Genomic DNA, 57,531 nt, shown 5'->3' on the forward strand with positions numbered 1-57,531 from the left:
GAAGCTGCTCCGGAAGGCTCGCAAGGGTACACGCGTCGTCTATATCCCAGGCAATCATGACGAGTTCCTGCGCGATTTCCCCGGCATGCACTTCGGCGGCATCGAGGTCGTCGAGCGCATGATGCATGACGGCGCGGACGGCAAGAAATACCTGATCCTGCACGGCGACGAATTCGACGTCGTGGTCCGCAACGCCCGACTGCTCGCCTATCTCGGCGACTGGGCCTATGATACGGCGATCCGCATCAACATCCTGCTCGCGGCCGTGCGCCGCCGCCTCGGCATGCCATATTGGTCGTTTTCCGCCTGGGCGAAGCTGCAGGTCAAGCATGCGGTCAATTTCATCGGCGAATTTGAGCGCGTCGTGGCCGAAGAGGCGCGCAGGAGCGGCGCCGACGGGGTAATCTGCGGCCATATCCACCATGCGGTCATCCAGGACATGGACGGTATCCGATACATCAACACCGGCGACTGGGTGGAAAGCTGCACGGCGGTGGCCGAACATGAGGACGGCACTTTCGAACTGATCACCTGGCGGGCGCTTGCCAGCGCCGTGCCGGCGCTTACCGCCGTCGAGCGTCCCGAAGACGCGGAACTCGCCCCGCAGGCGGCATGATTTTGGCGCCGTCGCAGTTGCGGCGGCACTCCAGCAATTTAGCCGTTACCGCGAGGTGACAGGCCCAATTTATTTCTTAAAACGTTTTCGGACGGCTATTTCTCGCAATAGTCGCCTCCAGGGTGGTGTGTTAGGACAACGTCCAGTTTCCTTCAGGTCCACCTATGATTCCCGCTCAACATTCCCCGGGTGAGGGAGCGCCGCCGCGCTTCCGGCTGCTCAGCGCGCTGTCCTATTGCGCGCCGCTGCTCGTCAACGGCATCGTCCTGCCGTTCTTCCCCGTATGGCTGGAAACCCATAGCTTCAGCGATCATGAGATCGGCATCATCCTTGCGATACCAATGGTCGTGCGCGTCCTGGTGGCGCCTGTCGTCGCCATGATCGCCGACCGCATGAATGAGCGCGCCGACGTGCTGCTCTGGTCGGGCGGCCTGTCGCTGCTGACGGCGATCGCGCTCTATTGGACGACGAGCTTCTGGCCGGTGACGATCGTCTTCGCGCTGCAGGGCGCCACCTTCGCGCCCTATCTGCCCGTTGTCGAATCGATCGCGATTTCCGGCGTGCGCCGATGGGGGCTCGACTACGGATCGATGCGGGTGTGGGGTTCGATCGCCTTCATTGTCTCGACACTGCTCGGCGGTCAGATGATCGGCCGATGGGGCGGCGCAATGGTGCTGGCCGTCATGGTGTTCGGCTTTACCATGACCGTGGTCATGGCGATCTTCTGTCCACGGATCGGGCCGACGCGGCGGCGCGGCCAGCCGATCGACCTTCCGGCCGCCACCGGCCGGGGCCTGAGCGAACCGCATTTGCTGTTGCTTCTGATCGGAGTCGCCATTCAGCAGTCGAGCCATGCGGTGCTCAATGCTTTTTCCTCGATCTACTGGCATCAGCTCGGCTTTTCCGGCACCGAAGTCGGCCTGCTCTGGAGCGCCGGCGTTGCCTCGGAGGTGACTGTGTTCTTCTTATCGAAGCGTCTCAACCGGCGCTTCAACGCCTGGACGCTGATCCGCTTCGGCTGCGCCGTCAGCGTCTGTCGCTGGATACTGTTCCCCATGAATATGGGCTTTACCGGCTTTTTCCTGCTGCAATGCTTCCACGGCTTCACCTATGCCTTCGTGCATACAGGCGTGCAGCGGCGGATCGTGGCGTCCGTGCAGGAGACGCAGGAAGCCTCGGCGCAGGGCGCCTATTTCTTCTATGTCGGCATGGCGATGGGGTTGATGACCATTGCGTCGGGTTACCTCTACGCCTGGCTCGGCCTCGTCAGCTATTACGTCATGGCGCTGGTCGCGCTTGGCGGCCTCGCTCTCGTCATCTCGGCCTATTACCTTCAGCCCCAGAGGGCACTTTCCGGCGGAAAGACGAGGGAAGCGGCGTAACGCAGGCCGGGCTCGCGGTCGCGCGCCAGCAGCAGCGGGCCGTCGAGATCAACGAAATCGGCGTCCTGAGCGAGCAGCACGGCAGGCGCCATCGCAAGCGAAGTGCCGACCATGCAGCCGATCATGATGGAGAAGCCGAGCCGCTCGGCCTCGGCTTTCATCGCCAAGGCTTCCGTCAGACCGCCCGTCTTGTCGAGCTTGATGTTGATCGCGTCATAGCGGTCAGCAAGGCTTGCGAGATCGCCGGTGTGGTGCACACTCTCGTCGGCGCAGACGAGAAGCGGGCGGCGGATTTCCGCAAGCAAGGCGTCGCGGCCCGCCGGCAGCGGCTGTTCGACGAGGGCGACGCCGGCCCCGGCGGCAATATGGAGATGACGTTCCAGCACCGCCTCGGGCCAGCCCTCATTTGCGTCGAGAATGATCGCTGCATCCGGCGCGGCCGCGCGAACGGCAAGGATGCGGCTTTCATCGTCGCCGGTGCCGACCTTGACCTTGAGCAGCGCGCGGCCGGCATGTTCACGCGCCTGCGCAGCCATCACCTCCGGCTCGCCGAGTGAGATGGTATAGGCTGTCGTCAGCGGCTTGGGCCTGTCGAGGCCAAGTCGTGCCGCAACGCTTTCCCCTGTCCGTTTCGCCTCCAGGTCCCAGAGGGCGCAATCGACGGCGTTGCGGGCGGCTCCCGGCGGCATCACCGCCAGAAGGTCGAGCCGCGAGATGCCGGCTTCGACCAGCGGGCGGGCGGCCTCGATCTGGCCAAGAACGCTCTCCATCGTTTCGCCGTAGCGTCGATAGGGAACGCATTCGCCGAGCCCACGCGCATCGTCTTCGGTCAGAACGCAGGTGATGACGTCGGCTTGCACCTTTGCGCCGCGCGAGATGGTGAAGGTCCCGGCAATCGGAAAGGAATTCATCTGGATATCAAGGGTGCGCGGCATTATTGCTGTCCTGCGAGCATGGAAATTGCACGTTGCTTCTGTATATTGACGCGCGGGCGCCGAACGATCCGCTTCGCGAGTCGGCAATGTCGCCGTAAGCCTTGAAAGACACAAGTATCTTGAACGCCGAGAATCGCAACGCCGCCTCACTGCAAGTGGACAGCCGGTCTGATGGTTCGGGGCAGCGTGTCCGCCTGAGCGGCAACTGGCGCAGCGCCTATGTGCATCTCGTGCTGCGCGACTTCGAAAAGCTTCTGCACCAGAAGGCGGGCGACCTGACGGTCGATCTTTCTGAGGTCACCGATATCGATACGGCGGGCATCTGGCTGCTGTGCCGGCTGAAGAAGCAAGAGGAGGCTGCCGGGCGTACGGTCCGTCTGGAAGGAACCAATCCGCATATCGACGAGATGCTGGCGATGTTCTCCGAGGAGCCGGCAAAACCGGAGCCGGAGCCAAAGGAAAGGCTTTCGTTTGCCGCGCGCGTCTTCGGACCGATCGGCAAGATGACTTACGACGTCTGGGACAATCTCGCCGCCGCCATGTATATCCTTGGCTCGGCGGTGCGCGGTGCGCAGATGAAGTTCGGCCGCGGCAGCGGCGTTTCGCCGGCTTCGATCGTCAATCAGATCGACCATATGGGCGTCCGCGCCGTTCCGATCATTCTGCTGATGTCGTTTCTGATCGGGGCAATCATCGCCCAGCAGGGCGCCTTCCAGCTGCGTTACTTCGGCGCCGAAGTCTTCGTCGTCGATCTTGTCGGCATCCTGCAATTGCGCGAAATCGGCGTGCTGCTGACCTCGATCATGATCGCCGGCCGCTCGGGCAGCGCCATCACCGCCGAAATCGGCTCGATGAAGATGCGCGAGGAGATCGACGCGCTGAAGGTCATGGGGCTGAATCCGATCGGCGTGCTGATCTTCCCGCGGCTGGTGGCGCTGACCATCGCGCTGCCGCTTCTGACGGTGCTGGCGAATTTCGCTTCGCTCGCCGGTGCGGCTGCGGTCGCCTGGGGTTATTCCGGCATCACTTTCGCCAATTTCCTGGCGCGCCTGCACGAAGCGGTGACGCTGTCGACGGTGCTCTCAGGGATGATCAAGGCGCCGTTCATGGCGCTGGTCATCGGCATTGTCGCCGCCGTCGAAGGGCTGAAGGTCGGCGGCAGCGCGGAATCGCTCGGCCAACACGTGACCGCCTCGGTGGTAAAGGCGATTTTCGTCGTGATCCTGATGGACGGGCTATTTGCGATGTTCTATGCAGCGATCAACTTCTAGTATGGCGAACCGCGTGAACGAGCAACCGATCGAAAGCGAAGGACAGCGCAGGGATGTCGTGCTCTCGGCGCGCGACGTCACCGTTGGTTTCGGGCCAAAGGTGGTGCTCGACAATCTGAACCTCGATATCTATCGCGGCGAGATCCTCGGATTCGTCGGTGCGTCGGGCACCGGTAAATCGGTGCTGATGCGCACGGTGCTCAGGCTGCTGCCACGCCGCTCCGGCACGATCAAGATCCTGGGCCAGAATTTCGACGAGCTCGACGAGCCTCAGCGCAATGCGCTCGACATGCGGCTTGGCGTGCTGTTTCAGCAGGGGGCGCTGTTTTCGTCGCTGACGGTCAAGGAAAACATTCAGGTGCCGATGCGCGAATATCTCGATCTGCCGCGCTCGCTGATGGACGAACTGGCGCATCTGAAGATCCGCATGGTCGGGCTTGCCGCCGATGCCGCGGACAAATACCCGTCCGAACTGTCAGGCGGCATGATCAAGCGCGCGGCGCTTGCCCGCGCGCTGGCCCTCGATCCGGAACTTGTCTTCCTGGACGAGCCGACCTCGGGTCTCGACCCGATCGGCGCTGCTGAATTCGATGAACTGATCGCCAACCTGCGCGACAGTCTGGGACTGACCGTCTATATGGTAACGCATGACCTCGACAGCCTGTTTTCGGTCTGCGACCGTATTGCCGTGCTCGGAAAGAAGCGGGTAATGGTGGAAGGCACGATCGACGACATGCTGGCCTATGACGATCCGTGGGTGCAGGCCTATTTCAAGGGCAAACGGGCGCGGTCGATCGTGCCGCAGGACAGTGGCGTGCGGCGTGGCGTAAGCGGGAAGTGACCGGATAAGATGGAAACCAAAGCCAATTATACGATTGTCGGTTTTTTCACGGTGCTGGTGATCGCGGCTGCCTTCGGCTTCGTCTACTGGATGGCCGAGTATGGCCGCGGCGGCCCGATGACGGAGCTGATCGTTCGGATTCCAGGGTCGGCGAACGGCCTAAGCGTCGGCTCGCCGGTCCGCTTCAACGGCATCCAGATCGGCTCGGTGCAGACGCTGTCCATCGATGCCGACGATCCTCAATATTCTCTGGCTTTCACCCAGGTGCGCACCGATGCACCGATTTACCCCTCCACCAAGGCCGCCCTCGAAATCCAGGGTCTGACCGGGGCTGCCTATATCGAACTCTCAGGCGGCCGCAAGGGCGAGGAAAGCATCCTTCAGCATGCAATCGACAACAACAAACGCGCCGTCATCGTCGCCGACCAGTCAAGCGTCACCAATCTTCTGGCAACCGCCGACAAGATCCTCGATCGCGCCAACGACGCGGTCGGCGAACTTCAGGGCTTCATTGAAGATTCGCGCGCTCCGCTGACCGAGACTTTCAAGAATGCCGAAACCTTCTCGGATGCGCTGGCGAAGAATTCCGACAATATCGACGCCTTCCTACAGAGCGTCGGTGAGCTCTCCAACACGGTGAAGGCGGTTTCCGGCCGCGTCGACTCAACGCTCCAGGCCGTCGAAGAGCTGGTCAAGGCTGTCGACGCTCAGAAGATCGACAATATCGTCTCCAATGCCGAGAAGATCACCGCCAATGTCGCCGATGCCTCGGGCGATCTCAAGGGCGCGATCCAGAAGTTTGACGAGACGGCTACCACGTTCAACGATTTCGGCAAGCAGGCACAGGCAACGCTCGACCGCGTCGACACGCTCGTCGCCCAGATCGATCCGGCAAAGGTGAAGGGCTCGGTCGACGACATCTCGCAGGCGACCAAAGATGCGCGCGCCGCCGTCGCCTCGATCCGCGACGTCGCCAACACGGTCTCTGCCCGCCAGAAAGACATCGACCAGACGATTCAGGACGTGTCGCAGCTGACCAACAAGCTGAACTCGGCGTCCACCCGCATCGACGGCATTCTCATCAAGGTCGACGCGCTGCTTGGCACCGATAATACGCAATCGCTCTTCAGCGAGGCGCGCGCGACGCTCGAATCGTTTAAGAAGGTCGCTGATAATCTGAATTCGCGCATCGGGCCAATCGCCGACAATCTGCAGAAATTCTCGAGCGGCGGCTTGCGCGACGTGCAGACTCTCATCAACGACATGCGCGGAACCGTGAACAATCTCAACAATACCATCAGTAACTTCGACCGCAATCCGCAACGCCTGATCTTCGGCGGGGACACGGTCAAGCAATATGACGGCCGGACGCGGCGCTAACAGGGGAAGTCAGGGGTAACCATGGTCGCATCGCATCTGTTGTCGCGCCGTTCTTGGATCAGGGGAACGGTGATCGCGCTGCCGCTGACGGCGCTGATCCTTTCGGGGTGCGGGACCGCGGCCAAGAACGACACCTATGACTTGCCGAGCGCCGTCGACGGAGACGGACCCGCGGCCAAATCCCGCCAGATCCTGATTGCCAGCCCTACGGCGCTGAGGGCGCTCGACAGTGAGCAGATCGTCATCCGCGTCTCGCCGTCAGAAATCCAATATCTCTCGCGGGCGCAGTGGGGCGACAAGCTGCCGCGCATCGTGCAGTCGAAACTGGTCGAGGCCTTCGAAAATTCGGGCAGGCTCGGCGGGGTCGGCATGCCGGGGCAGGGATTGGCGATCGATTACCAGATCGTCACCGACATCCGCTCCTTCGAGATCGACGCTTCGAGCGGCAATCAGGCGGTGGTTGAAATCTCCGCCAAGATTCTAAACGACCGCAACGGATCGGTGCGCGCTCAGAAGGTGTTCCGGGCCATGGCGCCGGCGGGCGGCGACAATCCGGGCTTCGTCAAGGGACTCGACCGCGCATTTTCCGCGGTGGTTTCGGAGATCGTCAGCTGGACGTTGCGCTCAATCTGAGATGGCGTTTCGTGACTGTCGCGTCGACATCACCGGTTGCTGATCTGAAAAATATATGGGGCCGGCAGATTGGCGTCCACCGTGTTGAATTTCTCCACGAATCTATGGAATGCATCATGTTAGCGCTGTCAGGCTGCTGCAATTGCCATGTGATCGCGCAAGACCGGCAAAACCTGGAGGTCGCTTTCGGGTAGTGAAAACGCGTCCCGATCCTTCGGCTTCGCTCGCCGGTTACTTCGTCGGCTGCGCATCCGTCATCGTCGCGGCAGGCTGACTGCCTGGCGTTGTGGAGGCAGTGGCGGTAGGTGATGACGGGAGGGTGCTGTCCAGCAGGCCTGCCATCTTGTCGTCGCGCAGGCTTGCGGTCTTTTCGCCCATCACGACGCCGACGACACGGCGGCCGTCCTTCAACGCCGAGGTCACGACATTGTAGCCCGAGGCATCGGTGTAGCCTGTCTTGATGCCGTCGACACCGTTATAGCGATACATGAGATTGTTGTGGCCGCGCAGTTTCATGCCTCGGAACTGGAAGCCGCGCATCGAGAAGAGCTTGAACTCTTCGGGAAAATCCCGCATCAGCGAAACGCCGAGGGTCGCCATATCACGCGCTGTGGTGACCTGCTGCGGATCGGGAAGGCCGGATGGGTTCTTGAAGACCGTGTCCTTCATCCCCAGCTGGCGCGCCTTGTCGGTCATGACAGTGGCAAAAGCCTGTTCGGAGCCGCCGAGTTGTTCAGCAATCGCCACGGCAGAATCGTTGGCAGACAGCACGACGATGCTTTCGACCGCTTCACGCAACGTCACCTTGCGGCCGGCGCCAACGGCGAGCTTGAAGGGTTCCTTGCTCTCGGCATTTTCCGACATGGTTAGCTTCTGGTCCCAGGTGAGGCGTCCATCGTGCAGCGCCTCGAAAGCGAGATAGAGCGTCATCATCTTGGTCAGCGAGGCGGGATAGTTGAGCTCGTCCTGGTTGGAGGCTTCGAGGACCTGACCGGACTGGGCATCGACGACGAAGCTTGCCTGGCCGGCCTCGGCCGGAATGAAAGCGCCCATCAGCAGGGTGGACGAGAGCGCGATGGCAAGGAGCCGGGATGTCGTGATGGTCATCGTTATTGCTGTCTCTTTCGTTGGACGGCCGCGGAGCCGTTGGCTTTAAAACGCAAGCGGATCGAAAAAGTTTGTGACCGAATGAAGGACGGAGAGCAATAAAAAAGGCCCATCCACAGATGATACCTTTTGTCTCGGCACGGTCGGTTTTGACAATCGCGCGTATGGCCCGTAGAAATTCATCATGAGCATGAAGAGCGCGCCTTTCTCCTACCATGACCGCACCTGCCCGCAGGTCGCGATGGCGCGCGCCCTTGGCGGACGAGGTCTCCGCGTCCTGCTGTGACGTCCGGGCGCTGCATGCGTCCGGCGCGCCGCCGGACGTAAAGCCCTCACCACATCAATCAGGGTTGCCAGGGAGACAGGCGCCGTGCTCAATATTTATCATGTCAATTCGCTCGTCCATTGGGAGGAGCGCGAGATCCATCTGCGCAATCATATGATCGCCTTCTTCTCGCAAGAGGTCCGCAGTTTTCTCAGATCCGTCAATCCGGCCTGGGATGTCAGGAGGGTCGAGGCGCCGGCGCTGATGCCGCGGGCGCTGGTTTCAAGCGCCTATTCGAATGGCGATATCTGGGTTCAGGAACAGCTGTCGGCCGGCGATGCCGCGCTGGTGCTGCGACCGGAGACGACGCCGTCGACCTATGCCTATATGCAGCATATTCTCGGAAATCACTCAAGGACGCGTCTGCCGCTCTGCGTCTGGCAGGCGGGCCGGTCCTATCGCCGCGAGCAGGAGCAGCCGACGAAACATATGCGGCTGAAGGAGTTCTGGCAGCTCGAATTTCAATGCGCCTTCACCGCCGGCAGCGGCAACGACTATCACGCGGCCTGCCTCGAACCGGTGCGCCGCATGATCGCCTCGCTGATCCACCTGCCGACGCGGGTCGTGCCCTCCGACCGGCTGCCGGCCTATTCCGAGGTGACGATGGATATCGAGGTCGATAACGGCGACAAGTGGATGGAGGTCTGCTCGATCTCGAGACGCACTGACTTTCCGCAGCGTTACCGGTCGCAACCGAAGCAGGGACCTGCTATCCAGCACGACGTCTTCGTGCTCGAAATCGCCATCGGTCTCGACCGTTGCGTCTACAACTGGGGCATAGCGGCTGACGGGTGAGAGGCGGAACACCGGGACAGAATGGCGGTCCCGATGTCCCCTGCTGTTGTTCACGAATTTTCCACTGCACTTCGAACTGCTGCAGGCGTGGGACACGGATGTTGAAAGTCTGGTCAAATCGGCAACAAACAGTCGAGCGGAAATATGACGACTGGGGACAGAGGCCGATCCTGGCCGAACGGCTGCGGGAGGTGCCAGGAGATCGACGAGGCGCTGATCGTCAAGTTTACAGGACCGATTGCCTGTTTCCGATTTGATCTCAGGTGTTTTTGCCAGAGCCTTATGAAAAGGCAATGTCGACGGCGGGGCGGACCTCTACCATCGCGTCGCCCGCATCGAAACCGTGAAGCGTTTCGTTGTGGTGGGCGACAATCTCGGAGAAACCAAGGGTCGCCGTGTCGCCGGTTGTGTGGCCGTCGGCAACCAAGGTCACGTCATAACCGAGCGAAACGGCACGCCTAACGGTCGTGTCGACGCAGAATTGCGACATGCAGCCGCCGACGACGAGGTGGGTAATCGAACGTTCTTGCAAGCGGTCGGCAAGATCGGTCCCGAAGAAGGAGTCGGCGCTTTTCTTACGCACGACGACGTCACCTGTTTGCGGCGCAATCTCGCGGCGCAGCGCCCAACCCGGCGTGCCCACGGCCAATCGATGACCGGTATCGCCATCATGTTGCACCAGCACGATCGGCACGCCGGCCTGTCGCGCCTTTTCCTTGAGCAACGCCAGTCGAGCAACGGTCTCATGAAGTGCGGAATCGACCTCGGCTTGGCGCTCCGGCGTCGCCTTTCCGGAGAGAATTGCATTCTGCACATCGATAATCAAAAGGGCCTTGGTCATTTCGTTCGCGGTTCCGGGCTGGGGAGCAGATCATACCCCGTCATCAGTCAAAGCCGCTTGACGCGCGTTCAGGCGGCTTCAGCTCCACGATATCGGCCAGACTTTATCTGAGCCTGCCCGCTGCATGGGCGAGCATGGTGTAAACCTTGCCCGTATCCGAGGTCAGGTAGGACTGCGTGACGGTCTGGTTCGGGTCGGTTCGGGCGACGTCGGCGAGCAGCTTTTCGAAATCACCGATATAACGGTCGACGGCAGTGCGAAATTCCGGTTCGCGGTCGTATTTGCGCTTGATCTCATCGAAGGTCTGCTGGCCCTTCAGCGTGTAGAGGCGGCGGGTGAAGACGTCGCGCTCGCCGCGCTGGTAGCGGCGCCAGAGATCGACCGAGGCATCGTGGTCGATGGCGCGTGCGATATCGACGGAGAGCGAGTTCAGCGATTCCACGACGTGGCGCGGATTGCGGGTATCGCCGCTGCGTGCGGCCGGTGCTGCCGTTTCCGCCGCGCGGGCGGGAGGACGGGCGGGGGCCTCGCCCGCAGCCTCTTCACGGGATGCGCCGCGCAGAAGATCGCTGATCCAGCCGCCGCCTTCCTGGGTTGGTTCCTGGCGCCCCAACTCCTTACGAGCGGGGGCGGGCTGCTGGGCGGCACGCTGAGGGGCGACGGCCGGAGCGGCCGGAGCGACCGGTGCAATCGTTCCGCGCAGACCCGCCGCTTCGATCGGCGGGGGCGCTGCCGGCTGCGGCGGCTGGGGCGCGATCGGCTGGGTCGGGCGCTGAGCCGGCTGTGCCTGGGCAAGCGAGCGGGCGACGGGCTGGGAGAGCTCAAGCTGCTGGCTGGAGCGGCCGACGAGCTGGGAGATATCCTGCAGCGCCTTGATCTGTTCGGCGACGGCGCGGCGCATGGCCGAGGCGCTTTCCTTGGCTTCCTCGGGCAGGTCGAAGGCGCCGCGCTTCAGTTCGGCGCGGGTGGCGTCCAGTTCGCTGCGGATGTCGGCAGCCGAGCGGCGGATGTCCTCGGTGGCGCCGGAGAAGCGGTCGACGGCATCCTCGATCGCCTCGCGCAGCGATTCCCGCATGTGCTGGGCGGCACCATCGGAGGCACGGCCGGCTTCGCCGAGCATACGTTCGACTTCCGACAGCGAGGCGGTGAGGCCGCCGCGAATACGATTGGAGAGATCGCCGGAACGGCGCTCGACATTGGCGAAGGTGCTGTCGATCGTGGTATTGGCTTCGTCGCCGGCGCGGGTGATTGCCTCGCGCATCGTCTCGGCGGCTTCCTGGGCGCGCTTCTCGGTTTCCGTCAGAATGCGGCCGATATCGGCAAAGGACGATTGCACGCCCTGGCGCAGATTGCCGGTGACCTGGGTGGAGCGCTGCTCGGCCCGCTCGAACACGGTTTCGATCATGCCGCCGAGGCCGCGCATGGTCTTTTCAATCTCGTCGGAGCGTTGGACCAGGCTGACGGAGAGGGCCTGCAGTGCGCCTTCACGCTCCTCGAGCGTCGAGGCGAGGTTGGACTGGGCGGCACCCAAAAGCTGTGAGGCTTGGGTCAGAACCTTGGAATGGTCGTCGAAGCGGCCGATGATGCTGCCGACCTGGGCCAGCGTCTGACCAGAGATGTCGGAGAGGCGGTCGACCTTGCCTTCGAGAAGCCTGGTCGAGGCGTTGACCATTTCGGCAGCCTTGGTGGCTGAGTCGGCAAAGCGCGTCGTGGTTTCGCCGAGGCGCCCGTCGACGCTCGTCAGCTGCTCGGCGGCGCGGTTCATCATCATCGCCATCGCCGCGCTGCTTTCCGACATGCGCTGAACCAGGCCGTTGACGTTGCCGACCAGGCTGTTCTCTATGGCGCTGACAGCGTTGGCGACATTCTCGGTGCGGGCGGCAACGGCGCTGGCAAGCGCTTCGTTTTCGGCGCGCAGACGGTCGGCGCTGAGGTTGGCTGCGGCGGTGATGCGGGCAGCGGCCTGCTCGCCGGCATCGGTGTAGCGATCGATGATCGGCCGGGCCGTTTCGTCGAGGATGCGGGTCAGTTCGACAGAGCGGCTCGAAAGCATCGAGTTGAGGTCGCGGGTGCGGTCCTCAAGCGTCGAGCGGATCGAGTTGCCGCGCGCTTCGAGCGCCCGGTCGACGTCGGAGAGGGTGGTATCGATCTCGCGGACACGTTCCTCGAGATTGGAGCGGATGGCGCTGCTGCGAGCTTCGAGCGCCCGCTCGACATCGGCCATGGTGGCGGAAATCTCGCTTCCCGCCTTCGACAGCGTCGTGCGGATGGTTTCGCCGCGCGCCTCGAGAGACTGGCCGGCATCCGAGAGGGCCCTGGAAATGGCATTGACCTGGGTGCCGACGATACTCTCGGCCTCGGCGACCTTGTTGACGATGGCATTTCCGGCTTCCGAAAAGGTCTGGGCGACCGCCGCGGCCTGGGTTGCCAGGCGGTTCTGAGCTTCGGCGACCCGGGTGACGATCTGCGACGAGCGCTCATCCATGGTGCGGGTGAATTCGTCGCTTTTCGCATTGAGATCCTCGGCGAACTGCTGGCCGGTCTTGCCGAGCAGTTCTGTGGTTCTCGTGGCTTCGCCTTCCATTCCCTGGGCTGCTTCGGCCACCGCGCTGCGCAGCGTCGAGGCGAGGCCGGCGGCCTTGCCTTCGATGGTGCGGTTGACGGCGTCGAGGCCGACGGTCAACGCACGATCCATGGTGGAGAGGCGTTCCTCGATGCGTTCATTGCCGCGGTCGAGGGTTTCGCCGAGACTTGCCGTGCGGCCCTCGATGGCGTCCGCCAGCGTGGTCGTGCGGTTATCCAGCGTCTCGGCCAGAGTGGCGGTGCGGCTGTCGATTGCCTGCGTCAGATTTGCAGCGCTGCCCTGCAGTGTCGCCGAGATTCGTTGGGTGGCGTCGTCACCGAGCGCGCCGAGACGGGAAATGCCATCGGCTAGCACGCCGGAGAGCTGACTGCTGGCGGCTTCGACTTTTTCAGCAACACCGCCGACGCCGTCACGTATGCGGGTCTCGATGGCCGTAAGGCCGGTTTCCATACGAGAACCGGTTTCTTCAAGACGTCCCGCGAGGTTTTCGACCGACCGGTCGAGGTGGGCGGAAAGGTTCTGGGCAGAGCTCGAAATCGAGTTTGCCGCTTCCTGGAAGCGGCCGGCGATCTGACCGGCACCGGCGTGCATGCGATCTTCCAATGTCTGGGCGCCGGCATCGATCGCCTTGCGGATCGAGGCTTCACGGTCTTCAAGCGACATTTCGAGCATGCTGACGCTCGTCGCCACCGAAGTGCCGATGTTGGTCGCCTGTTCGGTGAGCGTATCGCTGATTTGCGCATGGGCCTGGCTCAGCGACAGCTCGATGGCATTGCCGCGATCCTCAAGCGTCGTGCGGATGCGCTCATGGGCGGAAGCGAGCCCGCCTTCGATGCGCGCCGCGGCCTCCTCGGCCATCCCTCCGAGCCGCGCATGGGCATCGCTCAGACGGCCGTCGATCCGGCCGGTCAAGCCGCCGACGAGATCCTCAAAACGGGCACCGCCCGCATCGAGAACGCCAGAAAGCGTGGCGCTGTGCTCGGCAAGTGCGGATTCAAGCCGTCGCTGATTGTCGGCATAGGCGTTGTGAATGGCGTCCGTCTTGTCGGCAAAGGCGCCCGCGACACGCGCTTCGGCGCTGGTGACTGCCTCCATGATCGCATTGCTGCGCGCTTCAAGCGCGCTGTCGAAGCGGCTCTGGTTGTCGTCGAGCGAGATGGCAAGCGCCATGGTCTTTTCGTCAAGCGTATCGGTGAGCCGGTCATGGCTTGCCGTTACGGCGCCGATGAGCGCGGCGCTGCGGTGTCCCAGGGCCTCTTCGAGGCGAAGCTGACCCTCGGCCAGCGAAGCGGCCAGCGCGCCGGCCTTCTGGTCGAGCACGCCGTTCAGGCGTTCATGCGTGCCGGAGACCGCATTGGTGATCGCATCGGCGCCTGATGTCAGCGTCTCCTCGAGGCGGCTCTGGCTCTCGTTCAGCGAGATCGCAAGTGCCATTGCACGATCGTCGAGCGTCTCTGACAGGCGGTCATGGGTGGCGGAAACCGCATTGAGGAAGGATTCCGAGCGGCTCTCCAGCGTGTCCTGCAGGCGGTTCTGGCCTTCGTTCAGGGAGGCGGCGATGGCCGACGCCTTCTCGTCGAGGGTTTCGGCGATACGCTCATGCGTACCGGAGACGGCCTTGAGGAAAGCTTCGGAGCGGACTTCCAGCGTGTCTTCGATCCGCGACCGGTTCTCGTTGAGAGAGATTGCCAGCGCCATCGCCTTCTCGTCGAGCGTCTCCGATAGGCGGTCATGGGTGCCGGATACGGCATTCAGCAGTGCTGCCGACCGGGTCTGCAGCGTGTCCTCGATGCGGGCCTGGCCTTCGGTCAGTGAGATCGCAAGCGCCATGGCCTTTTCGTCGAGGGTCTCGGAAAGACGCTCATGGTTGCCGGATACGGCATTCAGCAGGGCCGCCGAGCCGGTTTCGAGCGTATTTTCGATGCGCGCCTGGGTCTCGCTGAGCGAGTTGGCAAACGCCGCTGCCTTACCTTCCAGCGTCTCGGCAAACAGGTCATGGGTGCCGGAGACGGCGTTCAGCAGGCCAGCGGAACCGGTTTCGAGCGTTTGCTCAATGCGGGCCTGGCTTTCGCTCAAGGAAATGGCCAGCGCCATCGCCTTTTCATCCAAGGTTTCCGCAAGCCGTTCGCTCGTGCCGGACACGCTGCTCAACAACGCTTCGGCGCGCGTTCCGAGCGCATCTTCGATGCGGGCGTGGCGTTCGTCGAGCGAGGTCGTCAGGGCCGCCGCCTTCGTGTCCAGCGTTTCCGACAGGCGATCATGGGTGCCCGAGACGGCGCTGAGGAAGGCTGTGGAACGGGTTTCGAGCGTATCCTCGATGCGGCTCTGGCTTTCGTTCAAGGAGATGGCGAGCGCCATTGCCTTTTCGTCGAGCGTTTCGGAGAGGCGGTCATGGGTGCCGGAAACGGCGTTGAGGAAGGCGGTGGAACGGGTTTCCAGCGTGTCTTCGATGCGGCTCTGGCTTTCATTCAAGGAGATGGCGAGGGCCATCGCCTTTTCGTCAAGCGTTTCCGCAAGACGGTCATGAGTGCCCGAAACGGCGTTGATGATGGCGTCGGAGCGCGTCGTCAGCGCTTCCTCGAAGCGGCCGTGGTGGGTGGTCAGCGCATCGACCAGTGCGCCACCGCGCTCCGCCATGACGCTGTCGATACGCTCGTGGGCTGTGCCGAGCGCTTCCCGGATTTCTGCGGCGCGCGCTGTCAGCACGCCGGTCAGTTCCTCGGCGCGGCCGCCGAAGGCCGCGGTGACCTGCTCGGTGCCGGCGGCAACGGCAGTCGTCAAATCGGTGGTGGTGGTGCGCAGCGTGTCGCGGAATTCGGCCGAGCGGGCCTGAAGATTGTTCTGCAGGTCGGAGGTGCCCGATGCAAGGGCCAGCGCGATGTCCGAAGTGGCGCCCTGCAGTGCCGAGCTCAGTTCGCCGGTGCGGCTGGCGAGCGCGGTGGTAATTTCTTCGGTGCGGCTGTTGAGCGTGCTCTCCAGCACTTCATGGCCGGTAGCAAGCGCAGTAGCAAGTGCCAGCGACTGGTCGGTCATCGAGGAACCGATCCGGTCGATGCTGGAGCTCAGGATGCCCTCGATCGAATCCGAACCGCCGCTCAGCGTCTCGTTGATGCGGGCAAGGCTCTCCATCAGCTTGGTGTCGAGCGACCCGGTACGCTTGTCGAAAGCGCTGGTGAATTCGGCGACACGCTCGTCGAAGGCGGTCGACAGCTGGGCAACGGTCGTCTGCAGCCGCTCCTCGAAGAAGCCGGAGCGAAGGTCGAGATCCATGACGGCGTCGTCGGCAGTGCTCTGCAGGCTCTGGCGGAAGCTTGCACCCTTTTCGTCGAGCGCGCTATTCAGCTTCGACAATACGTCGTCAAGGGTCCCGCCGATGGTGCGTTCGCCCGATGTCAGGCTCTCGTTGATCTCGCGGGTGCGGGCGATCAGGATTTCGTTCAGCTGATGCGTGCGCTCGTTCAGTGCCGCGTTCAGCTTCTCGGTGCTGCTGTCCATGGTCGAGGCGCGCGTCTCGAACTGGCTGAGCAGCTTTTCGCCATGTTCGTTGAGGTTGACGGACAGCGCCTCGAGGCGATTGTCGAATTCGGTGGCCAGCGCAAAACCGGAGGCGTTCAGTGTCTGGAGCAGGCTGTCGGTCTTGGCGGCGAGCAGGCTGCCCATCGACTGCAGGGCGCTGTCCGATTTTTCCAGGATCGTCGCCGCGCGCGTGTCGATCAGCGAGGCAAAGGCTTCGCCCGACGTGGCGAGTCGCACCGCGATCTCTTCGGTCGCCAGCGACAGTTCTTCCTTCAACTGGTCGTGGACGCTGCCGATCGAGGTGCGGATGCGGTCGGCATGGTTGACGATTGCCTCGCGCTCCGAGCCGAGTTCGTGGACGAGACCGCGCACGCGCAGCTCGTTGTCCGCATAGGAGCGTTCGAGCGCATTGACTTCGGAATGAACGAGCGTTTCCAGCTCGGTAGCGCGCGCGATGGTGCGTTCGATGCCTTCGTTCATCGCCGAGACCTCGCGGCGCACCGCCTGGCCAACGGTCATGATGCGTTCGGAGGCGATAGTTTCCGGCTCGGCCAGGCGCAATGCCACCTCAGCCATGGAGCGGGCGGCGTTGCGCATATCCTGGGCGCGGGCGATCATGATGGCGAAGGCATAGAACATCATCACCGGAATGATGATGCCGACGAGGCCGGCAATGACGCCGGGCAGGGCGACAAGATCGGCGATCGAACGGATCTGCCAGATCTGCGGCGCGTAAAGAAGGGACATCAGGCCGAGGCCCGCCATGACCCAAAGCACGGAAAACAGCGTGGCGGTGCGCATCGCCGAGCGGCTGGAGGCGCCGTCGAAGGACTTCAGGATCGAGGCGGGTGTATTGCGGCTGGCATCGTTGGCGGGCGCGAAGGCCGGAGCCCTGGAAGCCTGCTCGGCCCCGCCACCGCGCCGGTTGCGGCGCTGCGCTTCTTCCTGGGCCTGCTGATTGCGCGCATTCGATGGTTCAGACACATTACCCTCCGGCGCCTGGGGCGCGTCGCCGCGGCGAGACGGCGCGTTATCCTTGCCGAAATCGATCTGGAGTGCCTCGTCCAATGCCTTGAACGCCTTGTCCTCGATCGACTCATTATATTTGTTGTTCGCCATTCGGTTACGCCTCGTTACTGTCGGTCGGCCCGGCAGCGCGCGTCCCGGCTTCCGCCTCGCCCGGGAACAACCTTGCCGTTACGGCCCCCCATCCCAACCGCGGACGGATAAGCATGTCATTTCAGAGTAGATAGCCGCTTTTTCAAACGGAAGGTATCAAAACACTACCATTATCCACTCACTCGGCAAAGGCGCGTACCATAAACCCGCTCCACCAGTATCGTAGTGACACATCTGGGCTCTGCACACAATTAATGAAGGCTTGAGATTTGCGGGCCGTTAACGCGTTGTTAACACCTTTGAATCCGGCGCGCCGCTTAAAAACCAATAATTTAGGGACATTTAACAAACGTTAACCATATGGTGAGATTTCCGCGCGCGATGTGCCGGAATTTAACGCCATGGCCACCGTCCTGACGCAGAACTGTAGCAAGTGCGGACGACGTGAGACGGGAGAAATGGCAGATGGCGGCCCAGATGGCAGCATTGAAAATCGTGTTCGAGGCGCCGGACAATGCAAAGGGCCCGTGTCCCTCCAAGGTCAGGCCGATCGATCTCGTCCATCTCGCAAAGCAGACGATGGGCGACAAGACGCTGGAAATCGAAGTCCTTCAGATGTTTGCGCGCCAGGCGCGGGCCTGCCTCCAGGATATGGCCAGCGGCGAAACCGTGCGTGTCGGCGCGGCCGCGCACCGGCTGAAAGGCGCGGCAAGTTCGGTCGGCGCATTCCGCGTGTCGCAGACAGCTGAGGTCGTCGAGGAGACCGGCGGCGATGCCAGCGCAATGGCGGCGCTGGGCGCTGCCGTCCTCGACGCCGAGACTTTCATTCTGAAGCTCTGCCGCAGCTGACCTCCGGAAACCGCTGCGCAGTTTAGGCCAACATGCATAAGATATCGTTCGAACGGGACCCGTTGTTTCATTGCGGAACCACGGGTCTTTTTGCGACGTCCTGGATGACGCTTTGAAGACGGCGGGCGAAGGCCCGATCTGCGAGGTTATGGCGGATTTCGGAATGTTGACTGATGCGTCGAATTGTCGGAAGAAACTCCGCCCACCCAATCTGAAGACCGGAAATAGTCCTGATGCCTAAACTTACGATCGTCGCCTTCGACGGCACGCGCTTCGACCTCGACGTCGACCAAGGCTCCACCGTGATGGAAAATGCCGTGCGCAACTCGGTGCCCGGTATTGAGGCCGAATGCGGCGGCGCCTGCGCCTGCGCAACCTGTCACGTCTATGTCGACGAGCAATGGACGGAGAAGGTCGGTCAGCCGGAAGCGATGGAAGAGGATATGCTCGACTTCGCCTTCGATGTGCGTCCGACCTCGCGGCTTTCCTGTCAGATCCGGATGAAGGCTGTCTATGACGGGCTCGTCGTGCACGTGCCGGAACGCCAGGCCTGAGACGTCCTGCGCTTCGTCCGAAAATCGGAACCGATTTTCGGCCGTGCGGCGCTCTAGGGCGAATATCCGCTGCCATATCCTCAAAAAAGACGCCTCGCGCGCTGGTGCGAGCGAGGCGAGGCGGGCGCATTACCTACGGATGAGGGAGGAACATCCGCGGCTTCGGAACGCGCCAGGAGAACCCAGCGAGGAAAGTCCGGTGCCGTCCTGGACTTTCGAATGTGTTCATACTAACGCGTTCCGGTTGAGTCTGCCAGGATGAAAAATGACCATTTAATCGCTGGGGAGAGCGCAAGTTTCGCACAAGTTTCGTTGCGCAGCTAAGTTTTTCCGCTCGTCACCAGCTTGGAAAAGCCTTATTTTCCGCCGGCCCGACTGTTGATTCGATTTTTTAGCAATCGCAACATCCGCTTCTGGAAGTTGACCGCCTCGACCCGGTCGAATCGCGCCTGCAGCCGATCGTGCTCCTCTATACCGCGAGCTGATTCGTTGGAGACGAGTTCCTGCATCGCCTCGCAGCTGCGCTGTTGCGGCAATGCGCGGATGGCGCGTTCCATCGCGCGGGCCTGATCTCTGGCGATCTCGGCATGGCGCTCCTCGTGGCGCTTGATATCGCTCGACAATGCGTCCCAAATCATCGAAAGCTCCTTGCTGGCGCCTCTGCGGCTGTTCCAGCGCGGCAGGATGATCTGGGTGTGGACCGTGACCTTGACGTTGCCGACGCGACAGCGGCCATTGTCCTGGATATAGGTAGCCTCGCCGCCGAAGCGGATCTTGGTGGCGCCGGGATGGCGCGCCGAGGAGCCGCTCGCCGTCGGGCCGCGCCGGCTGAGTTCCCGGTCGAGCTCATCGGCGGTTTTGCCACGGATGTCGAAATAGGAATAGCTTTTCGATGCGATCACTTCGGCTGCCGCCGGACTGCTGAAGGAAAGAGCAATGGAAAAGGCGACAGGAAGGCACATATAACGCATTGCAAGCGGCATTCTGAACGCAACCCATGTTGAAATCGACAGGAGCTTGGGGCATAGCCACCGCAAGCGCAATATCGGATGACGCTTTTTTCCTCATCAATAGGATAAGTCTGGTGACAGGGCTCGAAGGCAGTATATGGCGTGTCGGCCATGGCCGGGAAATCGAACTCGGCCGTCGTTCGGCGATCATGGCGATCATCAATGTGACGCCGGACTCCTTCTCCGACGGCGGACGCTTCGAAACCGTCGATGCTGCCGTCGAACACGCGCTGCAGGCGGTCAGCGACGGTGCTGCAATTGTCGACATCGGCGGCGAATCGACCCGCCCGGGGGCGACCTCGGTCAGTCCTTCGGAAGAGCAGGCGCGGGTGTTGCCCGTCATCGAGGCGCTGCGCGGCCGCGCAGAGGCACTGATTTCGATCGACACCTATCGCGCCGAGACGGCGCGGCTTGCAGTCGGCGCAGGTGCCCATATTGTCAACGACGTCTCCGGACTGCGGAAGGATGCAGGTATCGCGGATCTGGCCGCGGCGACAGGGGCGGGGCTCTGCATCATGCATACCGGCCGCGACAGGGTGAAACTTGTCGATGTGATCGCCGACCAGGTCCATTTCCTCGAAGGGTCGCTTGCGATCGCCGCTGCGTCGGGGGTCAACAGCGACCGGATCGTGCTCGATCCGGGCTTCGGCTTCGCCAAGGAAACGGCGGAAGAGAACCTGGAACTGATGGCGCGGTTTTCCGAACTTTCGCGCTTTGGCCTGCCGCTGCTTGCCGGCACGTCGCGCAAACGTTTTCTCGGCGCGGTGACGGGGCGCGAGGCGCAGGAGAGGGATGCGGCCACGGCTGCATCAAGCGCGCTGCTCAGGCTTCAAGGGGCTGCGGTTTTCCGGGTGCACAATGTCGCAATCAACAGGGATGCGCTTGCTGTCGCCGATGCTATGCTCAATGCGCGCCAGGAATTCGAGAGGAAGCGGCCGACATGACCACCTACACGATCACGCTGCAGAACTGCGCGTTCTTCGCGCGCCATGGCGTGCATGACGAGGAGGAATTCCTCGGCCAGCGCTTCTTCGTCGATGCCGAGCTCGATGTCGTCGCGGGCGAGGCGCTGGAAAGCGATTCGATCGATGACACCGTCAATTACGGCATTGCCTTTACGGTGATCGAGCAGATCGTCACCGGCAAGCGACGCTATCTGATCGAAGCCCTGGCGCTCGATATTGCCAAGGGCCTCTGTCAGACATTTCCGCAGGTGCGGCGGGCGAAGATCACGGTGCGTAAGCCGAATGCGCCGGTGCCCGGCGTGCTCGATTTCGTGCAGGTGAGTGTTGAGCATTTTGCCTGAAGCTGCATTGCAATCCGCCACACTCGGCCTCGGCGGCAATTTCGGCGACCCGGTAAAGGCCATGGCCGCGGCGCTGCGAGAGCTGGATGGGCGCGACGATTGTCGCGTCAGCGCCGTGTCGCGGCTCTATCGCACGCCGCCCTGGGGCAAAACAGACCAATCGTTCTTCTTCAACGCCTGCGCAGCCATCGAAACCCGGCTGCCTCCGGAGGCATTGCTCGATGTCTGCCTTTCGATCGAGCGTGAGATGAAACGCGAGCGCATCGAGCGCTGGGGACCGCGCACCCTCGATATCGACGTGCTGACCTATGGCGACGTCGTCCAGCAGGCGCCGAGGCTGGAGTTGCCGCATCCTCGTATGACTGATCGTGGTTTCGTCCTGATGCCGCTTGCCGACATTGCCCCGGGCCTTCTCGTCGGGGGCCGGCCGGTCAGCGGCTGGCTGCTCGACGCCGACGTGACCGGCATCGAGGTCGCCGATGACAGGGGCGACTGGTGGCGGAGCGCCTGAGGAACGGATCCTGATACGCGAAACGGCGGGAAACCCGCCGCTTCAGGGAAACTCGATCATCCGGTCTGTCTACTACTGGATGGAGCCGACGGCAATTTCGTCGACCTGGCGGGTCAAGGTCAGGCCGATAACCGGAATCATCTGGCTTTCCACCTTGACCGAAACGGTGACATTCATCGTCTTGTCGTCACGTACACGAGCGATCATCGCGCCGTTCAGCTTAGCGCGGTTGATGCCGACCACGACGGTGTCCTCGGTGACGGCGCCGGAGACGACATCAAGACCCTTGCCGGCAGCGCCGTCGAGGAACTTGCCCTTGTAGGTGGAGCCGGACTGCGAGATGACGGCGCTCATCGGCTGCTTGAAGACGCCGACTCGGCAGGTGCCGTCGAGCTTGATGCCGGCAGTGCTGTCGCCGGTGGGTTCACCGGTCAGGTTGCAGGTGAATTTCGTGCCCTTGTACTTGCCGGCGACGATCTCGCCGGGACCTTTCCAGGAGCCGGTGACGGATTCGAAGAAGGCCTTGTCACGGGTTGCGGCAGTGGCTGCCGGAGCGACGTCTGCGACCGGAGACAATGCCGCGGCGGCGAGGCCACATATGATGAGAAACTGGCGCGAATACATGGACTTTCCTTGGCAAACACCACTCACGAACTGGTGCCAAGTTTTGCCGAAGAATGGTTAATCCTTCCTTTCGATTGTCTCGAAATGCGCGGGATTGCGTGGCTGCCACGACGCGTGATTTTGAGGTTCCGACAGCTACAATATTGAATCTGCACGCCTTTGCTAACTTCACCTTAGGTAAGGTGAAAGCTGCGGAATTGCTGGTGAGTTAAGGATTGTTGCCGCGCGGCGACATGGAAGGTGCGAGATCGCCGATAAAATCGCCGATTCCCGGCCGCTTCAGCGCGCGAAAGGCAAGCGGGCGACAGAGATCCATCGCCGCGATTCCGATGCGAGCGGTCATCAGACCGTTGATGACGCCTTCGCCGAGTCGAGCCGAAAGCTTTGAGGCCAGCCCATGGCCGAGCACTTGCTGGACAAGACTGTCGCCGACGGCGATCGAGCCGGTGACGGCTAGATGCGCCAACACGTCACGCAGCAGGCGGAACATTCCGAACGTGCCGGGACGTCCGCCGTAGAGCTCGGCCATGGCGCGGATGAGGCGCACGGACTCGTAGAGCACATAAAGCAGATCGACGATTGCGCGCGGGCTGACGGCGGTGACAATCGAGACGCGCTTGGAGGCGTTGACGATGAGAGACCGCGCTTTGCGGTCGAGAGGGGCGAGCAGCTCGCGTTCGGCCAAGGCGATCAGATGCGGGGGGTCGATGACATCGCCTTCGGTCGCCTTCAGCGTCGCGCGGGCTCTCGATGTCTCGGGATTGGCCGAAAGAAGCGTGGTGAGACGCGCAACGACCGCACGCGCCCTGGCCGGTCGTGTTTCCAGGATCGCCGCCTCTGCTTCTGCCTTGATCGTCTGAACGGCGGCAAGGCGCATCATGCCCGCGGTCTCGCGGATGACAAGAGCAAGCACGGCAAGGATGCCGATTGCGAGCACGCCAAGGGCTGCATAACCCAGCCAGTCGGCGCGGGTGAAGAGATCGCGGATCAGCCGGTCGGTCCAGAGGCCGAGGCCGAGCGACAGCAGGATGCCGAAGGCGCCGGCGGCGATCTTGCCGAAGGAAGTGCGCCGCTTGCGCGGTATTGCCACCGGCACTGCGCTCATATCCCTGGCGGGATTGATGAAGGGATCCTCCTCGTCGGGCGTCAAGACGATAGCTTCCGAGAAGCTTTCCGGTTTGCGTCGGTCTTGCTGCTGCCGGCCGCTGTCGCGCGGCTCGGCCGCCTCATCCTCATAAGCGAAGGCGGCTGGTGGGCGGCGCGGCAAATCGGAGGGGGGCTTACTCATGCGAGACGGTCTCCGAACAGGAACTGCATGGCTCGGTCAAGGCGGATATGCGGCACCGACAGCTTGATGCCGCCGCCGGTTTCCTCGAGATGCGGCGGGCGGAATCTGATGACGTTGACGTCGGGCAGGGTAGCACCGGTTTCGCCCGAGGCGATGCGGTCGAAAAGGCTTTCCGGATCCCGCGGTAGATCGCCGGGGAAAATCGCGGTCTTTCTCTGGCCGTCGAAGCGCTCGCCGGCAATGGTTTCGCCCTCCATCGGCGTGCCGACGATGACCGGCAGGTCATGACCGTCGCGTTTTACCGAAGCCTCGCGTGTGGCGCGGACGGAGGCGAGCGCCATGACGTCGATGCCCGCACCCGCCATGCCGATGCGCTCGATGGCGCGATCGACAAGGCGGCGGGTCAGCGCGTCGAGCCGGTCGTGACTTTCATGATGGAGATGGTCGGCCTTGGTGGCGGCGACCAGCACGCGGTCGATGCGGCGCCCGAGCAGCGAGGAGAGCAGCGAGTTGGTACCGGGGCGGAAACAGGCGAGCACGTCGGTCAGCGCGCGTTCCAGATCCTGGACGGCTTCGGGGCCGCGGTTCATGGCCTGCAGCGCATCGACCAGCACGATCTGGCGGTCGAGCCGGGCGAAATGCTCGCGGAAGAATGGTTTGACGACTACCGATTTATAGGACTCGTAACGCCGCTCCATCATCGTCCAGAGCGAGCCGCGATCGGGGCGCGCGCCCGGCGGCAAGGCGAGCGGGGCGAAGGTCAGAGCCGGCGAGCCGTCGAGATCGCCGGGCAGCAGCAGGCGTCCGGGCGGCAAGGTCGAGAGCGAGCGTTCGTCGGCCTTGCAGGCCTTGAGGTAATCGGCAAAGGCGGTGGCAAGCTCGCGGGCCACCATCTCGTCGGCGCCCGCCTTTATATCGGCGGCACGTGTCATCGACAGCCATTGCCGCGACAGTTCGGAGCGCACGCCGGTTTGTGCAAGCGCGATTGTCTCCTCGCTGAACACGCGGTAGTCCTTGCCGAGCAGCGGCAGGTCGAGCAGCCATTCACCGGGGTAGTCGACGATATCGATCGACAGCCGGCCTGGCGAGAACAGCCGGTTCCAGCCGCTGGCGCTCTGATAATCTAGGGTGATGCGCAGTTCGGAGATGGCGCGAGTCGAATCGGGCCAGATGCGGTCCTTCACCAGCGCCCGGATATGATCCTCGTATTGGAACCGGGGCACGGCGTCATCCGGCTGCGGCTCCAGCCGCACGGCGGAAACGCGGCCGGACTGCACCGGTTCGAACAGCGGCAGCCGGCCGCCATGCAGGAGATTGTGGACAAGCGAAGAGATGAAAACCGTCTTGCCGGAGCGCGAGAGGCCGGTGACGCCGAGCCGGACGGTCGGATTGACAAGGCCGCTCGCCCTGTCGGCGAGATTGTCGAAGGCGATGCGGGCATCGTCGGCGAGGGATGTCAGGCGTGGCGGCAAGGGGTGATTCCGATTGGCGACTGCCCGCAATATAGGAAGAGAGCGCCGCCCGAAAAAGAAGTGCGGCGAGGGCATTTCCGTTTTCCCCTGGTGAAGAAAATGCGCTGCCTTGTTGAATTTGTCCGGATGTTTAGACGACTACGAAATCGGCCAGGCGCCAGCCGGTGACGGAAGAATCGAAATCGATGACGGCAAGACCCGCCGTTGGGAAGCCGCCGGGAAGGGCGCTGACCATCGCCTCGTGGCCGATCAGGGCCTCCAGCGCTTGCTCAATCGTCGGGTTATGGCCGACCAGCATGACGGCCGCCTCATCCTGAGCGTCGACGATTTCGAGATAGGTGTCGACGGTGGCGTTGTAGAGCGCATCGACATAGCGCACGTCGAGGGCAACGCCGATCGCCCGATGGACGGCATCGGCGGTGTCGCGGCAGCGTAGCGCCGTCGAACTGATCAGAAGATCGGGACGATAGCCCTTGTCGGCGGCCTTGTCGGCGATGATCTCGGCATCGCCATAACCTTTTTCGTTGAGCGGCCGGTCGAAATCGCGCTGCCCGGGTTCGGCCCAGGCGGCCTCGGCATGACGCAGGAGATAGATGCGATTAGGCGGAGGCAGCGGTACGGTCACGGGCAAATCCAGGATCGGCAGGGTCTTTTCAGTAGCGGCTGCGGTCCGCCGCCGTCAACCGCCAGCCACGCCGCACCGACCGCAAACCAGGCCGACAACACGGCGTTTCGAAGGCGAAGCAAAAATTGCCAGCGCGAATAATCATGAGAAAATAGTCCGTTAGCCAAAAAATGTGACAGATTTAAAAATCTGTTTAGCTGTCGTATTTGGCTTGAATCGCGGCTAGCGCTTGGGATATACACCCGGCCAGATGAGATGTTCTTCAGGAGAATCGCGTTGAGTGAGAAGATCGATCTTAGCAATTACGTTCCCTCGGAAGAGGAAGAATTCATGAACGTAAACCAGCGTGCCTATTTCAGGGCGAAACTGGTTGCCTGGAAAAATGATATCCTTAGAGAAGCGCGCGAAACGCTCGACCATCTGGCCGAGGAAAGTGCAAACCATCCCGATCTCGCCGACAGGGCGTCGTCGGAAACCGACCGGGCGATCGAACTTCGTGCCCGCGACCGGCAGAGAAAACTGATCTCCAAGATCGACGCGGCGCTGCAGCGCATCGAAGACGGCACCTACGGCTATTGCGAGGAAACCGGTGAGCCGATCGGCCTCAAGCGGCTCGACGCCCGTCCGATCGCGACGCTGTCGATCGAGGCGCAGGAGCGTCACGAACGTCGTGAAAAGGTCTACCGCGACGAATGACGGCCCTCATGCAGGCATAGGCATATTCAGCGCCGCGATCAGATCGCGGCGCTTTTTTTTGCCATCTCCCCAGGGCATCGAAGAGGAGGTCACGAAGGTGCAGGATCGTCGTGTTCGTGGCGCGTGCTTCGCCGATTGCAGGGAGCCCCTGTCGCCAGAGCTTTCCAGAGTTGCTCTCGCTCGGCCTCCACGGCGAGATCGATGGTGACGAGAGTGCCATTCCTGATTCGCCGCCGCATGATGTCTGCCCGGTCGGGGTCTGTTCGGCACAGGGCCTGATTGCGAAGAGCCTGCAGGCGTGAGCGTGACATCTTCAACTCGCCGGCCAGCAGCCGATCCAGGCGCGCGTTTGTTGGAAACGGGGCCGCCAGTTCGATTTCCAGGTTCGTCCAGCCTGCGGGCTCGTGCCGTACCTCCTTGACGATGTCGAATTCGGCGGACTCGTCGATGCGCTGCGACTTGCGTCGCAGCGCATCGAGATTGAACGTTTCCGTCCGAATCCAATCCGGATCGTTCGACTGCAGCGCGTCGAGAATCATCGGATCGATGTCGCGAAGATTCCGGCGCTCGAAGATTGCCCGGTTCCATGTCCTTTCACAGCTCATGCATTTGTAGATGAGCCAGGCGTCCAGTTTGCGACCGTTGGCGTTAAGTCGGATCTTGCCGCTGGCTCGGAACGCTCTGGGCCCCCCGCATCCGCCGCACGCGATCCATGGCTGCGGCGCCGTCCTGGGAGTGATGGTCCATCGGACCCGAAGTGTCTTGCACATATCGTCTTGGTCTTCCGTTCGGAAGTCCACCAAGATGGTGCAGGAGAAAACCCGTGCGGGCGCGGTATGGCGATGTTGTGGGCGGCTGAAGAGCTGAGACAGCGGAGCTGCACATGGCACATTGTAACAATGCCAAACCGGTCTCTCGCCACCACCCGATGAACATGTTCGCATGCCGCCGGCGTGTCGCTCGCGGCAGTACGGGTGAAACTGGGGTGAGACCGGTATTTACTTAGGCAAAGTCTACCTCGAATGCGCCAATGCTCTTCAGCCTAATCGATAGCAGATGATCGGCCTGGTAGCGAGACCGCCGACCATTCGTGCGACAAAAGCCGCAGCATTGCGACTTTTATGCAACTGCATGACGAATGTTGAGGTTTCGCAACCGGATGTTCCCTGGGCGTTTTCTCACTTGTCGCGATTGACGCTCATTTCGCCGAAGATGCGGGCAACTTCTTTCTGCAGTTCGGTGTCGGCACCGGTGATGGGGGCAAGCTCGGGGTCGCGGCGCGGCAGGCTGGCCGGCTGCGGTGCGGCCGGGCGAGAGGCCTGGTTTGCCGGGGCCGGCACGATGCGCTCGGCCGTCAGGTTGTTGGCCATTTCCTGTTCCAACACCCGCTGGAAATCACGGCGGATCGCCGCGGCCGATTGCGCAGCCGCATCGTCTTCGGCCGTGGCGGGTACGGCGCGCGGTGCCGGCATGTCCGGGGCGGAGACTTCGGGTTCGACGCGCTGCTGCGGCAGCACCCGCTGGCGGGCGGCGTCAAGGATTTCGGCTGCGCTCGCCGTGTCGCGGAGCGGTGCCGGTTGGGCGCCGGAGGGACGCTCCGGCGCGCGCGGCTGGTACGGGACAGCGCGCGGGGAATGGTCACGTTCGGCCGAAAGAGGTGCCGGCGCGGGCTCTGGCGGAAGGGGGCTGGTGGCCACCGGCGGCGGCACGGTGAGCTGGGCCGGCGGCTCGGGGCGCGGACGCGGCTCCGCTGCGGCGGGCGCAGCGAAGGAGGGCTCTGTGGCCGGCTCGGCGCGGGGTGCGACCTGTGGACGAGCGGCGGAAACAGGTGGTGTTGCCGGTCGCGGGACTGCTATCGGCCGCTCCTCGGCCAGTTCCGGGCGGTAGATGCTTTGCGGCTGTTCGGCCATGTCCGGCAGGATGCGGCTTTCGATGACGATGTCGGTCGGGCCGCCGATCATGATGAGATGCTCGACATCATCACGGCGCACCAGCACCAGCCGGCGGCGGGCATCAACGGCTGCCGCATCGAGCACCTGCAGGCGGGGTTGACGGTTGCGACCGCCGCGCACGAAGGGCGACGGGGCGCGGCCCCGGATCAGCCAGAGCGCCAGAATGAGCAGGAGAAGGGCCAGGCCGACGCCACCGGCCGCAAGCAGAAAACGGCTGCCGTACGCTGCGACAAGATCATCGAACATAGTCACTCACTCCATTTCGCATTCGGCACATATTGACGACTTTTCCGTTTCTTAGGCAAGGGCCGCCGGTGCTGTCCAGTCGCGGGAGAACGCGATTTCGTGTTTGCGCTGCTTGCCGCACGGCGACCTGGCGCACGGGCGGCCGCTTCGGGCCTCGGGGGCAGATGGCGCTCTTGCCTGTGAATTCAAGCGGTCTTGCCGGCGACCGGTGTTTTTGCCGACGCGGCAAATTGCTAAGAAGGAAAGAGTGCCTGATTCCCGCTTTTTGTTCGTGCTACGAAGTGGGAGGGGCTTATGCGAGGAATACATGACGAAACCGCGTCAGGCCGACGAGTATAACGCACCGCTTGTGGATCGTGGGGGGCGTTCTGGCACGGTGTTGCGCATTCTTCTCCTGGCGCTCGTGCTGATCGCGGCCGCCGGCGCATTCGTCGTCTTCAAGAGATCCCTCGACAATGAGATGGTGCTCGGCGGTCTCGGCGTCCTCGCCATGGTCGGCATCTTCTTCCTTGTATCTTCGGTCATCGGCTTCATCGAGGTGATGCCGCAGCACCAGTCCGACAGCCTGGCGCGCGCCTTCCTCAACAGCCACCCCGACGGCACCCTCATCACCGACGAAAAGGGCCGGATTATCTACGCCAACGCCGCCTATGGCGCGCTGACCGGCGCGCGCAAGGCAACCGAAGTGCAGACGCTGGAGACGCTGCTGTCGCGGCACCGCGAATCGAACGAAGCGCTGTACCGGCTGGTCAACGGCTTGCGCGAGGGCAAGGAGGGCCGGGAGGAATTCCGCCTGCTGCGCGCCGTCGGGCCCGGCAGCAACAGCTCGGGCGCGCATTGGTACCGGCTGAAGGTGCGGCTGCTGAAGCCGGAGGACGATGGCGGCAAGCCGCTGCAGATCTGGCAGATCACCGACATTACCGCCGAACGCGACGACCAGGAGCGCTTCTTCAAGGAGCTGCAGAATGCGATCGATTACCTCGACCATGCGCCGGCCGGCTTCTTCTCTGCCGGCAGGAAGGGCGAGATCTTCTACCTGAATGCGACGCTTGCGGAGTGGCTGGGCCTCGACCTGACCAAGTTCCTGCCTGGCTCGATGTCGATCGGAGACCTGGTGGCGGGCGAGGGGCTGGCGCTGATCCAGTCGGTGCAGGCCGAGCCAGGCCTGAAGAAGACCGTGACGCTGGATCTCGACCTGCGCAAGACCAACGGCCAGAGCCTGCCGGTGCAGATCATTCACAGCGTCACCTCGATGCGCGACGGCGCACCAGGCGAAAGCCGTACGATCGTGCTGGCGCGCGGGAAGAGCAGCGAGAGCGGTCAATCCGCTTCGGCCGCCGCCATGCGCTTCACCCGCTTCTTCAACAATACCCCGATGGCGATCGCCTCGATCGACGGTGACGGACGCATCCTGCGCACCAATGCGCCGTTCCTGAAGCTGTTCTCCGGCATCGTCTCGCGGGACGACCTTGAAAAGGCGCCGTATCTCGAAACCATCGTGCAGGAGAGCGATCGACCGCAACTGGCCGCAGCGCTGGCGGCCGCCAAAGACCGGCAGGGTGATATCCCGCCGCTCGACACCCGCACACCGACCGACGAGGCGCGCTACTTCCGCTTCTATGTCAATGCCGTCATCGACCAGAGCGACGAGGCGCCGGAAGAGGCGGCGATCGTCTATGCCGTCGAGGTGACCGAGCAGAAGGCGCTGGAAGCGCAGATGGCGCAGACGCAGAAGATGAACGCCGTGGGAACACTCGCCGGCGGCATTGCGCATGATTTCAACAACGTGCTGACGGCGATCCTGCTTTCTTCCGATCATCTGCTGCTGCAGGCGCGTCCTTCCGATGCGAGCTTCGCCGACCTGATGGAGATCAAGCGCAACGCCAACCGCGCTGCGGTGCTGGTGCGCCAGCTGCTCGCTTTCTCACGCAAGCAGACCATGCGGCCATCGGTGCTGAACCTGACCGATGTCGTTGGCGATCTGCGCATGCTGGTCGACCGACTGCTCTCGGGCACCAATGTCAAGCTCGACGTGCAATATGGGCGCGATCTCTGGCCTGTCAAAACCGACCTTTCGCAATTCGAGCAGGTGCTGATCAATCTCTGCGTCAATGCGCGCGACGCGATGCCGGAAGGCGGTACGCTGACGCTGCGCACCCGGAACCTGACGGCCACCGACGTTTCCGCCTTCAATTATTCCTACATGCCGGCCGAGGACATGGTCCTGGTCGAGGTTACCGATACCGGCACCGGCATCGCGCCCGAGATCATGGACAAGATCTTCGAGCCCTTCTTCACCACCAAGGATGTCGGCAAAGGCACCGGGCTTGGCCTCGCCATGGTCTACGGCATCGTCAAGCAGTCGGGTGGTTACATCCAGCCGGAATCCGAAGTCGGCAAAGGCACGACCTTCCGCGTCTTCCTGCCGCGCTACATCCCGGAGCCGGCGGTCGCAGCCGAGGCGGGCTCGATCGACCACGCGATCAATGAAGTCGCCGCTGCGCCCGAGGCGCCGGCGACGCAGCAGCCGGAGGATCTGACGGGCTCGGCCGTTGTCCTTCTCGTGGAAGACGAGGAGGCGGTGCGCCGCGGCGGCAAGCGCATGCTGGAGACGCGCGGCTACACAGTGCACGAAGCGGGCTCGGGCGTCGAGGCGCTGAGCATTATGGAAGAACTCGAAGGCAAGGTCGATATCGTCGTTTCCGACGTGGTCATGCCCGAAATGGACGGCCCGACGCTGCTGCGCGAGCTGCGCAAGAACTATCCCGACCTGAAATTCATCTTCGTCTCCGGCTATGCCGAGGACGCCTTCGCCCGTAACCTGCCGCCGGACGCGAAATTCGGGTTTTTGCCGAAGCCATTCTCACTCAAGCAGCTTGCTGTTGTGGTGAAGGAAACGCTGGATAGCTGATCGCGTGATTGTGAGGAGGTGCCGGGTGATGCCCCCTCTGCCTGCCGGGCGTCTCCCCCCATAATTGTCCCGCTGCGGTAGAGAGGGAATGCTGGTCCAGCCTCTTGCCGATCTGCCTCCTTGTGGGGGAGATGTCCGGCAGGACAGAGGGGTGTCACACGACACGCCCTCTCCGGAAACCGCCCATCAAAATTTACTCACCCAGAGCCACGGCGATCTCCGCCGCAAGCCGCGCGTTGTTCTCCACCAGCGCGATATTCGTCTTCAGGCTTTGGCCGTCCGTCAGGTCGAAGATGGTCGAGAGCAGATAAGGCGTCACCGCCTTGCCGGTGATTTCGTCGCGTTCGGCGCTATCAAGCGCCCGTTCGATATAGATCTCCATTTCCTCGCGCGCGATCTCGTCGGACTCGGGCACGGGGTTGGCGACGAGCATGCCGCCGTCGATGCCGAGCTGATCGCGCACCGTCTGGAAATTGGCGATCGCCGCCGGGCTGTTCAACGACAGGGGGCTTGATATGCCCGAGGAGCGCGACCAGAAGGCGGGGAATTCTTCACTCTCATAGGTGACCACAGGCACGCCGCGGGTCTCCAGCACTTCCAGCGTCTTCGGAATGTCGAGGATTGCCTTGGCGCCTGCGCAAACGACGATAACGCCAGTGCGGGCCAGTTCCTCGAGATCGGCTGAAATATCGAAGCTTTCCTCGGCGCCGCGATGCACGCCGCCGATGCCGCCGGTGGCAAACACGCGAATGCCGGCGCGGGCCGCCGCGATCATCGTCGCCGCAACCGTGGTGGCGCCGGTGCGGCGCTCGGCGATCGCGAAGGCGAGATCGGCACGCGACACCTTCATCACCTCGGTTGCCTTGGCAAGCTGCTCCAGTTGCGCGGCTTCAAGGCCGATATGCAGCGTGCCGTGGATGACCGCAATCGTTGCCGGCACGGCGCCCTGTTCGCGAATGATCGTCTCGACGCTGCGCGCCATTTCGATGTTGCCGGGATAGGGCATGCCATGGGTGATGATGGTCGATTCCAGCGCGACCAGCGGCGCGCCGCGCTGCTTGGCGCTCGCGACCTCCTTGGAATAGGCGATCGGCAGAAGAGGGGAAATGGGCCTGGTCATGGTCTTGTCCTGTCGTCGATGGAGCGCGATGCCGAAAAGTGCCAGCGGTGTTCGCCAGACATCATGCTCAACTCTTTCGTTCGTGGCTTCAATGCAGAATTCTGACCTGGGGAACAAGGGCAAGCGCCTCGTTCAGCATGTCCGGGGTGAGATTTTCGTTGACGGCGTGCCGCGACTGCACGGTGAGCGCTGCCGCCGCCGCGCCGTGGCGGACAGCTTCCTCGAGCGGCAGGCCGGCCATTACGGCGGCGAGCGTGCCCGCGGCAAGCGAATCGCCGGCGCCGGTGACATCGGCAACGGTGTCGGCGACCGGCGGTTGCAGCGCGACGGAGCAGCCTTCACAAATCGCCACGAGCTCGCGCCGGCCGCGGGTGACGACGGCGCTGCTGATGCCGATTGCCTTCAGCAGCGGCGGCCAGCCGGCCGGATCCTGCGGCTGTTGCCCGACCAGGGCGGCGGCTTCGGCCTCGTTGAGGAAGAGGTAGTCGATATCCTCGATGCATGGCTTCAGTCTGACGACTTTGGCTGGCGAGATGGCGATGGCCGCAACGGGTCTGGCCAGGGAATGCGCCTTGGTGACGATCGCCGCAATCGTTTCCTCCGGCAGATTGGCATCGACGAGAATGAAATCGTGATCGGCGAAGGCTTCGCGCACCCAGCGGATGGAAAGGCGCCGAGGCACGAAGAAACGGTAGAGATCCATGTCCGCAAGGGCGATCACAAGGTCGCCGTCCCTCTCGATGATCGCTGTGTAGCTCGGCGTCTTGCGGTCGAGGAAGACGAAGGGCCGGTCGTCGATGCCGGCGAAATCGGCAGCTTCGCCGACCATCTCGCCGAAAGGATCGCCGCCGCGCGGCGAAATCATCGTCACGTGAAAACCGAGCCTTGCAAGGTTGCGGGCCGCGTTGAAACCGCCGCCACCCGGCTCTTCGAACCATGTGCCGGGATTGCTGGCGCCAGGCGCCGTCTCGCCGGAGATGCGGCCGCGCCGGTCGATATGGGCCCCGCCGAGAACGAGAATCTTTTTCATCGGCTTACCCGCATCCATAACGGGCGACGAGCGAATCGATGCGCTTCGCCGGGCTGCGAAAAGGCCGGCGCGTATCGCCTAAGCCGTTGCTTTGCATCGATAAACAAATATAGAACACAGGCCGTTTTACCTTTTTCTTTCAATCGTTTGTTCGCCTATTGCGAGAGTGGAACAAATAGGGTACAAACTCGACATTGCTTGAGCGGCTTCAATAACCTAAAGGTGGATCGGATGTCTCAGAATTCATTGCGGCTGGTAGAGGACAAATCGGTGGACAAAAGCAAGGCGCTTGAAGCGGCACTCTCACAGATAGAGCGGTCGTTCGGCAAGGGCTCGATCATGAAACTCGGTTCCAACGAGAATGTCGTCGAGATCGAGACGGTTTCGACGGGCTCGCTTGGCCTCGATATCGCACTCGGCATCGGCGGCTTGCCGAAAGGCCGTATCATTGAAATCTATGGCCCGGAAAGCTCCGGTAAGACCACGCTTGCGCTGCAGACCATTGCCGAATCGCAGAAGAAGGGCGGCATCTGCGCCTTCGTCGATGCCGAACATGCGCTCGATCCGGTTTATGCCCGTAAGCTTGGCGTCGATCTGCAGAACCTTCTGATCTCGCAGCCCGACACTGGAGAGCAGGCGCTCGAAATCACCGACACGCTGGTGCGCTCCGGCGCCGTCGACGTTCTCGTCGTCGACTCGGTTGCCGCGCTGACGCCGCGCGCCGAAATCGAAGGCGAGATGGGCGACAGCCTGCCCGGCATGCAAGCCCGCCTGATGAGCCAGGCGCTGCGCAAGCTGACCGCTTCGATCTCAAAGTCGAATTGCATGGTGATCTTCATCAACCAGATCCGCATGAAGATCGGCGTCATGTTCGGTTCGCCGGAAACGACGACGGGCGGCAATGCGCTGAAATTCTATGCGTCCGTGCGCCTCGACATCCGCCGCATCGGCTCGGTCAAAGAGCGCGAAGAGGTGGTCGGCAACCAGACTCGCGTCAAGGTCGTCAAGAACAAGATGGCGCCGCCCTTCAAGCAGGTCGAGTTCGACATCATGTATGGCGAAGGCGTGTCGAAGACCGGCGAGCTCGTCGATCTCGGTGTTAAGGCTGGTATCGTCGAGAAGTCGGGCGCCTGGTTCTCCTACAATAGCCAGCGTCTCGGCCAAGGCCGCGAAAACGCCAAGACCTTCCTGCGCGACAATCCGGATCTCGCCCGCGAGATCGAGCTGGCGCTGCGCCAGAATGCCGGCCTCATCGCCGACCGTTTCCTGCAGAACGGCGGTCCGGATGCCGATGACGGTGATGCTGCCGCGGAAATGTAATTTTCGCGCCTGAATTGATCGAAGATATCAGCCGGCCGCATTCCATCGTCAGAATGCGGCCGGTTTTGTTTGTCGGCTGGACAGTGGCGGAGGCGAACGTTAAAAGCCGATGGATTTGTATTTACCGGCCTCGGGCAGCATTGAAGGGCATAGAATGAGCGGCGTGAACGATATCCGGTCGACCTTCCTCGACTATTTCAAGAAGAACGGCCACGAGATCGTTTCCTCGAGCCCGCTCGTGCCGCGCAACGACCCGACCTTGATGTTCACCAATGCCGGCATGGTGCAGTTCAAGAACGTCTTCACCGGCCTGGAAAAGCGTCCTTACTCCACGGCGACGACCTCGCAGAAGTGCGTACGCGCCGGCGGCAAGCATAATGACCTCGACAATGTCGGCTATACCGCGCGTCACCTCACCTTCTTCGAAATGCTCGGCAACTTTTCTTTCGGCGATTATTTCAAGGAGAATGCGATCGAACTTGCGTGGAAGCTCGTGACCGAAGGTTTCGGCCTGCCGAAGCACCGCCTGCTGGTCACCGTCTATTCCGAAGACGAGGAAGCAGCGACGCTGTGGAAGAAGATCGCCGGCTTCTCCGACGACAGGATCATCCGCATCCCGACCTCCGACAATTTCTGGCAGATGGGCGATACCGGCCCTTGCGGCCCGTGCTCTGAAATCTTTATCGACCAGGGCGAGAACGTCTGGGGCGGCCCTCCCGGCTCGCCTGAGGAAGACGGCGACCGGTTCCTGGAATTCTGGAACCTGGTTTTCATGCAGTTCGAGCAGACGGAGCCGGGCGTTCGCAACCCGCTACCGCGCCCGTCGATCGATACCGGCATGGGCCTGGAGCGCATGGCCTGCATCCTGCAGGGCGTCCAGAGCGTCTTCGACACCGATCTGTTCCGGACGTTGACCGGCACGATCGAAGATGCGGTCGGCGTCAAGGCGGAGGGCAGTGCCAGCCACCGCGTCATCGCCGACCATCTGCGCTCCTCGGCCTTCCTGATTGCCGACGGCGTTCTGCCGTCGAACGAAGGCCGCGGCTATGTGCTGCGCCGTATCATGCGTCGCGCCATGCGGCATGCACAGCTTCTCGGCGCCAAGGAGCCGCTGATGTACAAGCTGCTGCCGACGCTGGTTCAGGAGATGGGGCGTGCCTATCCTGAACTTGTGCGCGCCGAGCCGCTGATCTCGGAGACCCTGAAGCTCGAAGAAGGCCGCTTCCGCAAGACGCTGGAGCGTGGCCTGGCGCTGTTGTCGGATGCGACCACGGATCTCGGCAAGGGCGACATGCTGGATGGCGAGACCGCCTTCAAGCTTTACGACACCTACGGCTTCCCGCTCGACCTGACCCAAGACGCACTGCGCGCGCGCGAAATCGGCGTCGACATATCTGGCTTCACCGATGCGATGGAGCGCCAGAAGGCCGAAGCCCGCTCGCACTGGGCCGGCTCCGGCGAGAAGGCAACCGAAACCGTCTGGTTCGAGCTCAGGGAAAAGCACGGTGCGACCGAGTTTCTCGGCTACGACACGGAAAGTGCCGAAGGCGTTGTGCAGGCGATCGTTCGGGATGGGGCGGTTGCGGAAGAAGGCAAGGCCGGCGACAAGGTGCAGATCGTCGTCAACCAGACGCCGTTCTATGGGGAATCCGGCGGCCAGATGGGCGATACCGGCGTCATCTCGTCCGACCACGGCAGGATCGAGATTTCGGACACGCAGAAAAAGGGCGAGGGCCTCTTCGTGCATTCCGGCGCCGTCGTCGAAGGTGCATTCAAGACCGGCGATGCTGTTGTCCTGACCGTCGACCATGCCCGGCGTTCGCGCCTGCGGGCCAACCATTCGGCGACGCATTTGCTGCATGAGGCATTGCGCGAAGTGCTCGGCACCCATGTCGCGCAGAAGGGTTCGCTGGTCGCGCCCGAGCGTCTGCGCTTCGACGTTTCGCACCCCAAACCGATGTCGGCCGGAGAGCTGAAAGTCGTCGAGGACATGGCAAATGAGGTCGTGCTGCAGAATGCGCCGGTCACGACCCGTCTGATGAGCGTCGACGACGCGATCGCGGAAGGCGCGATGGCGCTCTTCGGCGAGAAATACGGCGATGAGGTGCGCGTCGTTTCGATGGGCACGGGTCTGCATGGGGCGAAGACCGACAAGCCTTACTCGGTCGAGCTCTGTGGCGGCACGCATGTATCGGCGACCGGCCAGATCGGTCTCGTCCGCATCCTCGGCGAAAGTGCGGTTGGCGCTGGCGTTCGCCGTATTGAAGCGGTGACGGGTGAAGCGGCCCGTGAATATCTTGCCGAGCAGGACGAGCGCGTGAAGACGCTCGCTTCGTCGCTCAAGGTCCAGCCGTCGGAAGTCCTGTCGCGCGTCGAGGCGCTGATCGACGAGCGCCGCAAGCTCGAGAAGGAGCTGGCCGACGTCAAGCGGAAGCTCGCCATGGGCGGCGGGCAGGCCGGCTCGGCCGATGCCGTGCGCGAAGTTGCCGGCGTCAAGTTCCTCGGCAAGGCGATTTCGGGTGTCGACCCGAAGGATCTGAAGGGCCTTGCCGACGACGGCAAGACCAGCATCGGCTCCGGCGTCGTGACGCTCATCGGCGTTTCCGACGATGGTAAGGCAAGCGCCGTCGTCGCGGTGACGCCGGATCTCGTCGGTCGTTTCAGCGCCGTCGATTTGGTGCGCGTCGCCTCCGCAGCCCTTGGCGGCAAAGGCGGCGGCGGCCGTCCCGATATGGCGCAGGCCGGTGGCCCGGATGGATCGAAGGCTGATGAGGCGCTCGAAGCGGTGGCCGTGGCGCTGGCCGGCTGATCCATCAGCTCAGCGGGATATTCGAAAGGCGGAGGCTTGGCTTCCGCCTTTTTGGTTTTCAGCTCCGCCGCAAGTCCGCAAGATTTGTCAAATCGATATATGGTTCTCTGCGGTCGATCGATTGCATGGGGCTTTGACATGAACGGCGAGACGGCATGGGCGCTTTATGAGACCCGTCTAACACGGGTTTCGTCCTATATTCACGACCATCTCGACGAGGAGTTGGATATGGAGCGTCTGGCCGAGATCGCCTGCCTCTCGAGCTATCACTGGCACAGAATCTACCGGGCGATTTACGGCGAGACGCTGGCGGCCACCGTCAAACGGCTAAGGCTGCATCGCGCGGCAGGCGAGATCGTCCGCACCGAGGTTGCCATCAGCGAGATTGCAAAGCGGTCAGGCTATCCCAATCTCCAATCTTTCAACCGCATCTTCAAGTCGGTCTACGGCATGCCGCCGGCCCGCTATCGGAAAGAGGGAAGCCACACAGCCTTTCAGCCATCACCTTACGGAAAGACCAAAGCCATGTTTGATGTTACCTTACGGCAGATCGAGCCGACCGAGCTGATCGGCGTTGCCCACACCGGCTCCTATATGCAGATCGGCAAAGCCTTCGAGCAATTGTTCGGCACGCTTTACGCTCGCGGCCTTGCTAGGCCCGACATGCGGATGATCGGCGTCTATCTCGACGACCCCGACATCGTGCCAGCGGAAAAGCTACGTTCAATCGCTTGTGTCACCGGAGTGTCGAACCTGCCGGCCGACGCGCCGCTCGAGCAGCGCACCATCGAGGGCGGAAACTATGCGGTGCTGCGTCATAGGGGGCCCTATGCCGACATGTATCGGGCCTATCAGTGGCTTTATTCCGAATGGCTGCCGAAATCGGGACGGCAATTGAAGGACAGTGTCATGTATGAGGAATATCTCAACAATCCGCGCGATACGCCGCCGACCGAGCTGCTGACCGAAATCCACATGCCGCTTGCTTGACGTTGTCCGGGGACGCGACTGACCTGCCGCGTTCCCGCATGGATCAATACGAGCTCAAGCCGCCTGCATGGTTTTGACGGCTTCGTCGTCCAGGGCGGTCGCCCGCTTATAGGCCTCACGCTCGCTGACCCGTCCGAAATAGTCGATGAAGGCCTGGCGTTTTTCGATGCTGCCGAAGCCGAGGCCCCAGCCGATATGGGCGCCGACATAGACGTCGGCGGCGGTGAAGCGTTCGCCGGTCACATAGGTCGAGCCGGAGACTGCCATTTCAAGCGTGTTCATGACATCTCCGAAACCGCCGCAGCCAGCCATCCGCAACTTCTCCGGCGGAATTTCGAAACCGAGCGCCTTCATCGTCACCGCCGATTCGAGTGGACCGGCGGCAAAGAACATCCAGCGGTAATAGGCGGCGCGCTCCTCTGGTCTCGGCGCCAGTCCCTTTTCCGGAAAGGTTTCGGCGAGATAGGCACAGACCGCTGCACATTCGGTGACGACGGTGTCGCGATGACGGATCGCCGGCACTTTACCCATCGGATTGACCGAGAGGTATTCGGGCGCCTTCATCGTCTCGCCGAAGGTAAGATATTCGGTGCGATAGGGCTGGCCGATCTCCTCTAGCATCCAGCGCGCGATGCGGCCGCGCGACATGGGGTTGGTATAGAATACCAGTTCTTCAGTCATGAAATCCTCCTGGTGTTTCCTTGCGGCTTTGCCGTCGCCGGAATCAATAGCGCGGCGCCGTCTTTGTGCAACCCCGCCCTTCAAAGTGCCTTGCGGTACTGGATGAAGCCCGAGCGTTCGGCGATCTTGTCGTAGAGGCGCCGCGCCGCCGCATTGGTTTCGTGCGTCATCCAGTAGAGTCTGCCGGCGCCGTTTGCGCGGGCGAGTTCGGCGACGGCCTCGATCAGGGCGGCTCCGGTGCCGAGCCCGCGCTTGATGTCTTCGACATAGAGATCTTGCAGATAGCAGGTCCATTGCGGAAGCCAGCAGGAGCGGTGAAAGATCGCGTGGACGATCCCAATGAGCCGGCCATCTTCATCGAAGGCGCCGAGCGCGTGCATGGGTTCGTCGGGATCGTGGAAGCGAGCCCAGGTGAGATCCGTGGTTTCGGGTGGGATGACGACGTCGTAGAAGCGCTGGTACGCTTCCCATAAAGGTTGCCAGGCCGTGCGGTCGGCGGGTTCAAGCGGTCGCAGGATGGCCGTCATCGAGTCATTCCTCAAATGAAAACGGCGGGGAAATCCCGCCGTTCAATGCTATTGCGAGAAGATGGGCTTACGCCATCGCCTTCTGCAGGTTCTGATCGATCTTGTCGAGGAAGGCGGTCGTCGAGAGCCACGGCTGATCGGGGCCGATGAGCAGCGCCAGGTCCTTGGTCATGAAGCCGGATTCGACGGTGTCGACGCAGACCTTTTCCAGCGTCGAAGCGAACTTGGCGAGTTCGGCGTTGTCGTCGAGCTTGGCGCGATGCGCGAGGCCGCGGGTCCAGGCGAATATCGAGGCGATTGAGTTCGTCGAGGTTTCCTGACCTTTCTGGTGCTGGCGGTAATGGCGGGTCACCGTGCCGTGAGCGGCTTCAGCTTCAACCGTCTTGCCGTCGGGCGTCAGCAGGACCGAGGTCATCAGGCCAAGGGAGCCGAAGCCTTGGGCGACGGTGTCGGACTGGACGTCGCCGTCATAGTTCTTGCAGGCCCAGACGTAGCCGCCGGACCACTTGAGAGCGGAAGCGACCATGTCGTCGATCAGGCGGTGTTCGTAGGTGATGCCGGCTTCCTTGAACTGATCCTTGAATTCGGTCTCGTAGACTTCCTCGAAGATGTCCTTGAAGCGGCCGTCATAGGCCTTGAGAATGGTGTTCTTGGTCGACAGGTAGACCGGCCACTTGCGCATCAGGCCGTACATCATCGAGGCGCGCGCGAATTCGCGGATCGATTCGTCGAGGTTGTACATGGCCATGGCAACGCCGGCGCCCGGGGCGTTGAAGACTTCCTTCTCGATGACCGTGCCGTCTTCGCCGACGAACTTGATCGTCAGCTTGCCCTTGCCGGGGAATTTGAAGTCGGTTGCGCGGTACTGATCACCGAAAGCGTGACGGCCGACGACGATCGGCTGCGTCCAGCCAGGGACGAGGCGGGGAACGTTGCGGCAAATGATCGGCTCGCGGAAGATGACGCCGCCGAGGATGTTGCGGATCGTGCCGTTCGGGCTCTTCCACATTTCCTTGAGATTGAATTCCTTGACGCGGGCCTCATCCGGCGTGATCGTCGCGCACTTGATGCCGACGCCGTACTTCTTGATGGCGTTGGCGGCGTCGACGGTGACCTGATCGTTGGTGGCGTCGCGGTTCTCGACAGAGAGGTCGTAATAGTCGATGTCGAGGTCGAGATACGGATGGATCAGCTTGTCCTTGATGAGCTGCCAGATGATGCGCGTCATTTCATCGCCGTCGAGATCGGCGACTGGATTGGCGACCTTGATCTTCTTCATGTATCTGCCTCGTAAGCTGGAAGGGACGGTTGTCCGGCTGGGTGATGTGGTCCGGAGCGCTATAGCATTGTGTGCCGGGAACGCAAAGCAGAACGGGTAGCGACGTGACGTTTTTGCCGCCATTGCCAGGCGCGGGAAAAGAGCTAGTCTCGCCGTCACAAAGCCCTTTCGAGTCCCGGACATTTTGCCATGAAGAAGATCGCTGTTCTGTTCGCCGGCCTCGTTGCCCTGTCCGCTCTGATAGGCCCTTCGCTTGCAGCCGACGCGACTTCGCCGGTCGAGGAGATCATGAAGGACACGCAGAAGAACTGGGCGGGGGATAACAGCGACTGGATAGACATTTTTGGCGAGGCCCTGCTCAGCCGCCTCTACAGCCGTGACTTCGGTCACAAGTATAAGGCGGCCGCCCAGAACCCGGCGGCGGACGAGGACGGCATTTCGCCATTCGACTACGACGTGATCGTCAACGGCCAGGATGCATGCCCGCTGCAGGACCTTTCCATCGACAGCGCCCCGCGGGCAAACGGCACCACTGAGGTGACAGCAACATTCAAGGCAGCGACCTGCATGGAAGACACGCCCGACAAGGATGCCGTCACGACCGTAAGGTTCGACGTGATCGAGGAGAGCGGCAATTCCGTAATCGACGACATCAGAATCCAGGGCAATGAGGGGCAGGGGCCGATCTCGCTCAAGGAGGCCATGGTCCTGATTGCCAAGGGCGAATAAAGTTCCAAGTCACCGGATGGCGATGCCGGCCAACCATCATGCTAATGACGCCAGTGATGATCATGCTGATGACACTGGGATCGATTTGATTTTTGCCGGGGCTGCGGTATCTCGGTCTCGGGCACGGCGGGCTCCGGTGCGCATGAGGACTGGCGAGGGTGATTTCCGGCTTTGAGTTTCGAGACTGGCTGCTGGCCAATGACCCGACGCTTTCGCGCCTGCGCATGGGCTCGCGCGTCACCCTGTCGATCGTTCTGTCCTTCTTGATCCTGCTTGCAATCCACATGCTTGTCCTGCCACTGCCGGTTGCCTCCTACGGCCTCGGCATCGTGCTGTCGATCGAAGGCGGGGTCTCTGTGCGCGACAAGGGCTCGACGCGCCAGCTCATCACCCGGTTGCTCGGCTGTCTTGCGAGCGTCGTCGTCGTCGGCATTGCGGCGGCACTCGAGTCGCAGCGAATTCTTTCGGATTTCATTTTTCTCGTGGTGATCTTCCTCGCCTCGTCCGGCCGCGTTTACGGCCCGCGTGGCTTTGCAATCGGCATGTTTGCCTTCACCTCCTATTTCATGGGCTCCTATTTTCAGCCGAAAATTGCGGAACTGCCGCTCGTGGTGATCGGCCCCATCGTCTCGGCGCTGGTCAGCCATTGGGTGAGGGCGGTGCTCCTGCCCGACAACTGGCGCCGCGACTTGCTGCGGTCGCTGGAGAGCGTGCGGGGCCGCATCAACCAGATCCTCTTCAAGCTTGCTGCACTTGCCGCGGATGGAGAGATCGAAGAGGCAGACCGGCAGGAGTTGCGCCAGTTGGAGGAGCGGCTGAAGGAAGTGGTGCTGATGGCCGAAAGCTTCATTCCCCGTCCGCCGGGCGGCGTCTTCGATGGCGCCTCCGCACCGGCCGCGGAGCTGGCGATCCGGCTGTTCGATGCGCATCTGGCGGCGGAGAGCGCGATTGTGCTGAGCTTTCAGAGCCCGCCTTCCTTTGCACTCGTCCACGCCGTGATCGAGAATGACAGGGCGGTGCTTGGGGATGAGGAGAAGGCTGTTGCAGTTATTGAGGGCCAGGCAAAAGGTGAAACGGCGCGCGCTCTTCTCTGGCTTGCAGCCGCGCGCCGGCAACTGATGGAAACGATCGACTCCGGGCGCCGATCCAACTTCGCCGAGATTGCCTCGATTGAAGAGACCAGCACCTTAGCTGCAATCGACTTTTCCTTGAAAAATCCGCTCATACGCTCGGCCCTGCAAATCACGCTCGCAGCGGCGATTGCCATGACGCTCGGTCTGGCGCTTTCCCGCGAGCGGTGGTTCTGGGCGGTGCTGTCATCATTCCTCGTCTTCACCAATACCAATTCGCGCGGAGACACAGCCATCAAGGCGATGCAGCGGTCGATAGGCACGCTTGTCGGCATCGCTTTCGGGCTGTTGCTGGCGACGCTGCTTGCGGGACATCCGGCGATTGCCATCGTCGTTTCGGTCGTCTGCGTGTTTCTTGCCTTCTATTTCCTGCAGATTTCCTATGCGACGATGACTTTCTTCATCTCGATCGGTCTTTGTCTCGTCTATGGCATGATGGGCGTCCTGACCCTCGACCTCTTGAAGCTGCGCCTCGAGGAAACCGTCATCGGCGCGGTGGCGGGAACACTCGTCGCTTTCCTCGTACTGCCGGCGCGCACACGCGGCGCGCTCGATTCTGCGATCGCCGGATGGTTCGACGCATTGAAGGAGCTGCTATCGGCCGTATCGGAGAAGAAGAGCCAGCCCCAGCTCATCGCCATCTCGCAGAAGGTCGATGCCTGTTACCGCGACATCACATTCGCCGCACGCCCGCTCGGCTCGACCTGGTCCATTGTCACCAGGCCGGGACAAATCCGCCGGACGCTGGCGATTTTTCTTTCGGCGACCTATTGGTCGCGCATTCTGGCGCGGAACCATCTCGCCGATGCCGTCGATGACAATCTGAAGCGGCGGATCGCTGCCGATATCGACACGCTGGAGAGGGTTGCCCTCCGGGGGTCGGAATGTTTCTTCATCACCCGCAAGCAGATGGGGGCGACGAGACGCCACCTGCCGCTCTGGCGGGAGGGGACGCGGCTGGCCGTGGAAATGATCGGCTCGACGCTGGAGCGGCTCTATCCCGCCGAGACGCAGGACTTGCCGTTTGCGGCTGGCAAAGCTATTGCGCCCGTCAATCAGGAATAGGAAACACGAATAGGCACCATGGCCGGCACCAATAGCGAGCGTCAACTTCTGGCCGAAGGGCCGGTTATCATTCTGGTCGAGCCGCAGATGGGCGAGAATATCGGCATGGTGGCGCGCGCCATGGCGAACTTCGGGCTTGTCGATCTTCGGCTCGTCAATCCGCGCGACGGCTGGCCCAATGAGAAGGCGCAAGCCGCAGCCTCCAAGGCCGATCACGTCATCGAGGGCACCAAGGTCTTCGCCACGCTGGAAGAGGCGATCGCCGACCTCAATTTCGTCTATGCGACGACGGCGCGCAGCCGCGACAACTACAAGCCGGTACGCTCGCCGGTCTTCGCCGCCCAGACGCTGCGCACGAAATTTCGGGCAGGCGAGGCGACCGGCATCCTCTTCGGCCGCGAACGCTGGGGACTGACGAACGAGGAAGTGGCGCTTGCCGACGAGATCGTCACCTTCCCGGTCAATCCGGCTTTTGCCTCGCTGAACATCGCCCAGGCCGTGCTTCTCATGTCCTATGAATGGATGAAGTCAGGCATGGAGGATCTGGAGGCGGTGCCGTTCCAGGCGCTCGAACAGCGGCCCTCAACCAAGGAGCAGCTCTTCGGCCTATTCGACCAGCTGGAAGAGGCGCTCGATTCCCGCAACTATTTTCATCCGCCCTCGAAAAAGCCGAAAATGATCGACAACCTGCGCGCTGTCCTCTCCCGCCGGGCATTCACGGAACAGGAAATCAGCGTGCTGCGCGGCGTCATTTCCTCTCTCGACCGCTTTTCGCGCAATAGTCCGCGCAAGGGCGGCTCCACCAGATCCGGCAAGAAAGCGCCCACCGATGACAGCGCCGACGAATGAGCTGAAACCCGTCCTCGTCTTCGATTCAGGGATCGGCGGACTGACCGTGCTGCGCGAAGCGCGCGTGCTGATGCCCGAACGCGGCTTCATCTATATTGCCGACGATGCCGGCTTTCCCTATGGAGGCTGGGAAGAGCAGGCGCTGAAGGAGCGGGTGATCGGGCTCTTCGCCAAGCTGCTCGAAGAGCATGACCCCGAAGTCTGTATCATCGCCTGCAACACCGCCTTTACGCTCGTCGGCGCCGATCTGCGCGCTGCCTTTCCTCAGATGACCTTCGTGGGCACTGTGCCGGCGATCAAGCCTGCGGCGGAACGCACGCGTTCAGGCCTCGTCTCGGTACTTGCCACGCCCGGCACGGTCAAGCGCGCCTATACGCGCGATCTTATCCAATCCTTCGCCCAACAGTGCCATGTGCGGCTCGTCGGCTCGGAAAACCTCGCGCGCATGGCCGAGGCCTATATTCGCGGCGACGCGGTCTCCGATGACGCGGTGACGAGCGAAATCGAGCAATGTTTCGTCGAGAAGGACGGCCGCAAAACCGATATCGTCGTGCTCGCCTGTACGCATTATCCCTTCATGGCCAATATGTTCAGAAGGCTCGCACCTTGGCCGGTAGACTGGCTGGATCCGGCGGAGGCCATTGCCCGGCGTGCCCGCACGCTGGTGCCCGAGGTGGCGGGCGCCGTTCACCCTGATAATTTCGACTTTGCGGTCTTCACGTCGGGCAATCCCGATTTCGCCACGCGCCGGCTGATGCAGGGCTTCGGGCTGAGCGCCTGACGGAGCGGCACAATCCCTGTGGGTTGCCTCAATCAGCCGCTGATATCAGCTGCATTCTTTGATAGACGGAAAGCCGCCATTTCTGGAAGGATGGCGACTGTCTGATTTGAGTCTCTCGAGAGGTTTTCGCATTGCAGGTTGGCATCGATATGGGATTGGCGTCCGGCGCTCCGGCGACACTCGATATCGAGGAGTTGCTGGCAACGCGCCTGCTGGTGCAGGGCAATTCCGGATCGGGCAAGTCGCATCTGTTGCGCCGCCTGCTGGAGCAATCCGCGCAATGGGTGCAGCAGGTCATCATCGATCCCGAAGGTGATTTCGTTACACTGTCCGACAGGTTCGGTCATGTCGTCGTCGACGGCGAGCGGACCGAGGCGGAACTCGCTGGCATCGCCAACCGCATCCGCCAGCACCGCGTTTCCTGCGTCCTGACGCTTGAAGGTCTTGATATCGAGCAGCAGATGCGCGCGGCCGCCGCCTTCCTCAACGGCATGTTCGATGCCGATCGCGAATATTGGTATCCCGTCCTCGTCGTCGTGGACGAGGCGCAGATGTTTGCGCCTTCCGTCGGCGGCGACGTCTCGGAAGATGCGCGCAAGATGTCGCTCGGGGCAATGACCAATCTGATGTGCCGCGGCCGCAAGCGCGGGCTTGCCGGTGTGATCGCAACGCAGCGTCTTGCCAAGCTCGCCAAGAACGTCGCTGCCGAAGCCTCGAACTTCTTGATGGGCCGCACCTTCCTCGATATCGACATGGCGCGCGCCGCCGATCTGCTCGGCATGGACCGGCGCCAGGCCGAAATGTTCCGGGATCTGAAGCGCGGCAATTTCGTCGCGCTCGGACCGGCATTGTCGCGCCGGCCGCTGCCGATCCAGATCGGCGCGGTGGAGACCTCGGCGCGCTCCTCCAGCCCCAAGTTGATGCCGTTGCCGGACGCGCCCCAGGATGTCGAAGACCTGATCTTCACGCCGGATCCGGAAGAATTCCAGCGCCCGCTCGTGCGCCGTGCACCGCCGGCGCCCCGGCCGACGACCGATATTCTGGCCGAACTCTCGCGCTCGACGCCGGCGGCATCCCCGGCGCCGGTCGAGGTGAGGGCGAGCCAGGCGGAAATCTCGCCCGAAGAGCGGGAGGAGCGGCTTGCCGGCGTGCTTGCCGAGATACTCGATGATCCCGCTTCCGCCTTCCGCACCGATTCCGTGCTCTATCAGGATTTTCTTGTGCGACTGCGCATGCGCCGCGTGCCGGGTCCGCCGATCGCGCTACCGGATTTCCGCCGACGCGTGGCGATTTCGCGCTCCGGCGTCGATGCCGCAACCGCCGGAACGGAAGCCTGGGCGACGGCGCTGTCACTGTCGGCAGGCGTTACCGACGATCTGCAGGGTGTCTTTCTGATGCTCGCCAAGGCCGCCGTCTGCGGCGAACCGTGCCCGTCCGACGCACGCATCGCCCGTGCCTACGGCACCCATTCGGCGCGGCGCGCCCGACGGCTGCTCGGTTATTTCGAGGAACAGGGGATCGTCGTCGTGCACACGGATTTCTCCGGCAAGCGCATTGTTGCGTTCCCCGATATGGATTGCCAGACCGGACCTGGCGACGCGAACGCACCCGACACCGGTGACCAGCCGGTGGCCGCGGAATAGTGGCATTTTCGGGCTTTGGCGCAGTTGACATTTTCATGACGGGCCTCTAAAGACCGCCCCAAGCACCGGGCAGCAATGTCCGGTGTTTCATTTGACATGTCCCGTGGATCGTTTCTGTTCGCGTAACCGGAACATCCTGTCAGGCCTCGGGCGAGGTCAGAGGAGGGCGTGTTTCCTTCGCGCGGTTTGGCAACAAGCCCGCATAAACCTTTGAAAGGAAATACGATGAGCAAGCGCGAATCGTCCAAGTACAAAATTGACCGCCGCATGGGCGAAAACATCTGGGGCCGTCCGAAGTCCCCGGTGAACCGCCGCGAATACGGTCCCGGCCAGCACGGCCAGCGCCGCAAGGGCAAGCTCTCGGACTTCGGTGTGCAGTTGCGCGCCAAGCAGAAGCTCAAGGGTTACTACGGTGACCTGCGCGAAAAGCAGTTCCGCGCTATCTTTGCCGAAGCCTCGCGCCGCAAGGGTGACACCTCGGAAAACCTGATCGGTCTTCTGGAATCCCGCCTCGACGCCATCGTCTATCGCGCCAAGTTCGTTCCGACGGTCTTTGCTGCCCGTCAGTTCGTCAACCATGGTCACGTCACCGTTAACGGCGTACGCGTCAACATCGGTTCCTATCGCTGCAAGGCCGGCGACGTCATCGAAGTCCGCGAGAAGTCGAAGCAGCTGGTGACCGTTCTGGAAGCCGTCAGCCTCGCCGAGCGCGACGTTCCCGACTATATCGAAGTCGATCACAACAAGATGGTCGCCACCTTCGGGCGCGTTCCGACCCTCAGCGATGTTCCGTTCCCGGTCGTCATGGAACCGCACCTGGTCGTCGAATTCTATTCGCGTTAAGAAGAATCAGGCGTTTTCGCTTATGGAAAAGCCGCTCTTTCGGGCGGCTTTTTTGTTATCCGGAGAGAAGCGATGGCGGATTTGCAGTCGACCCTCGAGAGCATCTACACCGATATCCTGCCACGGGTCGGCGAGGGCAAGGTCGCTGACTATATTCCTGAGCTGGCCAAGGTCGATCCACGGCAGTTCGGCATGGCGATCGTTACCGTAGACGGCAAGGTCTACCGTGTCGGCGATGCCGACATCGCCTTCTCGATCCAGAGCATATCGAAGGTCTTCATGCTGACCTTGGCGCTCGGCAAGGTCGGCGAAGGCTTATGGAAGCGCGTCGGGCGCGAACCGTCCGGATCGGCCTTCAACTCGATCGTCCAGCTCGAGCACGAGAGCGGCATTCCCCGCAATCCCTTCATCAATGCCGGGGCGATCGCCGTCACCGACGTCGTCATGGCTGGCCATGCACCACGCGAGGCAATCGGCGAATTGCTGCGCTTCGTGCGTTATCTCGCCGATGACGAGTCGATCACCATCGACGACAAGGTGGCGCGGTCGGAGACGCAGACGGGATACCGCAATTTCGCGCTTGCCAATTTCATGCGCGCCTATCGCAACCTCGACCATCCCGTCGACCACGTACTTGGTGTCTATTTTCATCAATGCGCGCTCTCGATGAGCTGCGAGCAGCTCGCCCGAGCCGGGCTTTTCCTGGCGGCGCGCGGCAGCAATCCGATGACCGGGCACTCGGTGGTGTCGCCGAAGCGGGCGCGGCGCATCAATGCACTGATGCTCACCTGCGGCCATTACGACGGCTCGGGCGACTTTGCCTATCATGTCGGTCTGCCCGGCAAGAGCGGCGTCGGCGGCGGTATTTTTGCGGTGGCGCCAGGCATCGCCTCCATCGCGGTGTGGTCGCCGGGGCTGAACAAGGTCGGCAATTCGCAGCTCGGTGCCGTGGCGCTGGAAATGTTGGCGGCGCGTACCGGTTGGTCGGTTTTCGGTGATTGACGCTGTGTTGCCGCACTTGTTTCTGCTAAGGCAGGTAGACCAGAGGACGGAGCAATGAACATCGCAGCCAATATCCCTGATGATCTGGAAACCGGCGAAGCCGACGACGGCGTCGGCCATGCGCTGTTTGCCGATGCGCCGCGTTCCGTCTCCTTCAACAAGCTGCGCAAACGCCTGCTGAGGCAGGTGCGACAGGCCTTCGACGATTTCGACATGCTGAAGGGGCAGAAGCGCTGGCTGGTCGGTCTTTCCGGAGGCAAGGACTCCTACGGGCTGCTGGCGCTGCTGCTGGACCTCAAATGGCGCGGCCTGTTGCCGGTGGAGCTCATCGCTTGCAACCTCGACCAGGGCCAGCCGAACTTTCCCAAGCAAGTGCTGCCGGATTATCTGACGAAGATCGGCGTTCGCCACCGCATCGAATATCGGGATACCTATTCGATCGTGAAGGAGAAGGTGCCGGAGGGGGCGACCTATTGCTCGCTCTGTTCGCGGCTGCGGCGCGGCAATCTCTACCGTGTGGCGCGGGAAGAGGGTTGCGACGCGCTGGTGCTCGGCCACCACCGCGAGGACATTCTCGAAACCTTCTTCATGAACTTCTTCCATGGCGGGCGGCTCGCCTCGATGCCGGCTAAGCTTCTGAATGACGAAGGCGACCTGATGGTGCTGAGGCCGCTTGCCTATGCTGCCGAGGACGACCTTGCCAGGTTCGCTGCAGCCATGCAGTTCCCGATCATCCCATGCGATCTCTGCGGCTCGCAGGACGGGCTGCAGCGCAACGCGATGAAGGACATGCTTGCCGATATCGAACGGCGCATGCCGGGGCGCAAAGACACCATGCTGCGGGCGCTTTCGCATGTGAACCCGTCGCATCTGCTCGATCCAAAACTCTTCGACTTTTCCGGCCTTGCTGTCACCGATCCTTTATGAACGGCCGGCTATGCAAGCTGGCTCTTTTGCATGAAGGACAGCAATTCGCATGACTATCTCCGACACGGACATTCTTTTCCTCGGCGACTGCGTAAAGGAGGCGGCGCGCGCAGAAATCATGCCGCGTTTCCGCAACCTCGGCGATACTGATGTTTCGGAAAAGACCTCGGCAACCGATCTCGTGACGCAGGCGGATGTGCTTGCCGAACACAGGATCACCGCGGCGCTGAGAGAGCGCTTTCCCTCAGCCCTTGTCGTCGGCGAGGAAGCCTATGACGCTGACAAATCGGTGGTGCCGGCACTTGCCGATGCCGAGCTTGCCTTCGTCATCGATCCTGTCGACGGCACGTTCAATTTCGCCGCCGGACTTCCCGTTTTCGGCACGATGCTTGCGGTTACCGTCAACGGCGAGACCGTCGCCGGCATCATTTACGATCCTGCTCTCGGCGATACTGTGACAGCGATCAAGGGGGCGGGCGCGTTCCTGACGCGCCAGGACGGGCAATCGAGCAGGCTCAAGGTGGCTGAGCGTGCCGCCTTGAACCAGATGGTCGGCGGCATGTCGTGGGGCCATATGGAAGAGCCCGATCGCTCGCGCATCTGCGCCAATATGGCAAAGGCCCGGATGACATTCGCTTTCAACTGCTCGGCCTATGAATATTGGATGGTCGCGTCCGGCAAGCTGCATTTCATCGGCCATGCGAAGCTGATGCCCTGGGATCATCTGGCAGGCGTGCTCGCGCATCAGGAAGCCGGCGGCCATACGGCGAAATTCGACGGAACGCCCTATCGTCCGGGCGAAACGACGGGCGGCATCATCTCCGCGCCTGACAAGGAAAGCTGGCAGATGATCCGGCGCGAGATCGTCGGCATCTGATTTGAGGCCTTGCCCAGAGGCCGCACCGAAAGGATTTGATAATGACTGCGACTGTCGATGTGACCGTGCTTGCCGATCTGCTGCGCCGTGCGGCGCAGGCGGAGATCCTGCCGAGATTTCGCCGCCTCGGCGGGAATGATGTGCGTGCCAAGAGCGAGGCGACCGATCTCGTCACCGAGGCCGACGAGCAGGCCGAGCGGATGATGAAGGCGGAATCGGAGAAGCTCTGGCCCGACGCGCTGTTCCTCGGCGAAGAATCGGTCGCGGCCGAGCCGGCGCTGCTTGCAAGGCTCGCGGATGCGAATCTTGCGATCGTCGTCGACCCCGTCGACGGTACGTTCAATTTCGCCTCCGGCATTCCCGCCTTCGGCGTGATGGCCTCCGTCGTATCAGGCGGTGAGACCGTTGCCGGGATCATTTACGATCCGATGGGCGACGACTGGGTGATGGCGGAAAAGGGCGGCGGAGCATGGCTGCGGCGGCCGGATGGAGAGGCGCAGCGACTGCGCACGGCCGAGCCGGTTGCGCTCGACCAGATGGTTGGCATGGCCTCCACCGGATATCTGGCGCAAGAAAAGCGGGCAGAGATCCTCGGCAATCTCGCCAAGGTACGCTTCCTCACCAACTATCGTTGCGCGGCCCATGAATACCGCACCTTTGCCGGTGGGCATGTCCATTACCTGATGTACAACAAGCTGATGCCTTGGGATCACCTTGCCGGCACCCTGATCTCGCAGGAGGCTGGCGCCCATGCGGCGCGTTTCGACGGCTCGCCCTATCTACCGCATCACCTCGACGGCGGGCTGCTGATTGCGCCCGACGAGGCTTCGTGGGAGTTGCTGCGGCGTGAGGTCTTTACGGTCTAACAAACTGACCTTTGATAGAGCCGGTCGTGGGAACTCAATTTGCGGCCGCCACTGCGAGATCAGACGTACAGCTTTTCCATCAGGAAGTTTTCCAGGGCGTGGCCGCGCTTCTCGACGATTTGTCCGGTGATAACGCTGAATCCATTACGTTCGAAGAACGGGCGGGCGGTTCTGCTTGCTTCCGTGTAAATTCGCCGGAACCCCAGCCTAAGGGCTTCTTCCTCGACTCTGCACAATAGCTGGGTTGCCACGCCGAGTCCTTGAAACTCAGGGTGCACGAACATCATGTCCAGGCAGCCGTCGCCGGTCAGATCTGAAACCCCACGGGCTTTCCAGCGATTTCCGCGATCCAGGCGGGCCTGCTCATCCTTCGTTCTGCCCATTGGCTGGCATCTTCCACCATTGCCCAAGCCTCGATCTGGATGACGGAATAGTCTTTCGATGCAACCTCCCGGATGGAGCGCAGGAAAATCTCGATCGTCGTGTCCACGTCATCTGGCGCATAAGGCCTGATCAGAATTCGCTCGTTCATCGACAATCCCTTGAACCAGCTGGCCGGCTGGCTTCAGAAGTGAGCCGCACCCGGCTCAAGCTGCGGGCTGTCGCCGGGATGGGTGAAGAGCTTGCCGTTTTCCGCCCAGAGGGTGGCTGCGATCGTGAGCAGGCCGAAGAGCGCGAAACCGGCGAAGAGGGGCTGAACCGTGCCGTTGAACATCTGGCCGACCAGGCCGCCGAGGATGGTGCCGAAGGTCGTCGAGACGAAGCCGGTGACGGCGGTCGCCGTGCCGGCGAGGTTGCCCATCGGCTCGAGGCTGATGGCGGTGAAATTGGTCGCGATCAGGGCAAACATCATCAGTACGATGGTGAAGATGCCGTAGGCGACGGCAAAGTCCGGCTTGCCGGCCAGCGAAATGACAAAGCCGATAGCCGACAATGCCGTGAAGATCAGAAGGGCGGCGTGCGAGATGCGGCGCATACCGTATTTACGGACGAAGAAGCCGTTGGCGAAGTTGGCGATAGCGATGCCGCCGGCCGTGGCCGCAAAGGCGATCGGCAGCCAGTCGCCAAGGCCGTAGACTTCGCCGAAGACCTGCTGCACCGAAATCACATAGGCGCTGATGACGCCGGTGAACATGGTTAGGCCGATCATGTAGCCGCAGGTGATGCGATTGGTGAGCACCGTCTTGAAACCATCCATGACGGAGGCGACCGACAGCGGCAGCCGCTCCTCCGGCGGCAGCGATTCCTTCAGACGCAGAAGCGCCCAGACGAACAGGACGGTGGCGATGACGCCGAGCAGGATGAAGATCCAGTGCCAGTTGGCATAAAGGATGATCAGTTGGCCGACGGAGGGGGCGACGATCGGCACGATCATGAAAACGATCATGACATAAGACATGACACGCGCCATTTCGCGGCCGCCGAAGCAGTCGCGCACGATAGCCATGGTGGTGATACGCACCGCCGCACCGCCCACCCCCTGGATGAAGCGCATGACCAGCAGCATTTCGAAGCTGGCGGTTGCTGCGGCGGCAAACATTCCGACCACATAGCAGACGAGGCCGCCGAGCAGAATGTTGCGACGGCCGAACGTATCCGAGAGACTGCCGAAGAATATCTGCGAGACGCCGAAGCCCAGGAGGAACACGCCGATGATAAGCTGCGCGTCGTTGGTGTTGGTAACACCGAGGGAGTGACCGATATTCGGCAATGCCGGCAGCATGCTGTCGATCGCCATGGCTACGCTGGCGGTCATGATGGCAATGGTGACGACGAATTCGCCGAAACCCATGCCGATGCGGCGGGAGCCCTGGTTTTCCTGGTGCGGTTTGTGCGGCGGCGTCATGTGGAGATATCCCGTGGGCGGATGGGGCCGGTCGTTCAGACGGCCGGGTTCTGCTGATGGAAGAGGCGGCCCTTCTCGGCGATGAGAACGAAGATCAAACCGACGATCGACACGGCGAAATAACCGGCGACCATCGGCAGCGCGGTGCCGTCGAACGCCTGGCCGATGCCGGCGCCGATGAGGGCGCCGCCGACTGTGCTCATGAAGCCGAGGACGGAGGAGGCGGTGCCGGCGACATGGCCGAGCGGCTCCATGGCGAGCGAGTTGAAGTTCGATCCGATCCAGCCGAACTGGAACATGGCAAGACCGAAGAAGGAAATGAATAGCGCGAAGGGCATCGGCTCGGAGCTCAACATCTGAACGATCAACCAGATGGTATTGATGGCGATGAAGCCGAGGAGGGAGCCATGTGAAAGGCGGCGCATGCCGAGCTTGCCGACGAAGCGCGAATTGAAGAAGGATGACAGCGACATGAAAATCGCCACGCCGGCAAAGGCGAAGGGGAAATAGACGCCGAGACCATAGATGCCGACATAGATCTGCTGGGCTGAATTGATGAAGCCGAACAGGGCGCCGAAGATGAAGGTGCTGGCGATGGTGTAGCAGAGCGCGATGCGATTGGTCAGTACGAGCTTGAAGGCACCGAAGATCGAGCGGGCGGTGAAGGGCCTGACATTGGCGGGATGCAGGGTTTCCGGCAGGCGGAGGTAAGCCCAGACGGCGATTGCAGTCGCCATGGTGGCGATGAAGAGGAAGATCAGGTGCCAATTGCCGAAGAACATCACCACCTGGCCGGCGCCGGGCGCAATCACCGGCACGATCATGAAGACCATCATGATGAGCGACATGACCTCTGCCATCTGCCGACCGCCATAGATATCGCGGACGATGGAGATGGTGATGACGCGGGTGGCGGCCGAACCGATGCCCTGTACGAAACGCAGCACCAGCAGACCGGCGAAGGAGGGAACGAAAACGATTCCGATGGCGGACACGATATAGACGACCAGGCCGATCAGCAGTGGCAGCCGTCGGCCGAAACGATCGGAGAGGGGACCATAGAAGAGCTGGGCGCAGCCGAAACCGAGCAGATAGGAGGAGACGACGAACTGCCGGTGATTCTCGCTCTCGACGCCGAGGCTGGCGCCGATCTGCTGCAGGGCCGGGAGCATGATGTCGATGGCGAGTGAGTTGATGGCCATCAGGAAGGCTGCAAGCGCGATGAACTCACGCTTGCCCATGGGCAGGCGGCCCGCGGACACGGCTTGTGATGAATCTGTCACAATGAAATTCCCATAAACAGCCTAAGGCGCTGCTCACCACAGCGCCTCGGACTCGAGAAACAGATTTGGAAACCGGGCGGACGCCCGGTGACCGGTCAGGCGGCGCCGCGAACGGTGACGCCGTTTTCCTGGAGATGCTGCTGCAGCTCACCGGCCTGGAACATCTCCCGGACGATATCGCAGCCGCCGATGAACTCGCCCTTTACATAGAGCTGCGGGATCGTCGGCCAGTTGGAATAATCCTTGATGCCTTGGCGGATTTCCGAATCAGCGAGCACATTGATGCCCTTGTAGTCGACGCCGATGTAATCGAGAATCTGCACGACCTGGCCGGAGAAACCGCACTGCGGAAACTGTGGCGTGCCCTTCATGAAGAGGACGACGTCGTTGGTCTTGATTTCGTTGTCGATGAATTCGTGAATGCCGCTCATAGGACCTGATCCTTTCAACAGGCGAGTTAAAGGCCCGCCGTTTCAATCGTTTTCCTTAGATAGCATGCGACAGCAGGAATTCCAGCCGCCCAAGCCAAAAAAAGACCAATCGGTCAGACCACTTCGGGATTGTTGCCGTCGCGTTACGGTCGGCCGTCTTGCCTACGCATCTCAGACGCGACGCTGGCGGCTGCGGCCGGCGGCGGTGCGACGCTTGCTGACCTGTTTGCGAGCAGGCTTGCGCTTGGGAGCGGGCGTCGTCCGGGCGGCCGTCGTCGTCGCGGCGGGGCGCGTCTTGCGCCTCCTGCGCTTCGTCGTGACGCGACCGGTGGTTTTCTTCAGAATCTCCTTCAGTACGCTTTCGACGACGCCTGATATCAATTCTTTGACGAGATCAGCCACAAAACCCCTCCATTGGCGGCGAAAACAACCTGGTTGCTATTGAATTCCAGAAGAGTTCGGTTAGCAAGGCGGCTTCAAGACCATACCTGCTTTTTCGCCGATGTCAGCGACCAGCGGCCTGATCGCAGCAACATGCGGGCTTTGTTGTCCGGGCGGAACAGCGCAATGAAATTGATCGAGAAGCGGGTCGTCCTGCATTTCCCTGGCTTCGAGCCGCTGGACGGCCTTGCGCACAGGGCGAGGTACGAACGCTCTGCCAGACAGAGTGCTGCCGTCTGGGACTATTCCGTCGAGACCGGCGCGCCGGATGCGCGAAGCGATCCTCTCAGTTTCGAGGTCGCAACGGGCAGCGGGGGAGCCGGTGAAATGGCGGCCGCGGCGGAGACCAGTTCCGCCGGCTGGCGGACGACGAGCCGGATCCACATGGTTGATCACGATGTGCTCGTGCGCCAACTGCGCCGCCGCAACACGCTGAGCCGGATCATTTCGGGCTTCCGAAGCTGCGCCGAGGTCATGCTTGAAGGCGGCATGCGGGGATATTTCCGGCACGCTTGGCGTTTCGGCCTGTTCTTCCTCTTTCCGTTCCTGCTGACGGCGCTGGCGATCGTGCTGACAGTTCAGATTGCCGTCTTGCCCTATAGTCTCGGCTTCTCCACCTCGCACATGCTCTGGAGCGGGCCGCTGGCGCTCTGCTTCTTCATCTTCGCCTTCCTGCCGTTTGCCGAGCGGTTCCATACGCTGCATCTCTTTGCCGATTGGGAAATGGCGGTGGCGCTCGGCCGTATGGACCGGGCCGATTTCAACGAGTGGCTGGAAGAGCGTGCGGCTGCGGTGCGCAATGTGCTTGCCGAGGAGGCCGACGAGTACGTGATCTCGTCGCACAGCATGGGATCGAGCGTTGCCGCCCATGTCATCGGCTCACTGCTCGAAAGGGAGCCGGAGATCTTCGAGGGCAAGCGCGTCGTGTTTGCGACCCTCGGCAGCGCTATTCTGCAATGCGCACTCTTGTCATCGGCGAAGCTGCTTCGCGCCCGTGTCGGGCTGATCGCCCGCTGTCCCGGGATTTCCTGGCTGGACGTGCAGTGCCTGACGGATTCGATCAATTTCTACAAGGTGCCGGTCGTTGCCGTCTGCGGCCACGCCGATGCGCCTGCGGCGAAGATACTCCTCATCCGCGTCAAGCAGATGCTGACGGGCGAGCACTACCGCAAGATCCGCAAGGACCAGCTGCGCGTCCACCGGCAATATGTGCTCGGCCCCGATCTCAAGGCACCGTTCGATTTCACGCTGATGACATCGGGGCCAATGCCCGCGTTGGTCTTTGCCTATCCGGAGCAGAACAAGCTGCCGGCGTGACGGCTGTGTTCAGACGGCGGCGTAGACTGAGGGGATGTGCACGGAGGAAACGCCGTTCTGTTCGAAGATCTCAGCGACCTGGAGAAGTCGCACGCAGCCATCACGGGATATTCTCTTCACCGTCGCCGGCCACGTCACGGTCTCCCGCAGCCGTTCGGTTCAGACGGCGCACGAAATCCGCAAAGAACGCTGAGGCATGAATGGCGCTTCGATGCACGGCGATCGTCTGGGGAATTTCGGAGAACGCTCCTTCCACCAGTCGGAAGCCGGACATTCGCTCCGAAGTCTGAACGAGGAATTCGGTCAACCCCGCAGCCGCGTCACTTTGCGATCCGACAAGGAGATCGATGGCAGCT

At 62.2% G+C, this 57,531-nt stretch carries 49 protein-coding genes and 1 pseudogene (2 of these 50 only partly in view); 28 read left to right on the plus strand and 22 right to left on the minus strand.

Annotated elements, in window-relative coordinates:
- Positions 1-616, plus strand: the 3' portion of a protein-coding gene (locus GA0061105_RS01415; protein ID WP_092747536.1) for a UDP-2,3-diacylglucosamine diphosphatase. The gene continues 197 nt to the left of window position 1, outside the view; 616 of the gene's 813 nt are visible here — the last part of the coding sequence; the start codon falls outside the window, past its left edge; its stop codon occupies positions 614-616.
- Positions 617-780: 164 nt separating this feature from the next.
- Positions 781-1,998, plus strand: coding sequence for an MFS transporter (locus GA0061105_RS01420; protein WP_064691808.1), 1,218 nt, complete (start codon positions 781-783; stop codon positions 1,996-1,998).
- Here the strand turns inward: GA0061105_RS01420 and dgcA are convergent.
- Positions 1,950-2,933, minus strand: a complete 984-nt coding sequence (dgcA, locus tag GA0061105_RS01425) for an N-acetyl-D-Glu racemase DgcA (RefSeq protein WP_092747538.1) — start codon at positions 2,931-2,933, stop codon at positions 1,950-1,952. The two genes, GA0061105_RS01420 and dgcA, sit on opposite strands and share 49 nt — an antisense overlap.
- A gap of 101 nt (positions 2,934-3,034) precedes the next feature.
- Here dgcA and GA0061105_RS01430 point away from each other — a divergent pair, with 101 nt between their 5' ends.
- Genes GA0061105_RS01430 through GA0061105_RS01445 form a run of 4 tightly spaced genes read left to right on the plus strand, consistent with a single transcriptional unit; the run spans position 3,035 to position 7,058 of the window.
- The gene (locus tag GA0061105_RS01430; protein ID WP_208601609.1) at positions 3,035-4,204 is read left to right on the plus strand and encodes an MlaE family lipid ABC transporter permease subunit; all 1,170 of its coding nucleotides are present in this window, start codon (positions 3,035-3,037) and stop codon (positions 4,202-4,204) included.
- A gap of 1 nt (position 4,205) precedes the next feature.
- Entirely contained in the window at positions 4,206-5,045 is an 840-nt protein-coding gene (locus tag GA0061105_RS01435; RefSeq protein WP_092747542.1) for an ABC transporter ATP-binding protein, read from the plus strand.
- Between the two features lie 9 nt (positions 5,046-5,054).
- Positions 5,055-6,425, plus strand: coding sequence for an MlaD family protein (locus GA0061105_RS01440; RefSeq protein ID WP_092747544.1), 1,371 nt, complete (start codon positions 5,055-5,057; stop codon positions 6,423-6,425).
- A gap of 21 nt (positions 6,426-6,446) precedes the next feature.
- The gene (locus tag GA0061105_RS01445; RefSeq protein WP_064691803.1) at positions 6,447-7,058 is read left to right on the plus strand and encodes an ABC-type transport auxiliary lipoprotein family protein; all 612 of its coding nucleotides are present in this window, start codon (positions 6,447-6,449) and stop codon (positions 7,056-7,058) included.
- Positions 7,059-7,289: 231 nt separating this feature from the next.
- Here GA0061105_RS01445 and GA0061105_RS01450 read toward each other — a convergent pair whose 3' ends face one another.
- Complete coding sequence (locus GA0061105_RS01450) at positions 7,290-8,165, minus strand: D-alanyl-D-alanine carboxypeptidase family protein (RefSeq protein ID WP_092747546.1); 876 nt, start codon at positions 8,163-8,165, stop codon at positions 7,290-7,292.
- A 370-nt stretch (positions 8,166-8,535) separates the two neighbouring features.
- Here GA0061105_RS01450 and GA0061105_RS01455 point away from each other — a divergent pair, with 370 nt between their 5' ends.
- Positions 8,536-9,285: an aminoacyl--tRNA ligase-related protein gene (locus GA0061105_RS01455; protein ID WP_092747548.1), complete on the plus strand. Its 750-nt coding sequence runs from the start codon at positions 8,536-8,538 to the stop codon at positions 9,283-9,285.
- Between the two features lie 280 nt (positions 9,286-9,565).
- Here GA0061105_RS01455 and GA0061105_RS01460 read toward each other — a convergent pair whose 3' ends face one another.
- Both GA0061105_RS01460 and GA0061105_RS01465 read right to left on the minus strand, forming a co-directional pair.
- Positions 9,566-10,126 (minus strand): cysteine hydrolase family protein, encoded by a 561-nt coding sequence (locus GA0061105_RS01460; protein ID WP_092747550.1) that lies wholly within the window; start codon positions 10,124-10,126, stop codon positions 9,566-9,568.
- A 103-nt stretch (positions 10,127-10,229) separates the two neighbouring features.
- Entirely contained in the window at positions 10,230-17,345 is a 7,116-nt protein-coding gene (locus GA0061105_RS01465; protein WP_092747552.1) for an apolipoprotein A-IV repeat region-like domain-containing protein, read from the minus strand.
- 465 nt (positions 17,346-17,810) lie between these two features.
- Here GA0061105_RS01465 and GA0061105_RS01470 point away from each other — a divergent pair, with 465 nt between their 5' ends.
- Both GA0061105_RS01470 and GA0061105_RS01475 read left to right on the plus strand, forming a co-directional pair.
- A complete protein-coding gene (locus tag GA0061105_RS01470) occupies positions 17,811-18,194 on the plus strand; it encodes an Hpt domain-containing protein (RefSeq protein WP_082928913.1) in 384 nt (127 codons plus the stop codon).
- Between the two features lie 233 nt (positions 18,195-18,427).
- Positions 18,428-18,748, plus strand: a complete 321-nt coding sequence (locus GA0061105_RS01475) for a 2Fe-2S iron-sulfur cluster-binding protein (protein WP_064691798.1) — start codon at positions 18,428-18,430, stop codon at positions 18,746-18,748.
- Positions 18,749-19,104: 356 nt separating this feature from the next.
- Here the strand turns inward: GA0061105_RS01475 and GA0061105_RS01480 are convergent, their stop codons facing one another.
- Positions 19,105-19,731 (minus strand): DUF922 domain-containing Zn-dependent protease, encoded by a 627-nt coding sequence (locus tag GA0061105_RS01480; RefSeq protein WP_064691797.1) that lies wholly within the window; start codon positions 19,729-19,731, stop codon positions 19,105-19,107.
- A gap of 101 nt (positions 19,732-19,832) precedes the next feature.
- On the opposite strand from GA0061105_RS01480, the gene folP reads away from it, so the two are divergent.
- From folP to folK, 3 genes are read left to right on the plus strand one after another with little or no spacing between them, the layout of a single operon-like run.
- Entirely contained in the window at positions 19,833-20,702 is an 870-nt protein-coding gene (gene folP, locus GA0061105_RS01485; RefSeq protein WP_092747554.1) for a dihydropteroate synthase, read from the plus strand.
- Positions 20,699-21,064: a dihydroneopterin aldolase gene (folB, locus tag GA0061105_RS01490; protein WP_003569012.1), complete on the plus strand. Its 366-nt coding sequence runs from the start codon at positions 20,699-20,701 to the stop codon at positions 21,062-21,064. Before folP ends, folB begins: the two co-directional genes overlap by 4 nt.
- Positions 21,057-21,575, plus strand: coding sequence for a 2-amino-4-hydroxy-6-hydroxymethyldihydropteridine diphosphokinase (gene folK, locus GA0061105_RS01495; RefSeq protein WP_092747556.1), 519 nt, complete (start codon positions 21,057-21,059; stop codon positions 21,573-21,575). The genes folB and folK overlap by 8 nt, the downstream gene beginning before the upstream one ends.
- A 72-nt stretch (positions 21,576-21,647) precedes the next feature.
- On the opposite strand, the gene GA0061105_RS01500 is transcribed toward folK, so the two are convergent.
- The 4 genes from GA0061105_RS01500 to GA0061105_RS01515 form a co-directional block, all read right to left on the minus strand.
- A complete protein-coding gene (locus tag GA0061105_RS01500; protein WP_092747558.1) occupies positions 21,648-22,199 on the minus strand; it encodes a hypothetical protein in 552 nt (183 codons plus the stop codon).
- A 208-nt stretch (positions 22,200-22,407) separates the two neighbouring features.
- Positions 22,408-23,487 carry a YcjF family protein gene (locus GA0061105_RS01505; RefSeq protein ID WP_092747560.1) on the minus strand — a complete coding sequence of 360 codons (1,080 nt, stop codon included), beginning with the start codon at positions 23,485-23,487 and terminating at the stop codon, positions 22,408-22,410.
- The gene (locus GA0061105_RS01510) at positions 23,484-24,959 is read right to left on the minus strand and encodes a YcjX family GTP-binding protein (protein WP_092748277.1); all 1,476 of its coding nucleotides are present in this window, start codon (positions 24,957-24,959) and stop codon (positions 23,484-23,486) included. The genes GA0061105_RS01505 and GA0061105_RS01510 overlap by 4 nt, the downstream gene beginning before the upstream one ends.
- A 130-nt stretch (positions 24,960-25,089) precedes the next feature.
- Positions 25,090-25,584 carry a SixA phosphatase family protein gene (locus tag GA0061105_RS01515; RefSeq protein ID WP_092748279.1) on the minus strand — a complete coding sequence of 165 codons (495 nt, stop codon included), beginning with the start codon at positions 25,582-25,584 and terminating at the stop codon, positions 25,090-25,092.
- Between the two features lie 276 nt (positions 25,585-25,860).
- Here GA0061105_RS01515 and dksA point away from each other — a divergent pair, with 276 nt between their 5' ends.
- Positions 25,861-26,280, plus strand: coding sequence for an RNA polymerase-binding protein DksA (dksA, locus tag GA0061105_RS01520; RefSeq protein WP_008525884.1), 420 nt, complete (start codon positions 25,861-25,863; stop codon positions 26,278-26,280).
- 89 nt (positions 26,281-26,369) lie between these two features.
- Here dksA and GA0061105_RS01525 read toward each other — a convergent pair whose 3' ends face one another.
- Both GA0061105_RS01525 and GA0061105_RS01530 read right to left on the minus strand, forming a co-directional pair.
- Entirely contained in the window at positions 26,370-27,050 is a 681-nt protein-coding gene (locus GA0061105_RS01525) for a DUF1062 domain-containing protein (RefSeq protein ID WP_092747562.1), read from the minus strand.
- Between the two features lie 408 nt (positions 27,051-27,458).
- Positions 27,459-28,484 (minus strand): flagellar biosynthetic protein FliO, encoded by a 1,026-nt coding sequence (locus GA0061105_RS01530; protein WP_092747564.1) that lies wholly within the window; start codon positions 28,482-28,484, stop codon positions 27,459-27,461.
- Between the two features lie 301 nt (positions 28,485-28,785).
- Between GA0061105_RS01530 and cckA the strand changes: the two genes are divergently transcribed.
- Positions 28,786-31,389 carry a cell cycle histidine kinase CckA gene (gene cckA / locus GA0061105_RS01535; protein ID WP_092747566.1) on the plus strand — a complete coding sequence of 868 codons (2,604 nt, stop codon included), beginning with the start codon at positions 28,786-28,788 and terminating at the stop codon, positions 31,387-31,389.
- A 193-nt stretch (positions 31,390-31,582) separates the two neighbouring features.
- On the opposite strand, the gene GA0061105_RS01540 is transcribed toward cckA, so the two are convergent.
- A complete protein-coding gene (locus GA0061105_RS01540; protein WP_092747568.1) occupies positions 31,583-32,509 on the minus strand; it encodes a pseudouridine-5'-phosphate glycosidase in 927 nt (308 codons plus the stop codon).
- An 88-nt stretch (positions 32,510-32,597) separates the two neighbouring features.
- Complete coding sequence (locus tag GA0061105_RS01545) at positions 32,598-33,539, minus strand: carbohydrate kinase family protein (protein WP_064692083.1); 942 nt, start codon at positions 33,537-33,539, stop codon at positions 32,598-32,600.
- 231 nt (positions 33,540-33,770) lie between these two features.
- Between GA0061105_RS01545 and recA the strand changes: the two genes are divergently transcribed.
- From recA to GA0061105_RS01560, 3 genes are all read left to right on the plus strand, one after another.
- On the plus strand, positions 33,771-34,859 hold the full coding sequence (gene recA / locus GA0061105_RS01550) for a recombinase RecA (protein WP_011425583.1): 1,089 nt from the start codon (positions 33,771-33,773) through the stop codon (positions 34,857-34,859).
- 154 nt (positions 34,860-35,013) lie between these two features.
- Positions 35,014-37,668: an alanine--tRNA ligase gene (alaS, locus tag GA0061105_RS01555; RefSeq protein WP_092747570.1), complete on the plus strand. Its 2,655-nt coding sequence runs from the start codon at positions 35,014-35,016 to the stop codon at positions 37,666-37,668.
- A 138-nt stretch (positions 37,669-37,806) separates the two neighbouring features.
- A complete protein-coding gene (locus GA0061105_RS01560) occupies positions 37,807-38,658 on the plus strand; it encodes an AraC family transcriptional regulator (protein WP_092748281.1) in 852 nt (283 codons plus the stop codon).
- Positions 38,659-38,712: 54 nt separating this feature from the next.
- Here GA0061105_RS01560 and GA0061105_RS01565 read toward each other — a convergent pair whose 3' ends face one another.
- The 3 genes from GA0061105_RS01565 to GA0061105_RS01575 form a co-directional block, all read right to left on the minus strand.
- The gene (locus GA0061105_RS01565; RefSeq protein WP_092747572.1) at positions 38,713-39,339 is read right to left on the minus strand and encodes a glutathione S-transferase family protein; all 627 of its coding nucleotides are present in this window, start codon (positions 39,337-39,339) and stop codon (positions 38,713-38,715) included.
- 80 nt (positions 39,340-39,419) lie between these two features.
- The gene (locus GA0061105_RS01570; protein WP_092747574.1) at positions 39,420-39,866 is read right to left on the minus strand and encodes a GNAT family N-acetyltransferase; all 447 of its coding nucleotides are present in this window, start codon (positions 39,864-39,866) and stop codon (positions 39,420-39,422) included.
- 67 nt (positions 39,867-39,933) lie between these two features.
- Entirely contained in the window at positions 39,934-41,145 is a 1,212-nt protein-coding gene (locus GA0061105_RS01575) for an NADP-dependent isocitrate dehydrogenase (RefSeq protein WP_020921416.1), read from the minus strand.
- Positions 41,146-41,334: 189 nt separating this feature from the next.
- On the opposite strand from GA0061105_RS01575, the gene GA0061105_RS01580 reads away from it, so the two are divergent.
- The 10 genes from GA0061105_RS01580 to GA0061105_RS01625 all read left to right on the plus strand — a co-directional run bounded on the left by GA0061105_RS01580 (position 41,335) and on the right by GA0061105_RS01625 (position 51,857).
- On the plus strand, positions 41,335-41,874 hold the full coding sequence (locus GA0061105_RS01580) for a hypothetical protein (RefSeq protein WP_092747576.1): 540 nt from the start codon (positions 41,335-41,337) through the stop codon (positions 41,872-41,874).
- A 158-nt stretch (positions 41,875-42,032) separates the two neighbouring features.
- The gene (locus GA0061105_RS01585; RefSeq protein ID WP_092747578.1) at positions 42,033-44,069 is read left to right on the plus strand and encodes an FUSC family protein; all 2,037 of its coding nucleotides are present in this window, start codon (positions 42,033-42,035) and stop codon (positions 44,067-44,069) included.
- A gap of 18 nt (positions 44,070-44,087) precedes the next feature.
- Complete coding sequence (locus GA0061105_RS01590; protein WP_064691782.1) at positions 44,088-44,918, plus strand: RNA methyltransferase; 831 nt, start codon at positions 44,088-44,090, stop codon at positions 44,916-44,918.
- The gene (gene murI, locus GA0061105_RS01595) at positions 44,899-45,699 is read left to right on the plus strand and encodes a glutamate racemase (protein ID WP_092747580.1); all 801 of its coding nucleotides are present in this window, start codon (positions 44,899-44,901) and stop codon (positions 45,697-45,699) included. The genes GA0061105_RS01590 and murI overlap by 20 nt, the downstream gene beginning before the upstream one ends.
- A 131-nt stretch (positions 45,700-45,830) precedes the next feature.
- On the plus strand, positions 45,831-47,342 hold the full coding sequence (locus tag GA0061105_RS01600) for an ATP-binding protein (RefSeq protein ID WP_092747582.1): 1,512 nt from the start codon (positions 45,831-45,833) through the stop codon (positions 47,340-47,342).
- A 225-nt stretch (positions 47,343-47,567) separates the two neighbouring features.
- Positions 47,568-48,185 carry a 30S ribosomal protein S4 gene (rpsD, locus tag GA0061105_RS01605; protein WP_008525955.1) on the plus strand — a complete coding sequence of 206 codons (618 nt, stop codon included), beginning with the start codon at positions 47,568-47,570 and terminating at the stop codon, positions 48,183-48,185.
- A 72-nt stretch (positions 48,186-48,257) separates the two neighbouring features.
- Positions 48,258-49,187 carry a glutaminase gene (locus tag GA0061105_RS01610; protein ID WP_064691779.1) on the plus strand — a complete coding sequence of 310 codons (930 nt, stop codon included), beginning with the start codon at positions 48,258-48,260 and terminating at the stop codon, positions 49,185-49,187.
- A gap of 54 nt (positions 49,188-49,241) precedes the next feature.
- Positions 49,242-50,114, plus strand: a complete 873-nt coding sequence (gene ttcA, locus GA0061105_RS01615; protein WP_064691778.1) for a tRNA 2-thiocytidine(32) synthetase TtcA — start codon at positions 49,242-49,244, stop codon at positions 50,112-50,114.
- A 49-nt stretch (positions 50,115-50,163) separates the two neighbouring features.
- Positions 50,164-50,991, plus strand: coding sequence for an inositol monophosphatase family protein (locus GA0061105_RS01620; RefSeq protein WP_064691777.1), 828 nt, complete (start codon positions 50,164-50,166; stop codon positions 50,989-50,991).
- 41 nt (positions 50,992-51,032) lie between these two features.
- Positions 51,033-51,857, plus strand: a complete 825-nt coding sequence (locus GA0061105_RS01625) for an inositol monophosphatase family protein (RefSeq protein ID WP_064691776.1) — start codon at positions 51,033-51,035, stop codon at positions 51,855-51,857.
- A 59-nt stretch (positions 51,858-51,916) separates the two neighbouring features.
- Here GA0061105_RS01625 and GA0061105_RS01630 read toward each other — a convergent pair.
- The 5 genes and pseudogenes from GA0061105_RS01630 to GA0061105_RS01650 form a co-directional block, all read right to left on the minus strand.
- Positions 51,917-52,389, minus strand: a pseudogene (locus tag GA0061105_RS01630) (GNAT family N-acetyltransferase).
- 33 nt (positions 52,390-52,422) lie between these two features.
- Positions 52,423-53,703, minus strand: a complete 1,281-nt coding sequence (locus tag GA0061105_RS01635) for a multidrug effflux MFS transporter (RefSeq protein WP_064691775.1) — start codon at positions 53,701-53,703, stop codon at positions 52,423-52,425.
- A 35-nt stretch (positions 53,704-53,738) separates the two neighbouring features.
- Entirely contained in the window at positions 53,739-54,944 is a 1,206-nt protein-coding gene (locus tag GA0061105_RS01640) for a multidrug effflux MFS transporter (RefSeq protein WP_092747584.1), read from the minus strand.
- A gap of 137 nt (positions 54,945-55,081) precedes the next feature.
- A complete protein-coding gene (grxD, locus tag GA0061105_RS01645; protein ID WP_064691773.1) occupies positions 55,082-55,417 on the minus strand; it encodes a Grx4 family monothiol glutaredoxin in 336 nt (111 codons plus the stop codon).
- A gap of 171 nt (positions 55,418-55,588) precedes the next feature.
- Positions 55,589-55,819, minus strand: coding sequence for a hypothetical protein (locus GA0061105_RS01650; RefSeq protein WP_064691772.1), 231 nt, complete (start codon positions 55,817-55,819; stop codon positions 55,589-55,591).
- Between the two features lie 165 nt (positions 55,820-55,984).
- On the opposite strand from GA0061105_RS01650, the gene GA0061105_RS01655 reads away from it, so the two are divergent.
- Positions 55,985-57,175, plus strand: coding sequence for a hypothetical protein (locus tag GA0061105_RS01655; RefSeq protein WP_092747585.1), 1,191 nt, complete (start codon positions 55,985-55,987; stop codon positions 57,173-57,175).
- A 100-nt stretch (positions 57,176-57,275) separates the two neighbouring features.
- Here GA0061105_RS01655 and GA0061105_RS01660 read toward each other — a convergent pair whose 3' ends face one another.
- Positions 57,276-57,531, minus strand: the 3' portion of a protein-coding gene (locus GA0061105_RS01660; protein WP_092747587.1) for a transporter substrate-binding domain-containing protein. The gene runs 461 nt beyond the window's last position; 256 of the gene's 717 nt are visible here — the last part of the coding sequence; the start codon falls outside the window, past its right edge — the gene reads right to left on this strand; its stop codon occupies positions 57,276-57,278.

The sequence above is a fragment of the Rhizobium aethiopicum genome (assembly GCF_900094625.1).
GTDB classification, from domain to species: domain Bacteria; phylum Pseudomonadota; class Alphaproteobacteria; order Rhizobiales; family Rhizobiaceae; genus Rhizobium; species Rhizobium aethiopicum.

What these genes read in the sequence shown, in the direction of transcription:
- GA0061105_RS01420 (WP_064691808.1), top strand. Translation starts at nt 781, where the DNA reads ATGATTCCCGCTCAACATTCCCCGGGTGAGGGAGCGCCGCCGCGCTTC.
- dgcA (WP_092747538.1), bottom strand. Translation starts at nt 2,933, where the DNA reads ATGCCGCGCACCCTTGATATCCAGATGAATTCCTTTCCGATTGCCGGG.
- GA0061105_RS01435 (WP_092747542.1), top strand. Translation starts at nt 4,206, where the DNA reads ATGGCGAACCGCGTGAACGAGCAACCGATCGAAAGCGAAGGACAGCGC.
- GA0061105_RS01440 (WP_092747544.1), top strand. Translation starts at nt 5,055, where the DNA reads ATGGAAACCAAAGCCAATTATACGATTGTCGGTTTTTTCACGGTGCTG.
- GA0061105_RS01445 (WP_064691803.1), top strand. Translation starts at nt 6,447, where the DNA reads ATGGTCGCATCGCATCTGTTGTCGCGCCGTTCTTGGATCAGGGGAACG.
- GA0061105_RS01450 (WP_092747546.1), bottom strand. Translation starts at nt 8,165, where the DNA reads ATGACCATCACGACATCCCGGCTCCTTGCCATCGCGCTCTCGTCCACC.
- GA0061105_RS01460 (WP_092747550.1), bottom strand. Translation starts at nt 10,126, where the DNA reads ATGACCAAGGCCCTTTTGATTATCGATGTGCAGAATGCAATTCTCTCC.
- GA0061105_RS01465 (WP_092747552.1), bottom strand. Translation starts at nt 17,345, where the DNA reads ATGGCGAACAACAAATATAATGAGTCGATCGAGGACAAGGCGTTCAAG.
- GA0061105_RS01470 (WP_082928913.1), top strand. Translation starts at nt 17,811, where the DNA reads ATGGCGGCCCAGATGGCAGCATTGAAAATCGTGTTCGAGGCGCCGGAC.
- GA0061105_RS01475 (WP_064691798.1), top strand. Translation starts at nt 18,428, where the DNA reads ATGCCTAAACTTACGATCGTCGCCTTCGACGGCACGCGCTTCGACCTC.
- GA0061105_RS01480 (WP_064691797.1), bottom strand. Translation starts at nt 19,731, where the DNA reads ATGCCGCTTGCAATGCGTTATATGTGCCTTCCTGTCGCCTTTTCCATT.
- folB (WP_003569012.1), top strand. Translation starts at nt 20,699, where the DNA reads ATGACCACCTACACGATCACGCTGCAGAACTGCGCGTTCTTCGCGCGC.
- GA0061105_RS01500 (WP_092747558.1), bottom strand. Translation starts at nt 22,199, where the DNA reads ATGTATTCGCGCCAGTTTCTCATCATATGTGGCCTCGCCGCCGCGGCA.
- GA0061105_RS01505 (WP_092747560.1), bottom strand. Translation starts at nt 23,487, where the DNA reads ATGAGTAAGCCCCCCTCCGATTTGCCGCGCCGCCCACCAGCCGCCTTC.
- GA0061105_RS01525 (WP_092747562.1), bottom strand. Translation starts at nt 27,050, where the DNA reads ATGTGCAAGACACTTCGGGTCCGATGGACCATCACTCCCAGGACGGCG.
- cckA (WP_092747566.1), top strand. Translation starts at nt 28,786, where the DNA reads ATGACGAAACCGCGTCAGGCCGACGAGTATAACGCACCGCTTGTGGAT.
- GA0061105_RS01540 (WP_092747568.1), bottom strand. Translation starts at nt 32,509, where the DNA reads ATGACCAGGCCCATTTCCCCTCTTCTGCCGATCGCCTATTCCAAGGAG.
- GA0061105_RS01545 (WP_064692083.1), bottom strand. Translation starts at nt 33,539, where the DNA reads ATGAAAAAGATTCTCGTTCTCGGCGGGGCCCATATCGACCGGCGCGGC.
- recA (WP_011425583.1), top strand. Translation starts at nt 33,771, where the DNA reads ATGTCTCAGAATTCATTGCGGCTGGTAGAGGACAAATCGGTGGACAAA.
- alaS (WP_092747570.1), top strand. Translation starts at nt 35,014, where the DNA reads ATGAGCGGCGTGAACGATATCCGGTCGACCTTCCTCGACTATTTCAAG.
- GA0061105_RS01560 (WP_092748281.1), top strand. Translation starts at nt 37,807, where the DNA reads ATGAACGGCGAGACGGCATGGGCGCTTTATGAGACCCGTCTAACACGG.
- GA0061105_RS01565 (WP_092747572.1), bottom strand. Translation starts at nt 39,339, where the DNA reads ATGACTGAAGAACTGGTATTCTATACCAACCCCATGTCGCGCGGCCGC.
- GA0061105_RS01570 (WP_092747574.1), bottom strand. Translation starts at nt 39,866, where the DNA reads ATGACGGCCATCCTGCGACCGCTTGAACCCGCCGACCGCACGGCCTGG.
- GA0061105_RS01575 (WP_020921416.1), bottom strand. Translation starts at nt 41,145, where the DNA reads ATGAAGAAGATCAAGGTCGCCAATCCAGTCGCCGATCTCGACGGCGAT.
- GA0061105_RS01580 (WP_092747576.1), top strand. Translation starts at nt 41,335, where the DNA reads ATGAAGAAGATCGCTGTTCTGTTCGCCGGCCTCGTTGCCCTGTCCGCT.
- GA0061105_RS01590 (WP_064691782.1), top strand. Translation starts at nt 44,088, where the DNA reads ATGGCCGGCACCAATAGCGAGCGTCAACTTCTGGCCGAAGGGCCGGTT.
- murI (WP_092747580.1), top strand. Translation starts at nt 44,899, where the DNA reads ATGACAGCGCCGACGAATGAGCTGAAACCCGTCCTCGTCTTCGATTCA.
- rpsD (WP_008525955.1), top strand. Translation starts at nt 47,568, where the DNA reads ATGAGCAAGCGCGAATCGTCCAAGTACAAAATTGACCGCCGCATGGGC.
- GA0061105_RS01610 (WP_064691779.1), top strand. Translation starts at nt 48,258, where the DNA reads ATGGCGGATTTGCAGTCGACCCTCGAGAGCATCTACACCGATATCCTG.
- ttcA (WP_064691778.1), top strand. Translation starts at nt 49,242, where the DNA reads ATGAACATCGCAGCCAATATCCCTGATGATCTGGAAACCGGCGAAGCC.
- GA0061105_RS01620 (WP_064691777.1), top strand. Translation starts at nt 50,164, where the DNA reads ATGACTATCTCCGACACGGACATTCTTTTCCTCGGCGACTGCGTAAAG.
- GA0061105_RS01625 (WP_064691776.1), top strand. Translation starts at nt 51,033, where the DNA reads ATGACTGCGACTGTCGATGTGACCGTGCTTGCCGATCTGCTGCGCCGT.
- GA0061105_RS01635 (WP_064691775.1), bottom strand. Translation starts at nt 53,703, where the DNA reads ATGACGCCGCCGCACAAACCGCACCAGGAAAACCAGGGCTCCCGCCGC.
- GA0061105_RS01640 (WP_092747584.1), bottom strand. Translation starts at nt 54,944, where the DNA reads ATGGGCAAGCGTGAGTTCATCGCGCTTGCAGCCTTCCTGATGGCCATC.
- grxD (WP_064691773.1), bottom strand. Translation starts at nt 55,417, where the DNA reads ATGAGCGGCATTCACGAATTCATCGACAACGAAATCAAGACCAACGAC.
- GA0061105_RS01655 (WP_092747585.1), top strand. Translation starts at nt 55,985, where the DNA reads ATGAAATTGATCGAGAAGCGGGTCGTCCTGCATTTCCCTGGCTTCGAG.